Source organism: Acetobacter pasteurianus, from assembly GCF_009914215.2.
GTDB lineage: Bacteria > Pseudomonadota > Alphaproteobacteria > Acetobacterales > Acetobacteraceae > Acetobacter > Acetobacter pasteurianus.
The window spans coordinates 345,694-403,364 of sequence record NZ_CP039845.2 but is presented as its reverse complement, the minus strand read 5'-3'; the positions used below and the strand labels follow the sequence as shown (position 1 = coordinate 403,364).

Below are 57,671 nucleotides of genomic sequence, written 5' to 3'. Positions count from 1 at the left end.
AATATTATTGAGGAAGCAAACAAGAGATAGAATATTATTTGTATTTATATTCTACATATTATTCACTTTACCAATATTATTGGCGAACGTTTATTATAATGATGACCATGGCCGATCATTATACGGCTCGACATGGAGCAAGAACGGCCGAATATTTTCGACTGTTTTAATGAACCTGTTGGACTTGCGGGTTAGAAACATTCTTGACCTATCTCCCTTAGGGCAAATTATGGGCTTGCTAGTGCTTGCCTGCGCCGCAGTCCTGCTGACCCAAAGACTTACACGATCTCAACGTCCAGGTTGGTTTGCTTTGTCGATGTGTGGCTTTCCTTTAGCTATACAGCCATTTTTTTTGCAAAACCTATCTTATAAATTTGATGCACTTCCGATGCTTATGGCTCAGGCCTTGGCTGTATTCGCTGCCGTGCTGCCATTATCTTGGTCTTGCAGGAAAAGATTTGTAATCTGTTTTGCATTACTTGTCGGGGTTATGGGGTTCTATCAGACAGGCGTTAACACCTATTTGGCATTGGCGATTTTAGTTTTTCTTAGTGACTACGAATATGGAGAAACTGCAAAGGCATGGGGTGATATCGGGATAAAGATTTCATCATTTCTGGTGGCGGCAGTCTTATACAAAGATCTCATTATCCCAGCTACAATTCATGGCCAGTTTGAACGGCATCTAGCCGTTACACTGGATCTGAAAACCTTGCCGTTTCATGAGTTGGGTGAAAATATATACAATATTTTAGCCTTAACTTCTGTACTGCTGACACAAGGCGCCAAGCCCTTATTATTGGGATTGTTTGGGGTGGCAGTTTTCTGTTCTCTCCTAAACGCGGTTAAATATTTTCGCCAAAAGACCATCTCTGATTTTTCCGTCGGTATTTTGTATTGCGCACTTCCAATTGCGCTTTTGACACTTCTCTCCGGGATGCTCCTAATTCTAAAGAACGTAGAATATGTGCCGCGGATTTTGACGTCATTTTCTGCATGTATTATTTTTATTAACCTAGCATTTATGCGAGGCTTCCTAAGGAAGCTTGGATGGGTTCCGCTTATACCATTAGTGTACTATTTTGTTATTTCGTTTAGTTACGGCAATATGCTTGCAGAAAACTCACGATTTGAGTTGTTCCATGTGCAGCGTGTTAGTTCCGCTTTGATGGATATGGGTTATCAAGGTGGTGACAACCTCTTTTTATACGGAGAGGAGCCATTATCTCCAATTGTGAAGAATGCTATCCAAGCTATGCCAATTTTGGGCAAATTAAAGCCTGATCCAGCCATCCATGATGACGAATATTTTGGTTATACCATATTGCGTAGTCGGGGTATCGAAGTGCCTGATCATACATCACAGGATTGGCTACAAGCTAAGGAATGCTTAAACCCATCCTATAAGGTGTATGAAACGGCCGATTTCATGATTTTCAGAAAAGACCACTTTTTTTGCGTTCAAGAGAAGAATAAATCTTCTGAATTGAAAGAGTGAAAGGCATCTAGTCTTTCACTTAGCGCCTTCTCTTTAAAAATACCCCCCTCCGACAGGAAGGGGGCCTCTGAAAACAGAAGTAGACAAGATCTAATGCTGTGTTGCGCGAGAATTGCTCCTCGCCAGCAGGCGACCGACTTCAGTGGGATGGGAGGATCCTTGGCTACTTAATAGTGCATTAAGTTCTTCCAATGCTGCTTCTTTGGCGGCTTCTGCTTTGCGTCCCTTTAACACCCAGGTACTATCCAAGTTTGCTTTGTTGGGTTCTTCTCTTCTGACACTGAGCCAGTTAAAAGAGCCCTCGGCAATGAAATCAGATGTCATAAGTGTTTTGGAGTGCAACAGCTTTATATCGTGAAGCTTTGCGCCTGCGTCTTGGAGTGATTTCCTGAGTTCTGGAGAGGTTCCGTTGCGGTATTCTATGGCGGTTGGTGCACGAGTGACAATATTCACCAATCCACCTCTGGCAACTGCGTTTCGAATACCGTTCTGGATGGCGGGTGAATTTACTGCGGAGGCAGACAGGAACGGTGAAACTATGACGATCTCCTCACCCGGCTTGAGAGATTTTAGAGCCTCATCCAAGAGGGCATGATGTTCATCAGGTGTTGAAATCCTGTGACCACTTAGGACAACAGAGTCTTCTGCTGACCAGTTACCTCTGACACCGCCAAGTTCCTGTCCTTTGGAGAATAGCGCTTTTCCAAGAATACCAAGAGTTGAAGAAGGATTGCGTTCGAAAATCTCCATCGTGCCTATCACAACGAATGAATGAACAGCGCGGGAAATTGCGACATTCAAGAGGCTTTTCTTACTTTCAAGGAAATTCGTATTCGATGTTTTGTCACAGGTAGGGGAGAAGATGACTATGTCACTCTCTGCTCCCTGCATGGCATTTACAGTTCCCACTTTGATTTTGGAGATATTGGACAGGCGGGATTGTTTTCCCAGCATCATCAGAGCGCGCTTGATGCTATCTCTCTGAGGTCCAAAAGGCGTAATGACGGTAACAATTTTCTGGATGGGTTTCTTATAGAATTTCTCCCATTCTACAGCGCTTTCACAGATCCAGTTCGCAATAGCATTGGCTTCGCGCAGATTACGCTGACTGCCTCCAACACGTTCTGCTTTGCCGTTGACATTGGCCCAGGAGAGAGGGGGGAGGGGTGGATCTTCCTTAGGTTCGGCAGTCATTGGCTTGAGCTGCCCTTTATAGACAAGCTCATTGCAGATTTCGATGATATCCTTCCGACAGCGGCGATGTTCTCTAAGGAAAATGCCAGGAACAAGGCTGTTTGGTGATGTGAAGGTTGTTGCTTGCTGCACAACTCTCATGACAGAGCCCATCAAATTCCCATTGCCCGGAGGTGCTGTTACAACTCTAGGATCAATAGGACCGTCATCATCCCAGAAATAAGGTTGCACGCCAGCCTTGCGGGCATTTCCTGTGTCCGTTGCATGGCTGGTCGTGACTACAGGTTCAATCTGGTAAACATCACCCACAACAACCGCCTGCTGCGAGAAGGCCATTCCTGGAACAAGCTGATATGGGGATATCTGACCAGCTTCATCGACAATCAGAAGATCAAAGAAGTCTAGAAGGTATTGATCAACGAATTTATCTCCTTCTCGCTTCCGAAATTTTGGAAGTTTTGGAAGGCTGGACGCGGTGATGATGAAGAGAGGGGTCAGCATGGCCCAGCGACGATACATAGCCTTGATGGCTTTCTCTCCTACGCGGAACGGATAGGCTTTGTTATCGTTTCTACCTATAGCGTCCTGCAGGGCTTCTACCTCCAGTATCCACCGACCTTCCCAATAGCGCAGGGCAAGTTGGAACAGAGCGTAGCGGAGTGTGCGATCAAGAAAATCTTCCACCGCTAGAAGAGATCCATTCCAATTTGGATTTTCCCATGGGCCAGGAACATCAAGCCCGAAAGAAGAAGCCCATTTTGTATTGCTGATTTTCTCCGCAATGGACACCGGTATCATAGTGCGTAGATTAGTGATATTTTGAAGCGCCGAGAGAAGCTTGTTACGTCTGTTTTCTGCTAGATTGTAGGTTGCAAAAGTATATTCGTTGAACGCTTCTTTAGCCTGTGAAAGCGCATCTGACGCATGGGATAACCTTTCGATTATACCCTTCATCTCAACTTCATTTTTTTTGGTGAAGGTTTCTAACCTTCTTTTGGCCTCAGCCAACTGAGCATCAGTATTTTCGGTTAGTTTGTTGATAGTTTCCAACCATTGCTCACGAACTCTGCTCTGGCTTTGCATCAGAGGTCGAAAGTGTTCAGCGTATGCTCCACTGGCTACAAGTTTCTCAACAGAAGGCCATTTTTTGCCAGAGAAAAAATTTGAAAATAGACCTCCCTCCGGTAAGGCTGCTATCAGATCTATAGCATGCTTACCCGCCTCATTCGCTTCTGCTTCTGCTTTGGCAACCTCAGCATCAAGCTTGGCTTTTGAATTGGCAGTATTCTGCTTCGCCTGATGTGCTGCATCCCGACAGGTGATAAAGTGATTTTCCGCAGTCTTTAACTCAGCACGAAGTTCATCCTCCTTCGGCTTTCGCTCGGATATTTTCTGATCGCATTCTTCAATGCAGGTTTTGATCTCTTCGGTAGTACTGCACCCGTTTGCAGCAAACAAATCATGGATAAACTTATTCTGGAGAACAATTAACTGTCCGAGATCGCAGAATGAGGACATAACCTCACGGATTTCATCAATACCATTCTCGATGGAGGTGAGGATATCTACACCCTCAGGACCTTCTTCTCCACATTCTGCTTGTGTCAAAGTGTTAAACAGACGATCTGGTCTAAAGGTCTGATAGAACCCTTTTAACCATGTCTCTCTAGCTTGTTGTGCATCTTCGAGGCTTCTTTCCCTTTCAGGGAAGCCACCCCAATCTTTTGTTTCCAGACTGCGTCCCATTGAGGCGATAAGGTAGCCTGCTTCAATGGCGGATTTCTCCTTTTCCATTGATGGGAAATACAAGCCTAGGGAATCAGCATTTACAATCCATCTTTTGGCCCATGGTCTCACATCCCCTGAATTCATTGCCTTTTTCATAGCGTCAATGATGTTGGTGACAGCCTGATTATTAGTGGATGTGCCAACGATCACTGGAGGTTCATGGTTTTTTATCGCGGAATTTACAAGCTTAGTGGCGACTATGCCCTGAAGCAAAGTTGTCTTGCCTGTTCCGGGCGGCCCATTAACTGCGAGGATTTCGGATTTTTTTAACTCACTGAAAGCCGACATTGCCTCACCTTGAGAGGGAGACATGCCATAAGCGGAGGTCATAGTTCCTCTGGGCATGCTTGCTGCATTCCAGCGCAATGCCTCGGTGACGTCTTTAGGGGTAGTGGAACCGGACAGATAGCGGTCTAAAAGAGGAGTGATGAGACCTTCATCATCAATGATAGTATCGTAAAATTTACGCTGGTGCTGAGTTGCCATCATTCCGATGCTTGATTCAGCCGCTTGCAATGGCACCTTTGGCCAAGGAGTATATTTTTCTGGAAGACCGTGTGCTGTGACAGCATTCCATAAACCGTCACTCCATTCCAATAACGCAGCAAGACTCCCTGTCTTGGGAGGGTTTTCCTCTATCCATGCATCCATAACTGAAACATCACCAATGAGGATGCGTGCATCGGAGGGTTCCAGAAGTTCGCGGTTAATCCAAGGCGGACTGTCTATACAGGGCTTTATTGTTCCGTCTGGCTCTATGCTAAAAAGAGCAGCCATACAAAAAAGGACAGGAGACTTTGTGTTCTGGGCCGCATGGTTGCGTTCACCCAAAAGAACACGAAGACCGGCCATGACAGTAATGGGATCTTCAGGACTCAAGTCTTTGGATTTGGGGTGTTTGAGGCGGAGAATGTCGTTCTGTTGCTTTGGTATAACCCCACGAGAGAGAATATTCCGATCAATGGCGACTAATTCGTCATTCTTGAAGGAAATGCTCATCTGAGCGTCATCCAGAAGAGCTGCACGCCAGTATGAAAGGACAGCATGGTTACTAGGTTTAGACATTCAGGCACCTGTCTATAATTTAGAAATTCAAATTTAATGAGCGTGGTACAGGGTGAAGTGAAAGTCGTAAAGTCTGGAAAGCGTCTTTCTTGTGTAATATGTTACATCTTCTTCGATGCTTTGATGTGCGGCATTAAATTAAAATCAGGTGTTCTTTGCTTAGATCCGAAAGCAATTTTACCAAATGCGCCGTAAATCCCCGTCTCCAAGGCAGGGTTTTACGGCGCGTTGCAGAAGATGGTTTTGGATAAAAAAAATGATCGAGTTAAAGTGATCCGGGCACTGAATGGTCCTGGGATGCGTCTTTTTTCTTCTCTCTCTCTCTTTGGGCATGATCCTCAAAGAGAGATGCTTCTTTTTTAAAAGCTGCGGACTTCCGGGGTTTCATATGACGAGACGCAATTTCTCCAACGATCAATTTCCAACGATCATGCCCCTCCGCCAGATCAAGAAGTGCTTCGCCGATATTGCAGGCACGCTCTCTATGGGCTTCGGCCAGTTGTTTCTTGAGTTCAGCAGTTCTTTTCTCTTGTGCTTCCAATTCGGCCTGCAGTTTATCAACCTCTGACAGCTTATGATCAGTCATCTTGTTCTCCTACAGAATTAGCAATCAGCGCTCAGAAGCACTTCCAGAGGTCATTATGATCTTTGGGGGAGTGCAATTTGATAATAGGATAACGAATTAAAATCGGTGTTTCGACATCTTATTCCTCGCGAATTGGTTTCCCGGAGGTGATGACAGTGAACTTAAGAGTTAGCTTGCAGGCGAACGTCTATTTTTGATTTTCTCTCTAATCTCTAGGATGGCTCGCAGGAGCATCTGATGCAGAGTTAGCTGAAGAGATTTCTACCAAAAATAGACATAGTCGCAATTCCTCCAAGCCATTTAATAGAGGTTAGGCCTGCGCCAAATATCATGTGCATAAAAGCTGTCCCTGGGCCAGTACGAGCATTGCCATCGGCAACATCTTTCAGGATAAAAAGACCTTTCCAGAATGCAGCGACACCGAACATGGCCAGGATTGCAAAGGTATATCCAATAAGTTCAGAATAGTTCTGTACAATGCTAATATTTGATGATCCAGTATATGATAACATATCAGAATCACCATTAAATCCTGTATTGGTTAGCGGGTTGTCTGAGCTTCCAAGGCTTGCAAGGCCGAAAGCCATAAGTGCTGACATATTCATCATAAGGAAAGCGACAAGCCCTCTGAAGGCCAGGTTTCTCGACAGGGGGCGCCCACTTCCAACTTCATGAGCAGCACTTAGGATAATTGTATAAAGATACCAGCCACCGACTAGAAACATCAGTACGAAAGAAACCTGAATAAATACGGGTACAATATTTGTTCTGACGTTTTTTGCTGCACAAGTTAAAGCTGTAGTTGAGCTAATACAGTCTGACGGATTGCCAAAGGTGTCATATGTTGATCCATGGTAACCTGTGACATATCCAAAGAACGAAGCAATCCCATAATTCATAGTATCAGGTATTGCTACGAGAAGAGCTCCAGCAATAAGCATGCCAGTTGGAGGGGCGTAGCTAATGACATGATGCGACCTCCCATCTGCCACCATGATAAGAAGCTTAAGGCCTTTGTATATGCACCCAAGACCAGACAAGAGGGATGCGACCATTAACAGCTTCCAGAATGGGCCGTTAATATTCCCCCCGAAGTGGCCTATCGCACCGCCAAGTGTGGATTCAGCCATAGCAAACTCAGGAAAGACTAATACGAGAGCACAGGATAGAATTACAAGAGGCAGCAACTTCAAGAGTCTTATATCTGAAGATTCAACTGGTGCTTCTAAAAAAGCCATGCTGTTAATCCTTGTGTGCGGGGACAATTGGTCTCAAAGGCCAATCGCTCAAAATTAGTCACAAGCCTTGTTGTGTTTCGTCTTTGGCGCCAGATGGCGGATGTGCGATCTCAGTATGAGAAGCAGAGGATAAGGAGACTGAATGTTCCCTTAGAATGCTCTCGATATCAGGAGAGTATCCGAAAGGCCTTTTCTCCTTAGGATTGACATCAGGAATGTCTTTTCCATTGGAAGAATAGCTTTGAGGAGAGGTGATCGTTTTAGCATTGAGTTCTTGCTGATGCGGTGAACTCTCACCATTACTCAGAATGGGTATGTCAGTGATTGATCCCATTGATGGTTTTTGATCAATGTCGCTGGGCTGGGAGATTAAAGGGGAATTGATTTCACCTTTTCCTTCATAATCCTGTTCTGGTGAAGGAATGGGGGGGGCTGAAGGAGATGGAGTTTCAGATGCCCCATTTGCTATGGACGGAACATGGAGTTGTGGGGGAGGGTTTTTAGGAAGGATATCGGTAGGGTTAGATCCGGTATTGCCTGTGTTTGGAGCCACAGACGAACCTTCTCCATTCTCTTCCACAGTCTCTTCCACAGGTGCTGTTTTGTCATGTCCAGATTCCAAGTCATCAGATGGAGTATTATCTATGCTTGGATCTAATTTTTCTTCAGGTTCTGTGATTTCTGCCTCATCAGGCTTTTCAACTGACCCGGTTTGGGATGAGCAAGTATCTTGAGTATTGAGGTGTTCGGCCGGAGGGCCTTTTTTTTCTTCCGGCTTCTCTTTCGGGGGGGGGAGAAGAAATATGGTCGAATTTTCTTCGGACGAAGTGGGCTTATTTCTTTCTTCTTTTTGCCCTCTCAAATCATCGAAAACGTCCGCAGGAGATCTTCGACGTCGATGGTTTCGTCGCTCACCTTTCCGAGCTTGCCTAGATAATTTTGATCGTTTTCTCATTTCGGATATGGCTTGCGATGTCTCCGCAATAATATCATCGCTAAGGATATTTACAGCACCAGATGACAATGCCTCCATGCCTATTATCAGGGCACGGCGAATAACCGCCTGTATTCCAATAGCGGAACCTAGCTTCTCTATGCACTCAATTATAGTCGCATCTTCTGGACAGTCCTGATCCATGTAGATCGTGAACCGTCGAGGAGAAGGGGCACTGTCTTTATGATCGGCATTCTCTATTGTCATGCTTAAAAAGTAACGAGGAGAGATGCCTATCTCAATAAATAAAGATCTGAAGGATGCGCATTAAATAGAGTGATCACCCGCGCATTAGAATGTTGCGACTACGGTTTGCTGTTTGAAAGAATTAGTTCCCTGGCCATCCGTTCTGTCCAGCGTAACCATCAACAGTTTGTAGTTTATGATAACGGTGATCTGCAGAACAAAAATACAGTCCGGTGTGATCTGAATCAGTCACTAATGATCCCACACCAGTTGTCTCCACGGTGCAGTCCCCTACGCCTACATGTCCACCCGTAGCCGTGTTGGACTCACCATCAAATAAGTCCGGGTTGTCGACCCCATATGAAAAAACCAAAGCACCCGTTAAATATTGGTTCCCAAAAACTGATAGGTCAGCACCCCTCGATGTAGCGCTAAAGTGACCGTAATTATTTGATGGAGATTTCCCGATTGTGACGCCGGACTGGAACCAACCTCCCCCACCTTCGTAAGTTCCATCATTGTCATATTGGTTAACAACTATGTTGCCGTCATTCACCCATACATCGCCGTTTTCTAGCGCCAGATTTGCTCGCGGATTTGAGCCGTTAACTGTGCCGATATTTACTGTTTGATTGAGCTGCGATGTGCCACTGGCATACAAATTGCCTGAGGTACCACTTAATGAAGCAGCAATATTTCCGTTTATACCTGCCGCTATAGTGCCTTCAGAATAGACATCTCTGGTATGTAAACCCTTATCAGCCCAAGAAGCAGGGTAACCTGAGTCTGGATCTAAGCCATTGGTCCCAATGTGACCAGAGAACTGAGCCGAAGCAAGTTGGGAGCGTCCCGAAGGATGGAGATAGTAGTTTGTGTCATCAGTATCGAAAACATATCTAGTAGTGGCATTGCCGTCCAAATAGGACATTGCATCCACCGCTAATGGTGCGCCCATTATATGTAGTTGTGAGTTTAAGATACTATTCCGTACAGCAGTATCACCCAACACAACGAGACCAGGTGCTGTTTTGGACCATGTAATCGGGCCTCCATTTATCAAGTCCAGTCCGGTTTCTGCGGTAATTTCCCCCACCAGTCGAGATCCGCCATCAACCTGAAAATTATTACCAGGTCCAGTTACGTGCAGACCAGCTCCCGATACGGTTCCGTTGAATGCAAGCCAATCACCGTTCTTGTAAAACCCTCCAGCTCCCGGACTGACTGTTACACCACATCCTTCAAGGTCCGGTTGCTGTGCACAAACGCCAAGAGAGTTGGCCACATACACCTTCGTATCGCTCGGATCCGTCCAGTTGTGACCAATCAACTTACTTCCTACCGCAACATTCGAATTTGTACCTGTCGAAGGATTTCGACCATTGATTTCGCCGGTTGAATCCAGACGGTTCCCTGTCATGTCTATATTCGTATGCATCGTGTTCGCTTCATGAATCCCGATGTCATTTCGATACAGAAAATCGGCCAGACCTCCGTTGATCGTAAACTGGCCCGAAGCGGCAATATGCCCAGGCTGAGGCGTGCCGTAATCCCCGCCAAGATTATCTACCGGATAGGACCAGCCACCATCTACCCCGCTTACAGTTCCAGACGGCCTGTTAGGTGTTGCGCTATTGAAGTAGCCACCTCCGGCGGCTGACAGTTTTTGCCCAATCCGACTGATATCTCCATCTCGGATCGTGTTGCCACCAACTGTATAGACCATCATGTCGTAGCCAGATGGATTATTGGCATCTGGCCAGATCGTCATTACCGAGTGCTGGTTATACGAGTTCGTATCCACAAACCCATCAGGCATGTAGCCTTGGCCCTGGAGGCTCTCCGCTGGAGCAGTTTCATTCTCGCTCTGGCGACCGGCCGGCAACTGATAGACGCCACCAGCATCACCGACTAATGTTTCAAGTTGGCTAGCATTATCCTTGACCCAATTCTGGGCTGCGACATAAACCTCTTGCATCTGGTCAGCCGCAGATGCGTCTTTCATCTTTCTCACCTGGATATTAGCCATATCGGCCAACACAGGCGTCATCAGGGCCATCACGAGGATGGCACCACTCACCTGAAGTGGTGTATATCCTCGTTCATCTCTCATTGATTGAAAGCCTGAAAGCCTGAAAGCCTGAAAGCCTGAAAGCCTGAAAGCCTGAAAGCCTGAAAGCCTGAAAGCCTGAAAGCCTGAAAGCCTGAAAGCCTGAAAGCCTGAAAGCCTGAAAGCCTGAAAGCCTGAAAGCCTGAAAGCCTGAAAGCCTGAAAGCCTGAAAGCCTGAAAGCCTGAAAGCCTGAAAGCCTGAAAGCCTGAAAGCCTGAAAGCCTGAAAGCCTGAAAGCCTGAAAGCCTGAAAGCCTGAAAGCCTGAAAGCCTGAAAGCCTGAAAGCCTGAAAGCCTGAAAGCCTGAAAGCCTGAAAGCCTGAAAGCCTGAAAGCCTGAAAGCCTGAAAGCCTGAAAGCCTGAAAGCCTGAAAGCCTGAAAATTATAACATATTTTGTTGATTAAGGAAATGCAAGTTGCGTGTATAAAGATGGTGAAGTGACGTCTGATTGATTTGCGCAATCTTGAGAAATAAGTCCCCTTATACCGCTTTCTAGTTTGGAAACGTATATCAGAGCCACTGTTATGCTTACTGTTATTCTGATGATACATGATTATTCCGCGGTTAAGAGTAATTTATGAGGAAGGCCCAAGTAGCCTTGCTTTCTTGTTTGCATTGCACAAGAAAAAAGGGGTGCCATCTGCTATTGGATTGACATCTCCTCGCTGATCACATGATTACCTGGGTCGCCACCAGCAGGGTTCCCAGCAGGGGATGTATCCGATGGCGTCCCGGGAGTTTCTAGTGTTCCGCCATAAAATGGATGACCATTAGCAGAGTTCGTTTTCGCACTTTGACAAATTGAAATGATGTCTAATTTTTCTGCTTCAGCATCTACATCTGGGCATCCGTTTGAAGAGGACATTTTATTCTCTCCATCAGCCAGAGCATTCTCCCAAACTGAAGTGGCTAGTTTTGTCGCGTCATCAGGATGCGAGATTTTAACTCCAGTGATAGTTGACCATTGTGCGATCACAAGAGAGGTGCAGCCCTTTATAGTCAGAGCCTTGCGCATGTTACATTTGGACTCTGCTCCAGCCAAAAAGGCCGATTTGGCGACAGTTTGCAGCAATATCTGTACAGAGTTTTGATCAATAATATTAGCTTGTTGAGCTGCGAGTTCCTCTGACGTCACGTGATCTTTTTTAGCTCCCAACGCTTGTGCTGAGTGCGAGCAAAATAGAAGGCAAAAAGTGGCGTATGCTTGGAATAGTCTGAATCCTCGCGAACGCGCGTGGCGCCTCCCCATGATCTATCCTTAAGCTTCCGTTTCTGCTCTCAATAGTGGTGGCAAATGAGCCCCCATGAAGGGTAGCCATATGAAAATGATTTTTCCAGAAAAGAGCATTCGTGATAAAATTCGTGATAAAATTTGTTCCAGAAAATCTGCATAGAAAGTTGGATTTTCAGTTCATGAAGAAGGGAGGGGCGGAGTGCTATACGTTGTCAAAGACGAACTAACACCTGAACAAAAAAGGCTGGTTAAGTTGTCATATTCAGGGAACATGAATTCTGAGGAAGCATTTCTAGCTGCATTAAGGGCGATTGGTACGCCAACTTCAACTGCTGTCGTCAGGGACACTGAGGGAGCCGCACCTAAGGAGTGATAAGAGCTTGGCGCCAAAGTTGCCTCACAGTTCTTTAGTGAGGCCTGCGGGCAGGCTGGACATAGAGGAAGAGGAGGAGCCAATTAGAAAGCGTGCTCCACCAGAATTGCCTAGCTTATAGTCCAGTTGACTATCTACTTGGTTTAAAACGGCTTAGGTTGAGCGCGAAAATCGGCTGAAAGATCCGACCTGGGACAGATATAAAACCATCTGGAACCAACGTGGTATAGAAACCCTCTAGAGTGACGTTGGCGTCTATCCCATTAGACCATAATTCTCGCCTCACTCTATTAGTCTGACCTATGGCCTTAGGGTAGGCGTAACAAAGAGAGTCCATTACATCTGCATCAGCCAATATGGCGCCGAGATTGCATGCTAGACACTCATGAAGAAGGTCTTGAGATGGGTTCGCCCTCATCGCCTCTTCATTCAAACGGGCCACAGACCCCTTCAAACTCTTTCTAAAAGAGGGAACTGTTCCGAGAATTAATCGGGATGCGAGTTCCACTTCATAACGTAGGTAATTTGATCCTTCAGAATTGTGATTTCTGAAGGCGTAACATTTATGGGCTTTGAGAAGGGCATTTGAAGACTCTCTCTCAGATGTGCCGGCTGGGGAATGGTATTCCATCACTACGTCATGAAATGCTGCAGCCAGGATCATTGCTAGGAATATTTTATTCCGATTATTCCGGGGCACATTGCACTCAAAACTGTCAAACCAAAGAGCCGTCAGCATCCCGGCATTGAGCAGCACATCAAACATGTGGCGATAGTTATGATATTCACGTCTGTTGCCACACAATTCGGTGGCAGAAGAAATCATGGAATAAACAAGCGATTTTGTCCCCTTATCACATCCAGTTAATAGAGAGACCCAGTTCGTAACTGAACGCAGGGATTTTGTGACTCTGTCTGAATAAACTAGAGGAGGGGACGCATAAGGCGGACAATGATCGAATACAATATCTCTGACTTTGTCCCGATAAGCATTGAACTCCTTTCTTTGGATCTTAGGATCAGGAGATTCGATGGTTTTTTTAATCTGCGATGCTAATGCCACGTAATCTGTTAGGGCATCAGGTAATTGAGGCGTATGAGGGGACATTGATAGTCTGGCGGCCTGTATCTCTAATCTAAAGAGCCAAAGGCTGATGGGGGCGGTATATGATCCACCATAACCTTAAGAGAGATGAGGTGGCCCGCCCTGCTGGATTCGAACCAGCGACCCACAGCTTAGAAGGCTGTTGCTCTATCCATCTGAGCTAAGGGCGGTCAAAAAATGATATGGCTTGTCTATGTCAGATGCAGCAAGATGTAAATAGGCCTTAATAAAATTGTGCAGCAATTTAAATAAGCCTTCGGAAATGGCGATAACTAACCATTTTGGATCTTGTGAATCATTCTTGTTGCCTGTGCTTCGGATATCATTTCAAGAATTGTAAAGCCAAATATCCATAGCAAAGCCATGATCAAGCAAAAGACCACAGGAAGTGGCAGAAGAAAGGTTGGAGGGGTTACGCCATACCAAATTGCATTAAACTTTTGAAGTAAGTGTAATTTATGATCATACAAAGATTGGATGAGAGCGAAAAATGGCACCAAGATAAAGCATGATAGTATGACCTTCTGTTTGTGGCACTTTTCATCACAAGACATTCTAATTTCAAGCAGGACACTCTCTTCTTCGCTCAAGTGTCTTAGAGATGTAAAAACAGACAGATCTATGAGATTAATTACCCCATCTTTTAATACTGACAAGGTGTCGGTGCTTTCATTGTATTCGAAAAAGTCACTTGATTTAACAATCAGTTCTTCGCACCCATAATGATTGATGCCTACTAGGCATCCTTCTTTTCTCAAATCTTTAAGCCAGACTGGAAACACGATCTTACACTTCATTTTTAAAGGCTTGGTAATGGTTCTTTCGGGGGGCCTTCGATTTGGCCGACAAATGACTGGAGACCCACCCTAAGAATATATATCCAATCTCCCAAGACAAAGGCATTTTTCACGATATTCGAAACTTCGTGGGATCATAAGGATCGTGATGTTTAGCTGGGGCCGCAGGAAGATTTGATGAACGCACCGGCCGGCCTAATCCATGCTGCGCCTGGCTCAAGAAATACAGGTAAATCATATTCTCTCTTCGTAACCTGTTGGAGAGCTTCCAGATCGTCAATTTCCATAGGCACCCCAAACTGCGCAATTTCCATAATGCTTTTTTTGTTGCGGCTGATAGTGGTTCCAAATGATAATTCGTACTCGTTTAGAGCATCGAGTTCTCTAGGGAAATATTTGTTAATTGTAGCCCAGATAGTGGCGTCATTGAAAATGCATTTCATGCAGGAGGATCGTCCCCAACCAAGACGGTAAGGCACCGGAGAGATAACATTATTCCTCTCGAAAATGGCCCAGACTTGCTCCTCAGTCCATGAAAGCACAGGCCTCCATGCATCGACATGTCGGCCGTAGCGCCCATCACGACAATCGGAAGTATGTTTTTCAAGTTGGTTGTATTTGGCGCGGTTAGCACTCTCTTCTCGCCGCTCACCGGTAATGAAAAGCACTTTCTTATGATGGAATCGTGCCTGATTGTTAAGGGCGCGACGACCTACATCAATTTTGAGTGCAGAACTACACCAACGGGTTTGAAGATTGGCAGATACTTGAGGGAATTTCAGTCTGGTAGCAGGCTTGGCGCGGGTTTTGTCTCTTTCAAGCTTGATAAGGCCGTCAGGCGTTTCAATGAGGTGAGGGCGGCTGTAGGCGTCTTTTTTGAGCATCTCACCCTCAAAGCCGCCCTCTAACCAAGAAAAATAGAGAGGAAGGTTAAATGCTGCTGCAATGGCTTTGTTGTATGAAGTCATGAATTTCCAGTCCATGAGAGAACTCCCCTCACGGCCGTCCACTTCATGATGCCACAATTCAATTTTGCTTTTATCGGCACCCATTTCAATAATGTGGAGAAGGCAGGCGATTGAATCCTTACCTCCTGACATGCAGACGATAATGTTGTCATATGAGTTAAGATCAATATCTGGAGCATCAAAGTAGGTTGTGGTCGGTGCTGAAGGTTCAATGCCAGCTTGCATTTCCAGCCCAGGAATAATGTATTGATCGTCGAAAGAATCGAAGGACATAATCATGACCTTATATGCTGTTTGTTTCAATATTCCTTGATTATATAATGGTATTTATTGTTCCGCAAATAATATAACAAGTGATGGCAAGGCGTTTTCGGATAAATAGCCTTGCTAAAATTAGGCTTGCCTTATTCCTTAAATTAACTCTCTTTATGTATACAAAATTTCTTTCAGAATTAAGACAAAATCAAATGGCGAAGGCCATCAAAGGTTAAAATCATGTGCGAAGAAAGTCATAAACCTCACACTATCTCGACTCATGTACAAAGGAATGATTTATACCGAGATAGGCCCTGCGATCAGAAGAAGGCGGGTTCTACCGAAGAGGATATTCTCTTCTCAATGTTTTTAGGTCTACTTGTCCTGCAACAATTGAAGGCTACGCTCAATTTAACTCACAGGCGTTCGCAGGAATTTAGAGAGGGCAGGGAACTTGGTGCCAGACTGACCTGGCATAGACTGATGATTTAGTTAATAGTTGTTTAAATTCCCCATCTGAACGTCAAACCGGTTCTTCCTTGCATGCTCAATGGGTAAATTGGGTTGCACAAATAAGCCGACAAACGTCAAATGAGGGTAAAATGCAGGTCAAAGTTAAAGTCGAGAATATCGATTGGGATACAGATGGAGTTCCTGCTGAGGAACTGGGTCTTACCACTTCTACCGAGGTGACAGTCGATGTCGACCCAGACAGTCTGCCTCCAGAAAAAATTCATTCTGATATTTCTGCTATGACCAAATGCGATGCGGACTATTTGAAGGATCTGGTTCTGGACGAACTTTCAGATTCCTCTGGTTTTTGCGTTGGAGGTGATGGTTATCGCGTGTGCGATAATGGCATTTCAATAGTCGCCGAGCCTATGCCTGTGGCAAGTCCATCAACCTGATATACCATAGTGGCGAGGGCTAGTTCCCTTACCAAGGAGGGCTCAAAAGGTCCTCCTGACAATTTTTCTTGTGATCACGAATGCATGCGCAGGCTCCGTCCTTAATGGGGGGAGTACCTCAACAATGAAAAAGTCATGCAGATCATGCGGAGCCTGTTCTATGGTGAGAATGAGACAATGGCAAATAGTCAAAAAGTTCAGCTAAAAACGATGCAGGATATTTTGACTCTATATCCTGAAGCGTTTGATGCGGAGGGGAATATCAATCTCTCTAACCGACCAGAAATAATTGAACTGCCACTAAATATGGAAGTGGTTAGAGATCTCAATATTGACGGATGTACTGGCCTTAGAGCCCTGCCAGAAGGGCTAGTAGTGGGCCAAAGACTCAATGCAAGAGGTTGTACCTCTCTTAAATCCCTCCCTAACAATTTTGAATTGCCTGGCACACTCATACTCAGTGGCTGTACGGGTATTACAGAGCTTCCCGTAGGTCTTGATGTCGAAGGCGGGATTTATTTGGATGGCTGCATCTCATTGCGCAGCATCCCTAATGATACCAGGTTCGGTGAAATTCTGGAACTTACAGGTTGCGAAGGCATCGAAATCCCTCAAGACCTTCTACAAAAATATGCTGGATTTATTATTGTGCCAGAAGGTGAGTATACCGTAGCTCCTTCGGAGCATCCTGAACGAGAGTTCAGTGCTTAAACGGGTTTGACACTCTCCCCGCCCTGCAGGGCGAGGAGAGCCTTGCATAATTCATTTAGGTGATATTTTTTTGAGCAAAGGCCAATTGAGATAGTGAGGCAAGATTGTCTTCGTGAGGCTGAATAGGCAAAGTTAGATGCCTGGGAAGATAGGCTAATTCGTCTGCATGAAAGTCTGCAGTCGTCATTAGCCGAAGGAATTTTAGCGGCAATTCAGTAGGTGAAATTTTATGAGATTTCCCATCTGTGAAGTTATGAAAATATATGTTTAGATTTTTGAGATATAGGAAGCCAACGCTATAAGAAAAACGTCCTATAAGAAAGATTATAGGTCGGTCTTTTATTTTATGTAATACAGGCCAAGCAAAAACTAATTCTTTAATTTTAAAAGAAGCGTATAAAACAAAGCAAATTGCAATGAATGCAATAAGCCATATGAAATGAATTATATGAGTATTTAGAAAAAATATTACTCCTCCGCAGAAATCCACTCCCGGCTCAGTCCCCATATAGATGCCCTCCCGAAATACGATCCAGATGTCATTTTGACATGTCGGAAAGAATTAAATCTTGTTCTTAAGGTTTAAAATACAAGATTTAATTCTGATTTCGAGAAACGATTTTAGATTTTAAGGCGTTACATTCTCAGGTTCAGATGTTGCGCGTGGGGTATGGATGGCCAAATCAATAGCATCCTGAGCGCCATGTTCAAGCTCCTCTAAGATGCGAGTGTCGGAGAAATCATCTCCCCACACTTGATGGAATTCGCCATCTTCCAGGTTAGTTGAGCCATCTGGGAATATAGTTCCATCCTGTATGACCCGACCGTACGCTTCAGACATATCCTGATTGATTATCATAACATTCGCCACAACCCCAGGAAACAGCTTAGAAACTTCTTCTGCCATCTGGAACTCAGTGGTTATGAGCGATTGCTTGCTTTCGTAGGAAAGAGCGCCTTCAGATTGTACATGATACCCATCAGGAACTTCATGGGGCTCAAGAGCAGCGTTCTCGCCCATCATGCCAATGCGCATCTCGTTTAGAGCAGAGGCATAACTCTCCACTTCTTCTCGATTACCGAATAGGACGGTCTTAACCAGCGTAACCATTGCCATGAAACGGATGCTCCCAAAGATTAGTTTTTCCCGATTTCCCGCTTTCTCATGCAAGGCACAAAAGAATGTTCATGCAATGAGTGGTTGCCCCGTCTTCAAAGTCTGAAAAAGTTATCGAATGAGCAGCAAAGCGCCATCCTTCAAGGGAGGGGGATGTTATTTCTGTTCGGTCTTTGGCAAACATTTAGGAGGCTTATCTAAAATTTTTCCGAGAAATATTCTGACTAGAGGTGAAGCCTTTTTTATGTCTGGAAGCATATCAATCAGACGTTTAAAAATTTGTTTGTTAGTTTTGTTTGGTGTGATTTTCTTAGCCCGGATCCAGTTTATAGCCATTTGAGTTGAAGTCTCAATGTCGCATGGCCAAGGAGATTTTCTCCATTCATCTAAAACATAATCCATAGCGTTAGCGCAGAATAGGTAGTCTAAAGATCCTAGAAGGGTTAATCCTGCAGCGAAGCGCCTTTCAAAATTTGCACGTGAATGTGTGGCTCGTATTTCAAATTCTAAAGCGCTTGATTGTCTCAATAATAAATAGTCACTTCTGATTCCAGCATATGCTGTTGCTGATTGAATGTCCTTTGTCATGGCCAGTGTCAGCGATAAGGAGAATATATCACATGCTGCTTCCTCTATCGCGTTTGTTCCATTCGTGAAGGAAAGAGGGTGCCTTAACCTTTGTGAGTATTGTAATATATGGCCAATTTCATGATGAATAATGGACATTTGTCCAAAATAATCTAATTCTGGGGTCAACGACCTTCCTGTTTTATCAGCGAATATAGCAGTATCATCATCCTGAACGATGATCACTGGCGACCTGCTTCCTTTTTTAAGTGGGTTGCCTGCTAATAATATTCTGGAATGCTGCCTTCTGCCACGTGTGAAATCGGCATATGGGGAACGATATGCCTTTGGAATCCTGCCGCCTTTTGAATGTATGAGATTTATTACAATATCATGTTCGATATTAATTTTTTTACCGCGCCAAATTTGATGCCAACATGTCTCATACGGGATGGCGATCTTGAGGATTTTATTGCCACGTCCGTAAAAATAGTTGAGTGAGCTCAGATGCTGATGTTGCTCCATCTATTCTTCTTCCTGGACGTTTGATCAAATGCGATTTTGATATGTCGGTCATAGAGTTTTATGTTTTTGGGTTCAATAGGGGATTTTCTTTATTCAATTCAAAGTAAAACCTCGCCCTTCAGGGCTCAGAGGGGAGGATGGCAATGCCATCTCCCCTTTAAAACAATCAACTGTCTGCCTTAATTAAGAGAGGGTAGGGCAATTATTTATCTCATCTATAATGTTGTATTCGTGCGGTAGGGTTATTCTATTGCCGTATTTACTTATGATATTTTCAGGAATATTAATGCCATTACATCCTGTCAGATCTATCGTGCCACCCACCGATATATCAGAAGGCAGTAAGGTAAGTGAATTGCAGCCCATTAACCGCAAATCACCTCTTACCGTAAGACCTTCACCAATAGTTTCAAGATTTGTGCACTGCTCAAGATCCAGGTTGGCCCCAATCGTAATACAATCACCAACTGATCTTAAATTTCTGCATGCCCGCATGATGAGATCACTGCCGACTTGAAGATTGTCTGGTATCGCGGTTAACCCTTTGCAATCATCGGCGATAAACATTCCTGGTATTGTTAGGCAGGGAAAATCAGAAATTTTTGGTGATCCACTTATGTAAAAAGATATAGCATTGCTTTTCGTGGGGAGTTTTTCTAGATATTCATTGCTATCGCAGTAAATAATAGCGTTCCCATTCACTTGCAAATCGTCAGGCAATTCTCGTATTTTGCAATTTGTTATATCAACCCCATCTTCATTATAAATTGCCGATGGGATTTCCATTTTTACTTTTCTTGCAGACATCTCTAATTCCCTTTTGCATTAACTCAATTTTGTCAGATCGATAAGACGCTATAATTAAGTATGGCAAGCTACAAGTTCCTGTGCTTCGATATTTCGATGTCACGTGGACTAGGCCTTGGAACCGAAATCCCGATAATGATACAGGTAACCGGGTGATCCCCTTAATTTATCGAATTTACCAAAGATCGGTCATTCATAGAGGGGAGAATGTCAAAGGGAACGATTGTTTTGGAACGGTTTCATGGGCTTCATCCCTTTCTGAGCTAAGGGATATGAGTGTTGTGTTAGGCTGAATTCCACCAAACTGCCGCCTGTATATCCCCTTTGTATTGGTGGGGACAGAAGCAAAATTGCACTTGAAGACAAGAATGCAACGCTGCGTTTCTGCGCGAGTTATCCCCTTCAGAGAGGGGAATAGTAATCACATGCCACATGCCTAGGTTACGCGGAATTCGGCATGTGAATCACCGGAAATCAATCTCAGGAATTACTTACTTTCTGAGCAATTGAGACGAATAACTGGCATTTTCCGCGTTATACTTCTCCGCCTTCACCTGGATAATCCCCGAAAAAAGGGAATTCGGATTTAAACATCCACTTGCTGACTGATCCCCTAATGATGGGTAGGGGAATAATTGCGGAATGTGATAAATTTACAGTGTGTTTGATCCCCACGTTAAAAACGGGGAAAAAGTTCTCATAAAGACCGCGACCAGTTAACCACCGCTTGAACAGGTATCATTCTGTATGTGTGATCGATCAGTACATTCCCCCTCTTAGGGGGAGAAAGTAAGGAGTTAGGTTCGCGATTTCATAGCCTGGACAATCCCCGCACAGGCGGGGATGACTTTTTAGTAGACAGGGTCTGTCATCGTGGTGACGGTTAACCCCCGCATACGCGGGGAGAAGGATATTGCGAACCCTGCCTCCATAGAATGGCGCGGATAACCCCCGAACATGCGGGGAAAAGGCCGTGTTGTTTTGTGTCATGTGAACAACGGAGGCTTAACCCTGCATACGCGGGGAAGGCATTAACATCATCAGAGTTGGATCAATTACCTCCGGTTAAACCCCGCACACGCGAGGAATATGGGATCTAAAGTTACATCAGGATATCGTCTTAAGGTTAAACCCCGCATACACAGGGAAGACTTATTGCTAATCAGAGTTTGATATCAGGTTTTCGGTTGATCCCCAACAAGAGGAGGATACGGCGTGCTTGGCTCAAGATTTGGGCCATCCTCAGGTAAAACCCCTGACAAGCGGGGGAAGACCTCCCTTTAACATTTATCTTTGATTTTGATCACTGTTAACCCCATGCAGACGAGGGGAATAGGCCGCAGCATGCTAACAGAATTCGGACAGGAGTGGTTAAACCCCGAAGACGCGAGGAAGTTGATGAAACAGAAATACATTCCTCTCGCTCTGAATGGCTATCCCCCACACACGGGGGAAGTCGTGAACAATGCATTGTCCACGCATTCCGCTAAGGGTTAAACCCCGCAGGCGAGGGGAAGAACTTCTGCGTGTTCAAACGATTTTCCCTTTTTATGGTTAACCCCCGCACATACGGGGAGATCTTGAGGAAAAAATTGTCCAGACAACACTAGCAGGTTAACCCCCATTCCTGGGGACCCCTTCTGCTTCCTTGCACTAGAGCAAAGGAAATCCGGTCAAACCCCGCCCAAGCGGGGAAGACAGGGGTGACTTCTTTCTGCGGAAAAGACTGAACGGTTAAACCCCGCACATGCGGGGTAGACCAATGATCAAAACGACGAGGCGGTCATATTTTCGGCAAAACCCCGCACACGCGGGGAAGAAGTTTCTCTTGGTTGTGGAACGCTTCGATTATCCGGTTAAACCCCGCACGGGAGGAAGACTGATAAAATGACATCCGGTACGTTAATCAAGCAGGTTAACCCCCGCACACGCGGGGAAGATTTCGAGAACAGCCAAATATGCTCTAAGCAATTGGGTTAAACCTCGCACGCGCGGGGAAGACGCAACAGATGGCCACATATCCTTGTTTTGTCGTCGGTTAAACCCCCTCGCGCGGGGAAGAACGTCGCTCCGAACTATCTACCCAGATCCTCACGGTTAATCCCCGCACGGGAGGGGGAGACTTCCATGTTCTGTCAGCAAAGCATAATTGTTGCGGTTAACCCCCGCACACGCGGGGAAGACAAGTATAAAGCGTGGGGCTCCTATTAAAGGAGCGGTTAAACCCCTACATGCAGGTTAAGGATATTTTACTGGCTGTTTGCCGTCTCCAGGCTTCGGTAAAGCCCATCACACGGGGGAAGACTGAATCCTCTGCTTCGATAGTTATGTCGATACCGGTTAAACCCCGTACACGCGGGGAAGATGGCCTACGGCGGTCGTGCTGGTGCTGCACCGACGGTTAAAGCCTGCACGCGGGGGATGAATAATGGAACAAAAACAGCCAGCCAATAATCATCGGTTAAACCCCGTAATCGCGGGGAAGACCAGTCGTTGATTGTGGCGCCTCCAGCAACAGCCGGTTAACCCCCACCCGCGCGGGGAAGACGAATCCCCCAGCCTCCACATAAGCCTTGCCGCGGTTAAACCCCGCAGGCGCGGGGAAGACGCGCGCCCCATCCGATACAGACGGGATTTTGACGGTTAACCCCCGCAGACGCTGGGAATACGACAGCAGGATTGGCGAGCATTTCGGTGATAGCGGTTAAACCCCGCACACGCGGGGAAGACCGATGCCCTCCGTCCCGTTTGTCGTGCCACGCCGGTTAAACCCCGCAGACGCGGGGAAGACAGTGCGGCCTTAATGTCCTCCGGGTGCATTCCCGGTTAAACCCCGCAGACGCGGGGAAGACTTCGAATCCCACCCCAGCCGCCACACTCAGCACGGTTATACCCCGCAGACGCGGGGAAGACTCTTTCTGGAAGAGTTTGGTTCCAAAGCATTATTTTGTTGTCAAAGATCTACGGAGAAATCACGAATGGCGAGAAATAGCATTCTGCTAGATGAAACCAATTCAAGATTTGAAGGCTTATTGATAGACAGCTAGATAAAATAGATCAACGGCAAAGGCTTGTTTTTTATGTAATGCCGCTTTCAAAAGGCCAATTCATATCTAGATAGGGAACAGGATTAACCATTGAAGAGAATGTCTTCGTACAGGCTTAAAAGCCTTTTTCTGGATATGAGGCTATGGATGGCCTTTTAAAAAGGAAAGATTGGTGCGCCGGGAGGGACTTGAACCCCCGACCAAGCCGTTATGAGCGGCCCGCTCTGACCAACTGAGCTACCAGCGCCAACCAATGGATAGGAATGGCTGGGGTAGGAGGATTCGAACCTCCGGTCACGGAATCAAAATCCGATGCCTTACCGCTTGGCTATACCCCACCATGACTTCTATCTAAATGGGCCGCCACAGGTTTGCCTCCATGAGTCAACACTCCTGAGCGGCCCATTCCGCACTCTCGCGGCTGTCACGGCAGTACCTTCCGTCCTCGGCATGCTCAGTGGTGATAAAGGAGAGCTCCAAGAAGATCTCTTCATCAGCAACTTCGCATTGGTTGCGGAGGGAGGATTTGAACCTCCGACCTTTAGGTTATGAGCCTAACGAGCTACCGGGCTGCTCCACTCCACAGCAATATCTCAGAGATATAAAGAAGGTTTAGAATCTTGTTATCTCTAAAGACAGACGTATCACTAAGGCCAAATTTATCTTTAGACAAGGCCTAATTATTATTTTTTGTCTATCCATGGTTTGAAATGGACATAAGACATGGCCAATAAAATAATCTTCTCAGAAAGCCATTATGGTCTTCCTAATCAATAAGATGCCGGTGCTCGAAGGTCAGTATAAGGACTGTTGCTTATGGTGAAGGCGCATCCTCATAGGAGGAAGAATGCTGATCTTCCATTCCCATTTCACTATCCATTTCAGGCTGAGGCTCATGACATGTCTGTTTTATCGGATGGATATTAGGTCTCCACCCGATAAAACCAAGCGAGGGCCTAGAGGCAGGAACTGGGCGAGCTGAGGGGCTTTCTACATGAGTTGTAGGTCTGACAGGTCTATGAGGCTGAGCAGGTCTAGAAGTCGCCGGTACATGATCTGGTGCCGCGGACCTGGCAGTCGGCTGAGCGTTCGATGTGGCTGGGGCTGCAGCAGGTTGGCGGATCGTTGGGGACCAACCAAATCTTCTAGGTGATTGTAGGCCTACAGCTTGCAGGGGAACTGCTCGCGAGGGTTGTACAGCAGAGTTTGACTTAGGATATGTAGGACTTGTCGCATCCTGATGAGACGTATTGGGCTGCCTTGGAGGGGCGTTTTCCTGGACGTGGTTGATTACTCCTTTCTTATCGTAAGAAGGAGTGGCAGGCGGGTTTGGCAAAGCAGAAGATACCGGGATATTTGGTCTGTACCCAATACCACCTGTAAACATCGGCCGTGGCGGAGAACTTGTAGGTTGATTTACAGCATATCTCACTGGAGGTGCCTGATGACTGCCAGAAGCTGTAGGTGTTGTCGGGCCAGAGCCAGATGAGTGCGGTTGGGAAGGAGGCGACGGGAAACCTCCATGCAGACCGGCCTGAACCCCATTGGCAGGGGCCTCCACCTTAATTCCCTCTATCGTTCGGATCTTATGGCCGCTGGCATTCCCATATTTCGTCTGGAACCATTTTTCTCGCCCTCCGGGCCTTGGAAGATCATCCATGGGGGGCTTTTTATACCAGCGAGATCTGAATTCATCTGCTATGCCCGGCACGAGAATTTCCGACAATAGATCGGGGAGCATAGTCAGTCTGGTATTCATGCGGCTGCGCTGCACAGCTCCTGCAAAAGCATCAAAGCTACCGACTACAGCAACCCCTTCTTTGGCGCGGGTCCATCCAGTGTACACCAGAGAGTTATCCAGCATGTTCGCATGTTCTGGCGTAATAACCATCAGAACATACTGATACTGTTGACCCTGAGATTTATGAATAGTGAGGGCATATGCCAGTTCAAACTTTTTATGCCAGTCCCATGATACATCTTCGGTTCTGACTTCGTTGTTATCGAAGCGGATTTTAATTTTGCCTTTTTTAGCGTCAGGATCAGCAGGTGACGGAGGTATGTAGGCTTCAATGAAACCTCTACTTCCATTTACACAGAGTTTGTCACCTTTAACATTTTTTCGGCGCATGACCCTGTCACCCACTCGCGGAACGGGCATTTCCTTTGCGAACCTGGGGGCTGAAAGTCCGGGTATTTTCGCCCCATTGGGATTGAAATATCTGGACATTTGGCTGTTGATCTCCCAGAGACCGCCAACGCCGGGGTTTTGTGGGCCTAAAACTGCGACATCTTTCAGAGGGTTTTGAATTCCCAAGGCCGGCATCACGTTAGACATGGCATAAACGATAAAGTTGCTAATCTTTTCCGGCACCACTGATTGCATTGATGTACCACCAGAGGAATCCCCATTGATGGTAGGAACGCCACCATATCTTATTTCTTTAGCCTGAATGGCCAAATTGCTTTTCGGATTAGAGCGATAGGTGTTCTGAAGACAGATAGCTGGAACAACCCGATCACCTGCCATTGTTCTGGTGTTCAACAGGTTCTCAAGAAATGCGCCTGGCCCAACAGACATCAACTGGCCATCATCACCGAGGATCAAAAGGCTTGCATCCGTCGGTATGGCATCCAAAAGATGATCTGAGAGGAATATGTCAACCATAGACCCCTCATCAACATAGACAGTGCAACCAGATGGCAGAGGGTTGTTACGGTTGAAGTCGAACCATTGTTCCCCTCCAGCCTTCTCGCCTTTGCATTTCAGTAGTGATTGAATTGTAGCGGCATCTAGACCAGTCGTCTCTGTCATGCGCAGGGCTGCAGTGGCAGTGGGCGCGCCGAGCAGGAATGAGCGCTTTTCTGTGCCCATTGCCACTCGCGCGGCTATTACTGCGTCAAGAATGGTTGATTTTCCGGTGCCAGGCCCACCTGTAATTACACAGAAACGTTCATAGCAAGCCATTTCAACTGCCGTTCTCTGCACGGCATCAAATCTTTGGAAGTCTGGTTGATTGAATAGGTTCCTGCACGTCGCCTGAACTGTTGCCTTGTCTTTTAGTGGCGGGGCCTGAAGCAGACGCGCTATATTTCGTGCTACTCGCACTTCCGCTTGGTAAACACGTTCTCTAGCAACAAGAGTACGGCCATCGCGGGTCTTGCGGATCCGCAAGCCGAATTTTAATGCTTCCTGAGGCTTGGAAAGAAAGTCACGGAGCACATCAAGACGCATGCCGATTTTCGGATCTATTCCACTTATTAGATCGTCACGGAGGGGTTCGGCTTTGCCAGAGGTCAGGATATCGGTGACATCCACCGCGGTTGATCCTGGGAACTCAACGTGAGCAGTAAATCCGATTTTCTCCCCATCATCATTGGTGGCTGAGAGCCCTTCACTTGCCATCAGAGAGCGACGAATTATGCCCGCTATTCTTCTGGGGTCATAAGGATTGCCTCCAAGGGTGCGGAAAAGCATGTCAGCTTTAGCCACATCAATCCCAGGGATCGCAACAAGCTGATATGGGTCGCCACCAATTCTTTCGGCCACCTTGAAGGCGCAACCCCTCCAGACCATGTCGAGATCGCCTGTTGTAAAGCCAGCGCGATGCATCATCAGCGCCATATGGCTTTCACGGGTGGCGGCTTCCCACAGCCGAAGTATATTGGCTGCGAATATCTCAGGCTGATCGCTAAGTCGCGTGAGGATTGTCGGTGTGGCAAGAGCTCTTACGAGAACATCCGGTCCATATTCTCTTGTCAGAGCTGAGAGTCTTCGTGAAAGTGCGGATGTCCCGCACATTTCGGGGGGGAACAGACCATTCAGATATACGCAACTCAATGCGAAAGTGTCAGGAACACTGGGTATTAGGCACCAGGAATTGAACTCTTCACCTTTAGCCGTACGTTTCCAGTCCCCCTCGACTTCGTAGCATCCCCCAGGTGAAACGTGGGAAACAGACCGTACGAAGAACTTCGCTGTTGTAAGCGATCCATTTTCATCCTCGAAGGTCCCCAAGAACATATAGTTCTCAAGATCGTCGGATGGAGGTCCATCCAGCTTCGGGAAAAGTATCTTTTTCACAACAACGCGCAAAACTAAGACTTTCCGTCGGGCAGTATTGATCCATGTTGGTCTAATATAGAGTATGAACATGCAAGGCACAGGGATCAAAGCCTTGATTGAAAAGTTAAAATTAAATCTGGTTTCAACTTCCTTGGTGGGATGAGTGAATCATGAGTAAAGCAAAAATTATCCAAAGGCTTTTTGAGGCTAGATATGGAAGTGAAGCCTTCATGGAGCGGAATGCGGATTTTTTTGAAAGATATGGGATATGTGCAAACCGCATTAATGACCTGGAAAGGCAGGGCTATGATTGCTTTCGCTCCAGAACGCATAGCATGTCGATGTGTGAAACATCCCGCCATTTTTCCATTTGTTTTGGGGATGCCGTGTTGGACACGTGGCTTACCGCTGCAGAATGGCTGACGCTATGGCGTAGAGGTTTTGTTGGCAAGGCAATGCCGATCATGCCAATGAAATCCAAGGATTGCGCAGGATGCCCACCCAGAGTGTGGGTCATTCCAGAGCGGGTAATATACCAGTCGACAAAGAATATCAGGCGGCTTCCATGAATATTCTCACGATCGCATACATTTCCGTTCTTTTAAAAGCTTCATACCTGCCGGAGTGACTGTGCCGAATTGATTGATCATGCCAGCTCGGAATAGCGGCCAGGCACCAGACATGAGCATTTTACGGCACGGGTTATCAGGATCTCTAACCTCTACACCATGCAGTCGGTCGATATAGACATCACGACGGTCGGAGGTTAGCTCAATAATCACAAACCCAGATGCGATCAATTCCAATGCCTCTATGCATGCAGTCCTGGACATGGCCTGCACGCATTTCTCCACTTCTTCTTTTGAGAACTCAGTGTTGGAATAGTCATTTGTGCACATGATTAAACCTATTTAGAGCACTGAATTGGATAAGCCTTGACAGTGAGGGTGTGGGCTGGGAGCAATCATTACCACAGGTAATCAGACAACATCAGAAACATCTGGGCCAATTTTTTGTCATTGTTAAAGAATGAAGGTTAGGCTGGTGACGTTTAAGAGAAGATCTACCAACAGAGATAACGGTATCATTGGCGTGAAAGATGTCACGCGATATCTATCAGGTAGCATGGCCATGGCATTCAAGTGTATTTTTGATACCGGGTTATCCGATGTTGAGGATATCTCCTTATTGGAAGAAGCGCGGGAATTGATTGAAGACTGGACGGATAATCCAGACATTATGCCGAGTGTAATGCCTCCAATTATAGGAGATATGGATAATAAAAACTCAATCACAAGGCGCTTATTGAGCTGCAAGGCTATTGCCGAGACCGAGTGGGGAAGAGGAGGCAAAGCCTATCTGCTTACATTTATAGTGTTGGCAGATACAAATAGCGGAGGATCTACACAGAATGATTTGAGGTGGAGAATTGTAGCAAGAAATGATGCTCTCCCTAAAATTGCTAAGAGGATTGAGCAATTAAAGGCGAGGGAAGAGGTAAGACTTACCATTCAGGGAGTAAGTGAGACAGCTCGCAAGTCGGCTGAGATCGCCGCTCGTACAATAGGGTTCTCATAGTTTTTTTGGGGTAATCCCCCGCCTATTAGGTCGGGGGATTAGACTTTAGAAGATTGAGGGGGACGATCCAATACCGCTGTGCATCAGCCCAAGCGTAGAAATTGTGCATGATGATGTCGTACTGTTCACGAAATTCCAGAGATTCGGAATCGTTGGGAAGGTAAGGGTCGGGGCCTGCTTTGAAAGATTCAATCACCTCGTCAAGGGTTGGGTCAAAATCCCGGTGTTTAATGTCACGAATGTGCGCGGGCGTTCCTGCTTCAATGATGCTTGCTATTTGATGGAAACATCTTTTCCATGCTTCCTGATCGGTAGAATACCGGCCATTTTCCCACACGTGATCGAATGCTGGCCTCAAGGTGATTGAATTTTTTCCAGTTATTGCGGCTTTCCGAGCGAGGTAATGTCATCTGATGTGCCTATGAGCGAGAAGTAAAACTTAATGTTAAGATGGAGAGGTTGTTTTGGATATCTGCATATTGAGGGATTTCGACAACGCTTCATAGTAAAATTTATGCATTTCCGACCATTCTTTCTCGTTGAAATCTCTGATGTCTTTTTCGAGTTTTAGTTCCGTTCGGACGTTCTTGTGAATGCGCTGCCTTTTTCTGACAACGTCATGATTAAATACCCCCATACTGTCATAGAAAATTCCGTCTGATTGAATGACTGCGTGTGCCCAGAGCGGTAATCTCCTGTGTGATAGGCGGAAGGTCGCCGTACAGACTGTTGCGTCGATATGAGCAGAAGACAGTACGTCGAAGAGGGCTGCGGCAAATGGTTCGCAGGCATCGATTTGTGCGTCTTTTCGGGTGCTACCAAGTTTTGCTTGGCTGATAATCTGAGCGATGTCTAAAGCTGGCATGAGATATCTTAGTCTGTCGGGGGCGGAAAGTTGGTATTATGCAGGCTTTTGAAAGCTGAAGGAAGCTCCGTTTGTGCAGCAAATGGTGATTAGGTCAGGGGTAGGGGCTTCAATTTTGGCGTCAGGTTCTGCCCAGGCACTTTCAGTGTCACAGAACATGAAGAGGTCGAAGACCATTTCTGATATTTTCCCTCGTGTTGCATCCATAATCTCGTAGAGAATACTACGCATGTTTGAACCGGGGGAGGGGAAATCAATCTCGATGATGCCACGTGTATTCCCATGTTCATCAACCATGTGGATTAAGGCGTGGCCATCACCTTCCTCGAAACGGTAAGGCAGTGAGATTGCGATATCTGCTTTAACTGATGAGTTCTCGTCCTCGTTAACGCGAATACAGTATTCTGATGAGGCTTTAATTCGAAGCATGTTAAATTTTCTCATTTAAGAGGGGAGTTTCTGGTTTGAAACGCTGGAGTATCCGACACGGACAATTCAAGTGCTTTGAGGGCAACGAGGATTTATCCCCTTATTTGCTGCACCTTTGGAGCATTCATCTGGATAAGCGCTTGATGGTGGATTGGATTGGCTTCCGCCACGTGCAGAAGGAGACTGCCGCTTCCAGCTAAAGAAATGAAACCAGTTTCTTCGCGTCACCATATGACTATTTATATTGGAAGATGTTTCTTTGCCGCCTTCGGTCGCAGTATGGGATGAAGAAGATGTTCCTTCTGCGTCACTATGCGAGGCAGAATGACCAGCAGAGGCTGAGTGACCTCCGCCGCCGTGCCCACCACCTCCTCCTCTTGCCAAGGCTATTTCGGGAGTAATTGGTGTGAGTATCAACGATGCGATAGCAGCTAGGGTTACCCAACGGTGTGATTTTAAAGCCATATTGATCTTCCAACATCTCTTAACGCATCAAAGAATATATTTTTCCAAGGATATTTAGAAGGGTTTAACCATGCTATGTGTAATTTTAGCCTTTGAAGGCAGTTTTAAATTCATCATCAATAAGGATAGATGTGATGTGCATAGAAGATTCAAAGTATGACTTGAGCGCAGTTGAGTTTGGCTGCGTGGATTTTGCTTTGCAGGCAACGCAAAAATTTGGACCTATTCAGAATGCCTTGAATGCCAGAGCGAACAAAAAGCCTTGGAATTGGTGTGAGAACGACAACAATTGGTCGCGCGCGATCAAAAATGAAGCCATTGAGATGCAGGATCACATTGGCTGGAAATGGTGGGGGCACTCCACACCTCACTTCAATAGAGCATTTATGGAAGTGGTAGACATCTTCCACTTCTGGATCAGTGCCATTTTGCAAGTGCGTTATGAAAGCACCAAAAAAGGGGTTCCTTATCTCTCTCCAACTTTCGATGCGATGAAGAGTGGTAGCGATCTTCTTTGTGAACTGAAGGAGATTGAAAAGGCAGTTAATGAGCATCTGGTCAGGAGACGTATTCAGGATGAATTGCCTGACGTTCAGAAACGCATCTGGCGGCAGGAGGCGATCAATTCGTTTATAGATCTTATGGTGCTTAAAGCTGCTAAGGCTGGATTACATGCTGCTGAGCATGATCTAGAAGCAAACTACATTCAACTTCTTCATATCGGTTACATTATCCAGATCTTGTGTATTTTTTGCGGCAGATCAGTATCAGATTTGTTTAAATGGTATGCCGGGAAAAACGCATTAAATCTGTTCCGTTGGGATAACGGATACAAAAAAACAGCCGGCGAAAAAGGGTACATCAAGATATGGTCTGATGGGGACGCGCCACAGGAAGACAACGATTATCTTGAATATATGATCCTAGACCATAAGGATGAGGGATCGGGGGAAAATGAGACCTCATCTGAAGCAACGTGGCTTCAAAAATTCTACGACATGCTTGCGGCTGAATATAAAAACGTTTTGGCGACAAAAGACAGGAACGAAGACCGTTCTGCCAATGTTTCATCATGGAAAGATTGTGAGTCTAAAAAGTTCGTTGAAAGCTTGATTGCCGGATAATTGATTACCCCCTCTTCTTTGGTTGAGGGGGTAATATTGAAAAGTTATGTTCTATTTTCCAGTCCGAGGTCAGTTGGGCCGATTAAAATACACACCATTGGGTCCTGCATGCATAATTTCCGCCTCACCATAGGCTCAGGCAGAAGGGCGGGTTATCAAACTATCTGCTGTGATCTTTGGCAGCACTGCCTCTATCTGGCTCTTTTCTAAAGATACATCTGCATCCTTAGCCTCATCTATTATCTTGAAAATCTGAGAAAATGGGACTTGTGTTCCCATTTTCTCATTGAGATCACGAAAACGTCTATTGCTCCATTGCCGCCGTGCCCAATAGTCAGCTCGCGCCTCCACAGATATATCTATCTCGCCAAGGTAGGAGAGGATCGCAGGTTCTGAGAGAGTGCCATTCTCAGAAAAAAGGGAAAGGCCGTAATACCCACAAAGAGAGAATGTAGTGCAATTCTGTGCTGGTATTCCGGCATCTCCAAGAAGCTGCTTCCACAGCGCAGATCTGGCACTCCATTCCTCACGGTGTAGGTTGTCAGGTGGGTCTGGGCTGCTCCAGTAAGGCATAGGAGTTAAAGAGGGATGATCTGAGAGGGCATGGTACATATCGCGGTTGTCTGCATGCAGTATGGCAAAATATCTACATCCGCCTTCACTTGCCTCCCTAAAGACCCATAGCTCAGCTTCGACATCCAGTGCAGGCAGCCTGGAACGCGACCTATTGGCCTCAAGTATGTCTTCGCTCACTGAGCAAATAGCTTGCCGCAACGGAGATGATCTTATTCCGGTTGTGGAGCTTTCTATATCGAGGCGAGAAGTGACGTCGTTTATGCAATCCAGCATCAAGGAAAGAGTTGTGAGTTCATCGGGTTGTTCCTTACCCGCATCTCTTATTGCACGTTCCAAAACGGCAAGTGTCAGTTTGCAGTTCTGTGCAGCTTTTTCGAGGTTGGTAACAACATCACTCAGTTTAGATATTGCTGAAAAATAGGGTTTGTCGCTCATTAGGGTTGTTTGATCAACGTATCTAACTGCACGCCGGAGTACTTCTTTCGCAATAACAAGACGCGCCACACCGGCTGCTTGTGTTCGAAGCTCGGCAGAAAGATCCGCCACTTCATCCAGAGAGTGGAGATTAACCTTGAACCCATTGTATACTTTAAGAGACAAGGCAAAATAATCCTTAGCAATTCCAATTGCGCCGAAAAGCCACGTCGTTCAGGGCAGGGATAATGACAATGACAGAGCTTCGCTGATCCATAACGAAATCAAGCCCAGGCTTAGTCGTTGATTGATGAATTTTGTCATATCTGTAGTGGAGAAGAACAGATCTGTACGGATCTCATTATATTTGAGAGCGTAAAGAATGGTCTGTGTAAGCTTGCAATCTAGAGAATCTTTAATGACCTCTGACTTAAGCACTCCAGAAGCAACTCCATCTGAATCTTCAACTTCGCGTAAGATCCAATTGGGCATTGTAAGCTTTGTGCTGTAGCGTCTTTCAAAAGGAGAATGAATATTGTTTCCGCGACAAGCAAGGCTTTCCCCAATAGTGCTTAAGACAATACTGACATCCATGGCGTTAGGAGTTACTTTTTCGTCAAACTTATCAAAAATATTCCGAATGGCATCAAGAATAACAGGCGAAGGCTTTTCCATAATTAGGCTGTCCGTTTAAGGTTTGGTTGAGCATTATTTGTTCTAAGGATCTAGATAGACAATCAGAGAAATTTGTTTTTGTTGTGTGACTTAAGAAGGCGAATTTACTCGTGAGGGCCGGAAATCTGCCAATTTGATAACATTTGATGATACTGGTGATTTGCTATCAGCATCTTTTAGACTTAAATTTTCGTGTTCACTGTGTTGGTTGGTATCGGAATTTCCAAGCAAAAAAGTGATCTTGGCACCTGGATCGTCAAATCTTGTCAAAGCTTTCCAAGGGATAACCAGGTTTTCTTCATTCCCGTTAAAAACAACACTAACAGAGATATTTTTCCGTTTTCGGTTAACCTCCAGATTTCTGAACTGATACTGGAGCACGATAGTTAAATCATTTGGATATTTAGTGTGTAACCAATCGGGGATACCTTTCTTACATTCTTTTGTAACGAAGGTAATGTAGAAATAATGGTTTTCGGGCAGGTTGTGTGCGCTTCCACCTCTCTTGGCCACACTTTCCAGAGCTTTAAGAGTCATTTCCAGTTTGCATCTTTGCTCCCAGACTGAATATTTCAGATCATCGTCAGTATCAGCAAGCTGGGGCATGATGAAACAAGCCTTCTCTAATTATCTAGAACCAATTTCACCTTTTCAGATGACAAGGCTTATTTTACCTGATTGGGTGGCCTCGGAATAGACCAGAATAGCCTTTCAGGCATTCACAATCAGCGATTTATGAACTTTTTTGTCTCTCTCCGTGAGGTCCTGATCAGATTGAAGCCTGAATTTGCGGGTCATGGTTGCGAGTTGCGGCTTTTTGAGAGTCTTCCATATACCCGCGATAAAATGCATATTTTCGAAGAATAATGCGTGCTGCCTTTTCTAGTTGGGATTTAGGAGGGCGGCAAAATCCCATTGAAAAATGGTAGTTCATCTTTGGCCAAGACTTTCTTCACAATTCAAGCCACCGTTAGGACAGTCTTGTTGATAGTTTCTTCATGCGTGATCCGAGCGATGGCCAACTCATAATTTGTCTGCAGCTTGAACCAGAATTCCGGCGGGTTCTTGAAGAAAATACCCAAACGTATTGCGGTGTCTGCTGTTATGGAGCGATCTCCACGGATAATCTGGCTAATTCTGTTTGCGGGGACTTGAAGGTGCATCGCGAGCCTGCTGGCGGTCAGCCCACGGGCCACCAATTCTGATTTCAGGGTCTTTCCGGGGTGAGAGGGGCGCAGGACTTTGCTCATTATATTCCTCATATTTCTCTTAAGGCTCTTGAGAAGACCTCAATTTAGTGTTCCAAGTTTAATTCGTGTCTGATTCTGACTTGCTCAGACATCCTAAAAAATCGTTCAAGACCAGAACAAATGGCTTAAAAGCATAAAATATGGTCGCCTCTCAACAACCAAATGGATGACTCATGTCAGAAACATCATTTTGCGTTGCAAAACAACACAAGGCCCGAAAGCAACACCGCTGCCACAGTTGCAACACTCTCATACAAACTGGCGAAATCTACCTCCGCGTTACAGGAAAATGGCCTGAAAATGATGGAATTGCCAGATTTTCATACCACTCTGACTGCCGCACCACTGAAGAAACTCTTAACAAGGAACTCACAGAATACGGCGAAGACTATGCCACAATCTCCGAGCTTCTAGACTATAATCCTTATGACGTTATTCCTCTCCTGCCAGATGCAGTCGCAGAACGTTTCTCTTCGCAAATAAAGAAGATCCGCACAAGAAATCCAGATTTCTGCCCGCCTGATATTTTAGAGATCATCAAAGCAGGTCAAGGTAACCAACTTGCCTTCACAGCACTACAAATAAGGATCCTGCAACATGTCGCAGCCAATCCAGAAAAACTCACAGCACAACAAGTGGGCCACAATCTAAAACTCTTCGGCAGGATCAATCACCCTATAGGAAGGCTGATCGCCAAAAAAACAATCCGCATTTCAAAAGACGGACTGCTCTGCATAAACCCAGATGGTTTGCTCTACATCCAAAACGCGCTTCCAGTTCACTAAGATCGCCGCACCTATGTATCCAAAAAATGGCGCCTGAGCGCGTCTGGGCATCTGAGGCTTAGCCAAACTATCGCCCGATGCCCAAGATATGCAGCTTTCAATCTTTCTTCCCCTCGCTTTCTACTGCTGCCAGGGGATAATGGCGAACCATATCTCTGCTTTCAGTGCCATAAGGCTCCATGTCGGTATGGCGAGGGGGAATTGATCTGCGATTGTGCACCGTGAAGCGGCCTTGGCCGGGGTGCTCTTTCGTTCTTTGCGCTACCGCCAAGTCTTCCTGAAGATCAGAAAGAGCTTTCTGTGCTTCCTGTTTAACAACTTCCTCATTGGAAAGGTCGGGGATGGCATTTTCACTTCCCATCAGGTCTCTGATGTCAATGATCTGGACATTGGGGTGAGAGGAGAGAAGGGGGACAAATGGAGAATGGGTGGCACAAAACACTCTCAGTTCGCCTATCTTGGATCGTTCGGCCAGAAGTGAAAAAAATCTTGCGAGATAGAACTCGTCTAGCCCGGTCTCCGGTTCATCTAGGAGCAACCATTTTTCTGATGTGGCCGGCTTGTCTTTGAGGTAGTCAGAAATATTCATACGAGCAATTCTGACTACCTCAGTTTCATACCGTGCATTCGGCGGAGGTGCCTCTATCAATCCAGTGGCCCAGGCCAGAGCATAATTAAGCCTTCCGCGCATTTGTTCGCCATATGAGCGTAACTGATCCTCGTGAATTTGACGTCTTAGCGGCATGTTGAATCCACCATCATCAAATCGGTCAGCGTTTGAGCGGGCCGAGAAGTAGTAGGATTGCTGGCCAGACCAATTCAGGGCATCAGTATCCAGCACCCCATTGCAGTTGGGGATGATAGTGACCTCTTCAGGCGGCCCCCATCTGTGAAGATCATGAGACCGCGCCACCGCCAGAAAGGCTAGATCCACCCCAGCTTTTTTATTGGCTGGATGCTCTTGCCATCTTCTGCTGAAGATCGGGTATCCATTGAAGCCGTTATCTGCGAGTTCAGTTCCGAAGCCATAACCAGTCTTGTGCATTGCTGTACGCATTGCTTCAAGTATCAGGCTTTTGCCGCTTCCATTGGGGCCAGTGAGGAACACAAGAGGCTTCGTAATGGTTATCTCGGCCAGTTTGTTCAGATATCCCAAAGTGGAAGCATGAAGTGGAATGTCATTCCTAAGCATAAGTCTCATTGAATTGGCCTTGTGATTATCAAAAATGGTCAGGTTAATTTTACAAGGGTTTAGGAGGCAGATATTATTCTGACAAGGCTATAATTAAGCCTTGTCAGTTTTGTTCCATGCATCGCACGCCGCTATTTTGGTCTTATGAATTGATCAGAAAATGGGTTAGAGGGTGCCAATATGTCTGGTAGATATCCCACAACAGGCCGTTCCACACGTTCTAGTCGTGCTTCCGAGATCCCGACTGTCTTCACGTCCTCAGAAGAGCTGAGGAAATATTTCCCAAAGTCATTTTTACGCAATGGCTCTCTTAATCTCTCCGGGAAGAAGCGCATACAGTATTTGCCTGATGAGATAACAGTGAATGGGGATTACATCTCCCTTTCTAATTGCACTTCACTCTTGCGCGTTCCTAACGGTCTTGATCGGACATGTAGTATCTCACTTGATGGATGCACAAGTCTGAGAGAGATCCCTGAATATTTGTCTGAATTCTCCGGCATAATTGATCTAACCGGGTGCACTGCTCTGGAATACCTTCCAGAAGGAATGCACATTAAAGGCTCAGGTAGCCTTATTCTTGATGGATGCACGTCACTCAAGCATTTGCCCGAAGGTCTCCAAGTTGAGGGCCGGCTTAGCATTAAAGGATGCACTGGGCTTGTGGATCTGCCAAAGGGAATGGAGGTTGGCTTTATGGATATGGATGGTTGCACCAGTATCAAGCGACTTCCCTCCGACCTAAAGATCCACATGTCGCTTGTTATGGACGGATGCGATGGGATAGCTATTCCTCAATCATTCCTGGATAATCATGAAGGGAAACGAGGAATACGGCTGCCTGAAAACTATCATGTGGTGGAAGCAGATGCTTGCTCCCAGCCTGAATTCTCTCTTTAACATGCTCCCCGTCCTTCAGGCCGGGCTGTAGGTGTAGTCGGTACCCCTAACCCACAATCCTTGGTGCCGTGGGTTAGGGCGTAAGAGCATAGAGCCTTAGGCCGATGCGAAAGGAAGGCAAGAACGGCCATATTTTTCAGGCTCAAAAGACCAGCCTTCAGGTAAATCCGTCAGTTCAGCATAGCGCACCGGGCCTTGATCATCAGAAGGAGAGATGGTGGCGTGGCTATAATGACGGATATTGAAGATCACACCTTCGGCCAATGCAGCAGTTTTCGGATCGGCTCGCAGATCATCAACCAGTGAAGATAGGCTGCGAGTGATTGTTGAAGGTGTGTTTTCAGAACCAATTCGGACTTTGATATCGTTGTTGGTTGTGGTTGCTGGAACGACGGGTGCAGTTTCTTTGTTCGGCATGGTAGTGCCCTTTGCTTTTGGTTTTCTACAATATCAACTTGATGAAATAACTCTACGTCACGTAGTGTTTTCACGTCAAGAGAAAAATCTACGTTGCGTAGATATGTGTGTATATGTCATGTGTGCCCAATGACAGATTCAACCATAAACACACCAGATAACCAGAACCCCTCTCATTCTACTATATTGAGCCATGATGAGTGGGAAATAAGGGCACGCAAAGCTGGATTGAAGCAGGTTCAGCTTGCTTCGTTGGCAGGTATATCCCCCAATACCGTTTATCGTGCGTTTGCAGGGCACTGGAACAATGGAGATGTGCCTGGCTATCTCAAAGCTATCATCATGGCTTGGGAAATCATGAATGAAGACCAGAAGAAGGAGTGGCGGGAAAATATCGCCTCGCAGACCAGTTAAATGACCACAAGTTAACAGCTTGAGGGCACAATCATCTCGCTGGGTTGTTTCAATTTAGTCTCGCATCGACTTCGTCTCAAGCCAAGAGAGATGATCGGTATTTTTATATCGACTAAAGGGAAAGTCAGAAGGGGGAGATAATCTCTTACCATTGATGTGGTTTAGAATTACCTTGCCAACGGCTTCCCCTAATCCCACAGGAACAGCATTACCGATCTGTTTGTATCGCTCTTTGATAGAGCCGCAGAATTTCCAGTCATCGGGGAATTGCTGAACACGGGCATATTCTTGAACAGAGAGGGGACGATCTTCCTCAGGATGGCAAATATCTGTAGCGGGCATAGTGGGAGAGGTGACAAGAGTGCAGGAGGGCTTGTCCCAGCTTAACCTTCGCAAAAATCCAGTCTTCCCTCCACCGCTCTCATAAGCTTTGCCGAGGGCCATTTTCTGGAGTTTAGGAGGGAGATTTTTCCAGTTCTGTCCCGCACTAAGGAGCCGGTAAAAGCGTAAGCGGGATTGTGGAAATTCAGCATGATCGCACTGGCTGTTATCCATATCTTTCAGGGCATCCTTCAGTGTGCGCCACGGAGGGAGTCCGAATGAAGATATTGCTGAATGTGTAGGCATTAGATGGGGAAGGGCACATCCATCGCGAGAGCAGATAATGATTACTCGTTCACGACATTGAGGAACGCCATAGTTAGCGGAATTATAAAGATTAAAAGATACCCCATAACCTGCATTTTGAAGGATTTCTATGACATGCAATAGAGCTCCCCCTGGTCTTTCCTTAAGGCTGGGCGTCCAATTATAAGGTCTCAGTGAATGGGGTATATGCTCAATAGGTGCAGAGAGTAGGCCGCGGACATTTTCGATGACTGCGAATTTTGGCGCCATCTGTAAAATCAAATCCACATATCTCAGAAGAGCATTCCCTCGCTCATCCATAAAACCTCGTCTGCTTCCTGCTGTAGAAAAAGTCTGACAAGGTGGGCCACCGATTATCAGGTCAATTTCATCGTCATCGTTCAGTCTCGCATATCGGCGTATCTGGTTCGGGGTATAGTTCCAGATGTCACCAATTAGGCCGATCTCAGGGTGATTGGCTAAAATTGTCTGTCTGCAGATTTTATCTTTTTCACAGGCAAGTAAAATCTCAAAACCTAGCTTTTCCAGTCCGATATCTAATCCCATGGCTCCAGAAAAAAAGGATAAGGTTTTCAACTTAGCCTTGCTTGATCTGGCCCTAATCTTATCGACTTGAGAATTTTCTGAAGGTTTGATAACAGACGGGCAAGATAATCTTGACATGGCAAGCCTTAGAAAGATTGTCTATCTTCCAAGGCTAGTGATCAGATTTGGCATATCCAAATATGTTTTATTGGTTATGAACAGGGGGTTAAATGCCCTTGGTCATTATCGAATAATGAGACAAGGACTTCCTACAATATGACTTACAATATGATCGAGACAGTCAAAACAATTTGCTCAACTGTTGGTCTTACCTGTTTATGTTTACTGGTGGCATTAAAAGGGTCATATCTTGTTACCCCAGTTCATGCTGCTGAAGTTGCGCATGCAAACATGTCGAATGATGTTGTGCGTCAGAGCCCGGAAACTATATTTAAATTTACTTTACCAATGTACGATAAAAAGAAAAATCCAAATCCTTCTGAATACATTTTTACAGAAGAACAAGTTCATTCGGCTTATTTCTATCATGACTCGAAAGAATCAGTTTTTTTGGAAGCATCCAGCAAGCCGAGTGTGCCGGAAACAGGTGTTAAATGCTCTACATACGGAGGGACAGTTAAGGCTGATTTTTCTGTGCCGGGAAAAGTTAGAATTCGTTATGACATTCAATCCTGCACCTACAAGCCTCTGCCTTTGATGGAGGATGTAAAACGATATTCATACTTCCCAATTGTAACCACAGTACGAGGTGATGAAGAGTTTCCGCTTCCATCTGATGGGCATCTTGTTTACAAGAACAGTGATGGCAATTTTCAGATTGTAATTACGCCTGTTTCTGCTGTTTCTGATGGGGTCATTACACACTAAGGTCTGGCGCGTGGCCTGAAGGCTGCTTACACTGCCGGAATGGCAGCTTAAAAATATTTCACGTCGCAAGAATTCAAACTGCTGTACAAGCAGTTTAGAGATTACAAGGACGCGCTGATAATCCCTTCTTGCGTTAAGGGCTTACTATCGGACAGATAGCTTGAAAAAACTTTCCCGATGTCATGGTTTACAGGCCATTTTCCTTCACTGCCGTACAGGCAGCTTGGCAAGCACAAGAAAGTCCATAGGCCTTTTGCTGTCTTAAACTGCCGGATAGGCAGAGAAATTCCAGATTTTCATTTTCTAGATGGAAGGGAACATTGAAAACGGCTCAGGTGATTTGTACACCTATATAAGCCGCTATCAGAATTTGGTTTCGCCAGTGTAGGAAAGAAATATGCATACAGAAACAGGTCAAGAAACAGATCATGATCAATACGTCCCCACATCAATTGACACTGACATTCCTATGCCGGTTAATCGCAAGGAGATAGCCGACAAGCGTGTCAATGCTATGCTCAAGATGAAGGTCGGACACTCTTTCCAGGTGCCGGGCGATCTGGCGCAGCGTTTTATGGATCTGACGCGCCGAAGGAAAGAGTTGAAAGATATGAAATTTGAAAGCCGGACTGTAGACGAATTGTGGAAGCGTATTTGGCGTATTTCGTGAATAGAATAACCGAGTAAGGATGATTACTGGCGCACAGGCAGCTTAAGATTGATATCAGCTTACATTGAAATGAGTGGACTTCCGAACAGGAAGAATTGCCCGGTGACCTTACATTCATGGGTAAGGGATGTCAGAAAATTGAAATTTTGATTTTGTAGAACTCCAGAGCATGCAAATTTCTCAAAAATTGATATAGTCCCATCAAATTGTTCTCAACGTGAAATCAAAGGTATTATTTATTCTTCCTATGGCTAATTCACCGACAATCCAGATTCATACAACCTCCGCCCAACCTCTTTATAATGCGCGTGCAATTAGTAAGCCCGAGATCTTTATAACAGATGTGCATGGGCAGCTTCTCTTAATGAAGGCATTGGTGGATGAATGTCTGAAGATATCCAACGGGAATTTGAGTTTTTTGGGTGATATGATCGATCGAGGGAAGGACAGCGCAGAATGTCTGGCGTTCGCGATTTCCCTCGCCATTAACATAACTGCGGACCCGTCAGGGCGCGTTGTGAGGTTTATCTGCGGGAACCACGAAGAGATGCTCATCTCTGCGATCAGAGAAGTTAAGAAAGAAGGCGGGTGGGAATATTTAAGCTACCTGATGAAGCGGGCAAATAAAGCATATAAACTTCAAGGCAAGAAGGCAGGGGATTATCAGGCATTTGTATTGGATGCACTCCCCAAAATAAGTCGACTCTCTGGTGGCAAGAAAATCCAGGGCCGGAAGATTATTTCGAGATGGCCTGCCCTTTGGAGGTTCATTACCTACGGAGGAGCATGGTTCGTGTTGGCCGCATCAGAAGAATGCCAGGATGGAGATGTCGACAGCATCATAACGCGCCATCTTACAGGCAAAGCTGTCGAGGTGATCTCTAAGACTGGTCTGACAGAATGGCTGGTAAGTCAGCCCAATGTGATCAGGTGCGGGGATATCGTAGCTACCCATGGAGGGATACCTTCATTATCTGCTGCTGAAGCGGATCCGGTAGCTTATGGCGAAAGATGTAAGATTGATCCCATGGGCTCGCAAAAGGTCATGGAGAGCATCAATACGAGATGGGTGAGGAAGGGATTTATTGATCGGAGGGACGAGTTCCCCGGTTATACAGTTCTTCATGGTCATACTATTGATAACGAACATGCGGAGATGATTTCGGAGGGTAAGGAAGGGAAATTGGTCTCTCCACGAGCTCCACTCATCGGGATTGATTCAGGAGCCTATAAGACAGGGGTGTTAACTGCTGCGATACTAGAGAAAGGGGCCATTCGCTTTGTTTACGCAACGATGCAGCCCTGACATTCTGCCTCCCCCTCCGATAAAGGAGAAGGAGGGGATGATAAGATGTCTTCTCTAGAGACAAGAAGTCTTGCTGGGATTGGCTTTCTATCCAGCCTTTAAGCAAGAAAGCTCATTGTGTGTAAGAAGTCACGCTCAGAGAGATGGGCTTTGATCTGGCTCTGCCTTCTGGGCTTCCAGGACAACCTCGGACAGTGTATCGCGCAAGCTGTGAAGAACGTTGTCATCTGCCATGATGGTAAGAAGAGCGATCTGGTAGGCCAGTCCATAGTTGTTGGCGGTCGATGCCATGTCGGAGGTCAGCTTCCCGCCGCTGTCAGAAACGTCATGCACTGCGTCATCCACAGCATGCTGGAATTTGTCTAGATGGTCACCAGTCAGGCTTGCCGCCGCGGGCTCTAGAGCGCGGAAGAACTCCATGCAGCGACCAAGATCTGCTATGGTCGGCTCTGGCAGTCCTTGCTCCTGAGAAGGCTGCATGGCCGTGATCAGCGTGCGCCTGGCCAGATTGAAGTTTTCTTCGGCGATTTCTGCCTGATCGCCGTTCATTCTGTGTGCCTGTTTCAGTGCAGCATCGCGTAATTCATAGCCACGGTTTTTCCATAGCCACATGACGGCCTGATCATGGTCGATATTCACCTCAAATCCCATGTCTGGGGCGATCGTGGCGTAATCAAGGACCCGAATTACGTCTTTGTTGTCTGATGCCTGAGCGACATTGTCAGCAGGATAGTCTCCCCCCCAATCGCAACAGATCAGCTTGGCGATATCAAAAGGGGTGGCATTAGACAGATAGGGGGCCGCGTCAAAGTCGGCCTTTACCCTATGATCATCAGAATGCACTTCGGCTGCAACCATATCACCTTGAATTCCTGATTTCGGCATCTTTCAAATCCTTACCTTCGTGTTGTGAATGTGGGAAAGACAGTAGCATCAGGTGAAGCAAGGAACAGGACTGACCTGATGCATGGAAGGGGCGACAGCGCGCCATTGAAGAACTGAACGAAATACTCCTCAGACACGAAGAAAGAACATCCTGCAGATTGTGCAAGAAACCTTGTGTCGTCATCCTGAAAAATCGGAGTAAAAGGCCTTAACATAACCCCTTCCTGAAGGAATGGTTTTGATTGGTCGGATGTCAAGCAAACCTTGCGTAACAATCTGATCGTTCATAGCATTGTCTTTAATGGCTTTGGATTAATTCAACCGGAAGCAATAATGACAAGACCAAATCAAGCCCATAAATTCTCCCGTGCACGTTCCGTGGCTTTCGCTGGAGTTTTAACCATAGTTGCTACACTGGTTATCAAAGGGGCTAAAAACCGTCACGCTTTAAAAAAGAAGAGCGTTGACGATAGTCAGGATGGGTTCTGGCGCCGGGCAACCAAAAAATCACATTTCCCTCTTATCCTTTCTGAAGAAGAGATGGCCAAACATATGCGGATAGTTGCGGGCGGAGGGTACGGTCAGAAAGGTCAACATCTTTCATTGCTCTATAGATCTATGGTGTGTGGAGGAGGTGCACTTTACCTGAATATGCATGGAGATCTTGGCCTGACAGGATCAATCATCGCATGGGCAGATAAAATTAATCGTAAAGAAGATGTTATCAGCCTCGCTTTCCCCAAAGCCGCTCCGCTGCATGGCGATGAGGTAGTTTGCTTTAACCCATTCGAGAGTATGGATGCCTTAACTTCTGCAAAAAGTATTGTCTTAGGTGCAGATGGCAAAGTTGGGCGATCGAGTGATTCTTTTGTTGGGCGATCCATGGAAATGCATCGCAGTGTCTTGTCTGGCCTTTTTTGGCTTCGGGATAATTTGGGTCTGTATGTTGACGCTCAGGTTATTCAAGATCATCTCAACTTTGAAGCAGTAATCGCTCTTTCTGAGAGGCAAGACATCCCTGATGAGCATCTTCAAGGAGTTCGCGATTATCTGAAGAGCATTCTCCCGCTCGGTGAGGGGATGGCGAAGAAACAACACGCATTGATTCAAATGATGTCTACAGAGCGCCTCAGGATAATGACAAAAGAGTATCCGGGGATATTCACTGCTGGACGGAATGATGTTGATTTTTCAAGTGTGATTGCAAAACGACAAATTGTCGTTGTTACTTTCCCTTCGCTTACGAGAAATGCTGAACTTAACGATTTTTTATCCTCCCTTGTGCTTAATGCCTTTGATAGCTGCGTGGGCAAACTCTTTCACAAAAGCGAGAAAAATTGGGATGAATCCAATTCTGCTGTGAAAGATAAATATCCGATGTTCCTAGTAATGAGCACTGATGACAGGTTTTTACGCGGGAGTAATTTATGTCAGGCTGGAAATACTGGAAGGTTGGCAATGGTACTCGCCACGGAAGACTTTTCTTGCCTGAGCAAACTCTCCGACAAAGAGGGTAAAACCATCCTTTCCAATGCGAGCACGAAAATCTTCATGCCTGATGACAAAACAGGCACCAAGTGAAGCTGTTATTGTGAAGGATGTGGATGGAGAGATTTGGCGAAATTAGGGATGCTGGAATGTATCCCCTGTTCGCCGAGATGAGGCCGATGATCTACCTCGTGAGGTCCTGGCCCCAACGATGCGCATGAGGCTCACGGTTCGCCCCTCCGATCTGGGATGCTTCAGCACTTCAGGTGGTCATCAAAAACTTGGAGCTGCCGGGTTCAGAAGCCCATTATGAACTGCAGCCAAAATATTAGGCTCCCTGTCCTTCGGGACAAGGAGCCTATTCATAGCCAAGATTAGCCATTTAACTTTTTGAGGAGATTATCCAAATCATCATCAGAAAACGAAGGAGGGGGGCTTCCAGCAATTGCTGTATTGCTAATAGCCAGTTTGATATCACTCCATTTTTTGGAGCGACGGTGATGACTGTCCCAAGCTTCCTTGCTTTCAAAGATGATAAATGGATGTCCACAGACTTTTTCTTCTTTCCCGTCTGACATGGAAAAGCGAACTGGGTACCGCTCATTCATCAATGTGAGCCATTTTTTCCCTTTAGAGGCAACGGGCATGTATGTTTCTTTGTAGCCGCTATTAAACCTATCTCGCTGAACGACGAAAACTTTATCGCCCTTTTTTAGTGAATGTAGAAATTCCTGCGAAACCATAAAATGTCTCCAAAAAAAATCTAAATATGAAGCATTAAGAATTGAGGTTTATTCTAATACATAACAAGGCCTTTTGAAAAGGCCTTGCTAGGAAGGCCTTTAATCCGTGTCTTTAGAAATCGTTGTCTCTCCTGCAAATGAGGTTGATGGGACAAGGTTAATGGAATGGCATGTACCTTGCATCCGAATAATATATTTTCTCTCCAAAACACCTTCTTGCAACGAAAGTTATCCCATGAGCACCTCAATACGCCATGAAGAAAATCTTAGAGACAAGGTCTTTGGCTACGTCCGCGACAATTCAATTCCTTTCTCGTCCCGTGAATCTGACCTCTACCTGAAGAGTACTGAAGGTCTCAGTAAATTTCTGCGTGATTTGGGCATCATGCCTTCCTTCACAGAAAGCTTCAGAAATGAAATCTCTGGGGAAATGGCGATAGAGTTGCCTTTTTATGCGGATAAGGCCCGCTATCAGACGATATCTGATGTGGAAATGTCTCACCTTAATGGGGGCGGGACGCTCCGTGTGACCTCATGCGCCGCATACGGACCAAATTTTTCGATAGCCAATATGGGAGATTACGGACGCATAAAGATAGCCCCTAAATATGGAGCTATCGACATATCTCCTGATTACGTTGGCCTCTTATCCATAACCCTGGAAAAAGAGGCTTCGACCGGTAATGAAGTGACTTGGAACGCGGATCTGGAGTGGCATGATGGCAGCAACATCACAAAGGGAGGCGTTCAATTTGAGGGAAACAAACTCTCCGAAGAAACTCTGAAAGCCGCCATTGAAAAATGTGACCTGTGGCCGCTACCCGAAGATTTTAACCCAGATCTCGAAGACGAGGTTGCACCCTAATTAATCCGCCACGATCTGGCACTGCAATTGATTTTGCTCCCAATCACGCCAATCACGCACGCAAAGCGGCGGCGCTGAACCCATGACGCGCAGCAAAATGCACTTAGCTAAGCCCCGTTCGTTTCCGAATATCAGTAACTTTGATACCGGTTTCACAGTTCCTTTAGCGATACCTGCAACCATGTTCTATGGTTGCAAATAGTTTATCGGTAACGCAGCAGATCAGAACTTCGCGTTGGGAATTGATACTTCTTGACTCCCACGATAATGATCCTTGGCGGCAAGGCAAGGTCCGCTCGACAAAACTTACTATTAATATCAGCCATTCAAACACATCACCTGCGCAGCGCAATTTCTGCGTTGATGATTTTTGCGGCAGCAGCACGAACTTTTGAAACTATCTTGCCTCGATCCTTGGAATCGTGTTCTTGGTGGGCCTGTTTCACCAGCTTGGAAAGCGCCTTGTGACCAGCAGACGATGCGTTGTATGCAGGCAAGCTCACATGTTTGAAGATGTCGCCAATGTTAGTCGCCACATTATGCGCCTCGATCATCTCTTTGACGATCTCCGAGTGCAATAAGCCGCACAGGTAGTAGGCTGGTTCCGGCTGGTCGAAGTCGGCAAAGTAAAGCTTGTGGTCAGGCACATAAACGCGAGACCCGTAGCCAGGCAAGGAACCTGACTCGACCACGGCCGCTGAGAAGTCACCTGTCATCTCGGCCCAAATGACCTTGAAGGGCGCGAAAGTGTAGTCTCCTACGTTGTAAATCGCAAAGAATGGTGCTCCCTTCAAGCGCGTCTTGAAGGTGGATCGAGATTCCAGAAAAGACTTGTAAGCCTTGAAGAACTTGAAGGTCTTTGGGTTCGTATGGCTGCTGTAATGCATTGCAGCAGCATCCAGAGAGGCGCGGTCGATGCCTTTGTTGGGAACGAAGGCATACAGAGTATTCTCAGGAAGGAAGAAGCAGGGGTGTAAATCCCCAGCCCCTTTCGCGAGCGGGAACAAGCTCTCGGCCTCGACCCAAAACTCGCGCGGCTGTCCCAAGTTGGTCTTGCCTTCATGGGGACGTGTTCGCACCTTGACCGTTTTAACGACCGGATTCGAGGCAATCACCTCAACGAAGTAAACTCCATTGAGGTCAGTCGTGATACCCTTTCGGCCGTTGACCCAGGTCGAAGCCCCAAACATCGGCTCGCAGGCAGCAAAATGTCCAGGCTTCATAATGGCCCAAGGGGCACCTTCCATTGTCTGCGAAACAGGATTGGCCTCCATCTGGACTACGTCCACTAAGTCAATCACCTTGCCACGATGGAAGCGAGGATTGATGGTCTTCAAGCGGACCACTTGACCACCACGTCCCTTCTTCGGATTACCTGCATCGTCCGTCTTTGGCTTGCCAAGCCAGACCCGATAGTCCAACGGGTAACAAGTCGTTCCCCCTATCTTCTTCGTGAACATCGCGACAGCCGTCTTATTGGCAGCATCTGGGAAGGGCCTTAGCTCCTTCATGTCATCAACAGAGATTGGCACCAAACGGTCAATCGCGTTGATGCGGAAGCGTCGGAAGCCCTGCGATGAAGGAGACTGGAAAACCGTCTGCGTGATGACAAACACCAACCTGCCATCTTCGACCAGCCACTTATCGGCTGTCGTGTAGGTGATGATGGCAGAGATATCCAACTCGTTGCCACCATGGAACTTGGTATCTGAGAAGATGGAATACTTCTCGCAAGTCGGCTTGGCTTGGTTACGGTAAGCCTCCGGCAGGTTCGACCAGCGCACCCAAGGTGGGTTACCGACGATAGCATCGAATTGCCCAGCGGTGGCTGACCAGAAGAAGTTGCGCACGATCCTGAACCAGATGCCATTCCAATTTTGTCGGTGCAAGGCGAGCACTTGGTCGTAGGTCAGCTTGAGATGATCATGCCACTCGTCGGCCTGTGTTCTGGTCAGGATACGAGTCTTCACCAGCGCCTTGGCAACTGGCTGATACTCCGTATCGTTCTCGACTTCTTCGCCCATAAGCTGGAACACTTTGTCCAGCAATACGCGATCACGAGCCAAGTCAGCGGGAAGAACAACTTGAAGGTTGGCTTGCTGACTTCCGATACTGTACTCTATAACCTTCTGGTCGTCGTCTGGATTGGGGGCTGGTGAGTACACCGCATCAGCCAGTAGTACAGGAATCTCTACATCCTTGCCCTTGCATTGCTGCAATAAGTCGGTAATCGCGATCAGGAAGTTCACGCGAGATGACTGCACAGCCAGAGGATTGAGATCAAAGCCCCAGACTGTGGTCGTTAGCATGTCCACGGTATGCTCGGCATTCCAGCCCGCCGCGAGAGCTGCACCGCGCTTCTGTTCGATAGCCTCTAAAAGGAATGATCCCGAACCGCATGTTGGGTCAAGGAGACGAGCAGAAAGCCACTTGTCCCGACTGTATCCAAGTTTGACCATGGAATGCTCAACCAGCCAATCCGGTGTATAGAATTCTCCAAGACTCTTGCGCAATTCCTCCGGCACCAAGTCTTGGTAAAAGTCGCGCAAGACATCTCGTGATCGGCCAGTTTTCTTGATCGTGTCGAAACGGTAAACAGAAAGCTTTGCCAGTAGTGTACGAATTGCAAGACACGTCGACACGCGGATGGACTTCTTGCTTGTGGCATCCAGATACCAGCTAAAAATGGCCTCCTCGACGAAACCATTCAGACCCACCGCGTTGAAGAATCCACCGTCCTCAATATCCGACCGCAGAGCGTCTATCAGAGCCTCGTCCGACTCTACAGCCAGAAACTCGTGAATCAGTGACTTAATGGATGCCATACCATGAGCAGCCACGATCTCAGCCGCAATAAGTTTCATCAGCAACGAATGGAAAGTGTGGGTAACAAAGAGCTTGGCGGGCAAATCAACTTCGACCGGTCCTGCGAAATCGAAACCCAACGATCCATTGATTTTTTTGCGCTGCTGAATGCTCAGGTCGGCGGCCTGCCCGTACAGCGTTGACCACTCCTCAAAAAGCATCTTAATTTTACGGTTCCCCTCCTTCCCGATCGCGTCAGACAGCGCATTGGATAGCACCTGCATGAGCTCGCAGCCGGTTCTGGACAGATGCCCAAAGTCCTCGACTAGATTCTCGGAGGTGATCGCTCGCCGGAAATTGGCTTGTAGCGCATTTACCACCATCTGAAAGGTGATAGGCGAAAACGGCATCAGCGGCTGGTGGATGATTTTTCCATCTTGTACTTGGGCGAAGCCCACATGATCACCGTCGATGGCAATACCGATGTAGTCTTTCTCGTCCAACCCTTGCTCGGATGCCAAACGTGAGATGTAATTCAGCAGACGACCATTAGTCGCTTCGACAAACTCTGGGCTCGTCTCGCTGCCCTTGAAAAATCCGGGGCCTTTGAACTCTATAACAACGTTGTTATAACTTGAATCACGCTTAGCTCGCTCGGCGTCGAGGTCGATCTGCAAAGCCTCTTCGAGACCTTTCATCCAGGCGTGGCGTAACTCTTCCTTATTGAGCCATTGCTTGCGACGTCGGTTGATGAGGTCGTAACCCTTCTTGCTATTGGCGTCCATCTTTATCCTTCTGCTGTCAAGCCTGTCGCATCGGATCGGGCCGCCTGACAGGAGCTGCTTTGTAATATAGTGGTTCGCGATAACCGGCGAGCTGTGGCTTTATTTCCTTTGGCCTTGGGTTTTGCTGTCATGATCGGGTAATTTATCTCTGGATCTGTATTAGAATAATTAGGGATTAGCGGTATTTGGAGTAGGATTTGAGTTGACTGAAAAAGGCGTCATTCAGAGCATCGCTCTCATGATGAATACCAAACTGTTTAGCCAGTTTCTTCCGTGCTTCATAAGCGAATACCCGCTTGCTGAACTGCCTCTCCATAATGTCCGCGACAGAGAGAATTGAGTCCTCTTTTGATCCCAGGATCAAACAGTCACATCCGCCGCCAGAACCAAGCAGATCTCCAACGATAGGGTGCTTATGCGGATTGTCCTTAAGAAATGCGGCCTCAAGATCAAACGCACCACAACGCACCCTGCCGCCTTCAATCTTCTGCAAAGGGCAGTTCGTGATCTTTCTGGGTATGCCAACACCTAGAGCTACCAGGCAGAGGTTGGTGCGACAACATACTCCGCAACCGTTGCATGCCTCACCGTAAACTGGTTTAGGGAGGATACCGACTTCCGAAGGCAGAATAGACTTTGATTTTCCGTTCATTGGGAATGTCCTGTTTGAGAATGATCCTTCAAAACACGTTTCTCGACATCACTAATGATAGCCTCAGCGAGTTGCAAATCATCAATAGTCGGAGGCGTAATGTTTTCCTGATCGGCAAGTAGTTCAGCCAACATCTCGACCTGTTCTTCTCTGCTACAGGATGGTTTCCATTGGGTCATGAGTATCCGTTCCACCATATTAGCGTTTGATTAAAATTCGATATGCACATCAAATGTCTAGATCGAATATGCAAATTGAGTTCGCATTTTAGCTCTAAAGAACATTTCTCGGCAATATGGATATCTAAGAAGCCTTAAAAGGCTTGAGAAGGCTTAATGCTGGAGGTCTGATCTAAACAGTTTGCCTTGGACGAAGACTTTTTAATGGCTAATTTTGCGATGGAAAAACTCTCATTGTCGCAGGGATCGGGAACGTCCGGGGATGATCGATAGCCCATCTTTACATTCACAACATCATTGGGTGGCCTTCTGGGTGTTGGTGGCTGTAGTGAGCTGGGTAATCGTCTTCTTTTTTGGCCGTTTGCGCTATGTCGGAGGTAAAGAAAAGCCAGATCGCCTATCTCATCCTCATGAAGGAGCTAAGACAGAGAAGGTAATTCATTCAACTGGACCAGAAATAAAATATGAAGCCCAGCCCCTTTTGTCTGTATGGGAACATAAAACGTATCAAAAAATACAGGCTGCCTTACCCCCTAACGGGGAAATCGTCTGTTTTGCTCAAGTGAGATATGCCGATTTCATGGGAGCATCAGATAAACATTCACCAGATGAACAGTTTGAGGCGAATAGGCAAATTTTCGGTAAAAGCGCTGATTTTGTATTTTATGATAAAAGGCGCAGAGGGGTTGTGTTGGTGTATGAGCTTAATGACTCAACACACAATCGACCGGATCGAAAGCGAAGAGATATCCTTATATCCGGGGCTCTGAAATCCGCGAATATACCTCTTATAGTTATTAAGCCATATGAAGAACGGGATGTGGTTCGAGATTTGAGGTGGGCTAAAGGACAAAGTCAATATAAGGTTTAGCTGGGACGGTTTTTTATTAGTCTTTGATATAATCAGCACCTAACTAATCGAAGGCCAAAAAATAGCCTTGCGAAGGCTTATCAGGCCTTGTAAAATAAGCCTTGGATAACACGCCGTAATTTTTAAGTTGTTTTAGGAATTGTTATGTCTTCTACAGAAGTGGCATTGCCTCCAAATGTTTATTCTCTCCTAGAGGAGCGTAATCAGATCTTGGCTGATATGACCTCTATGGCCGAAGATATGCGTCAGCCTAATAATTCCTTCCTTTTTGGCATCTTTAGCGATGCTGTCGGGGCGAAAGTTTCTCGTTGCACTGTATCTGCCGATACAATGTTTGATGTTGAAAGCGCCACGAAGCACCTCGATGCCCGGATGTGGCGTAAAGCGTTAAAGATCACTTCTGCGCTGGAATTTATGCCTCTTTCGGAAAGGCGAGAGTTTCAGTATCAAATCATCGAGTGCAAGTGTCCTGAATTTACCGAAGAAAATGTAATTCCGACACTCAAGATGTATCTCAGCAATCGCCATGAAATGCTCGCCAATACCGTTGATGGTATTTTCTCTGGCCTTTCAGACGTTCACATTACGAATGCACCGGAGGGTTTTGGTCGGCGGATGATTATGAAGTATATCCGTGACCACAGTCTGGAAGGTGATGCTGGCCACATTCATGATCTGCGCCGGGTGATTGCGATGATTATGAATTTTCCTATCCCAAGTGAAAACAGTTCCTACAACATTATCCACCGGATCCCACGAGACGGAAAATGGTATGAGATTGATGGTCGCGCATTGAAGATCCGGCGTTATCTAAAGGGTACAGCTCACCTTCAGGTCCATCCAGATATGGCTTGGCAACTCAATAAGATCCTCGCATCAAAACACCCTAACGCCATTCCTGCCAAATTTCGGACTAAGGCAAAGAGAAAGGCTTCGGACGCATCTCGTAAAAAGCCGCAGCTTATCAACCGGCCAATCCCCTACGAGGTTATTCAAATTCTTTCTAATGCTTCTGCTGTTAGGCACACGCCATACCAATCATCTCGTTTTTCCAATGAATGGGTGAAGCCCAGAACGACAAATCCAAATAACATCTGCCTTTCATCATCGGATACCTACGGGAGCCAGAAAACTAACAACGCTTTTCTGCTTAATGAGGCGTGCAATATTTTGCGGCATATTGGGGGCACACCTTCCAGTGGTGGAGAGTATCTTTTTGAGTTTAATTATGACCCCAAGCCTGTAGTTAACGAAATCATCCTCTCAGGGATTATTCCTGACGAACACTCACATCAATATTGCCCGACTGGATCGGAAATCGCCGAAATGGCGGCCGATCTTCTGGAGGTAGAAGAGGGCATGAGTGTTCTAGAGCCCTCTGCTGGTACCGGAGACCTAATTGATGCTTTAAAGGCGCATTTGAACGATATGAGTGAGGTGCGTTGCGTTGAAGTGAGCTCTATTCACAGCGCCGTTTTAAAAAGTAAGGGATACTCTGTTGAAACCGCGGACTTTATCTCATGGTCAGATAGGGCATTTCGCGCGCAGACCAAGTTTGACCGCATTATCATGAACCCACCGTACTGCGGCCGACAGTGGCGTGATCATCTGGTAGAAGCAATGGCACTTCTTGCCCCCGCAGGTCGTCTCGTAGCAGTGCTTCCGTCTTCGTCAGAGAATGCCTTCGAACGTATTGAAGAAGCAAAGGGCTGGCATGTTGAGTTTCATCGCCAGAAGCCTGCTGATTTTGGTTTCGCGAACAACATCTCAACGACTATCGTCGTTATGACGCCTCCTATGGATGTCGCAGATTGTCCCAAGATGGCCGCTTGAGTATTGAAATCCCCCCGCCCAGAGGGCCGGGGGGAATGTCAATTCCCTCCGCCAAAGCGGAAGGAGTGCCATCCGCACTCCTCTAGTTCAAGTTGCGATCGTTAGCATTCTTTGAAGCTAGTCTTGCCAGATAGCGTAACATTGAATCTGCGATATCAACTCTAAAGAGCATATTTCTGGCCTCTGGGATGATTGCAGAGAGGGGGGGAGGAGCTTCTCCGAATTTCTGTCGTAATTTTTTCAAGGACTCCCCGAGATCTTCCTCGTACTTGTTACGGTCGATGCACCATTGGTCTGGCGACTGTGCTGGCGCCATCTTATCAACTGTGCATTTACGATTAAGCCATGACTTAAAATTATCCACCAATTGTTCTGCGGTCAGTTTTTCCCCGTATTGATCGTGCAAATCTGACAGATATAGAGATCGTCCGTGCCAAACGGCAGATTTACACAATTCCATTATTTTCATATCTGCTAAGGCCTGATGAGCAAGCCAGGTGAAACATGCGTTCTCCAGCAGTTTATCGAATGCAGAGCGTAATGCCTCGGCAGTATATCCCCAATCAGGATCTTCGTGCTCCTTTGCATTTTTTCCAGAGTGCACGCCTGCAAGGTAGAGGGCCTCGGTCAGCACTTCATCGGCTGACTTTGGAGGCGGGGTGGCAGAGGTTTCTGAGCGAAATCGCTGTTCGATAATACTGATTATGTCTTCGTCTACCTTCAAGGCATCCTTACCTAGAGGCAGATCATAATCGCCAATCAGGCTCATCCTTAGAACAAGAATATCTAAAAAAAGGGCCACTTCTCGATCGCAGCTTTTAGGCTTCACACGATATCTGCATGTCCGCCTGTACCACCCATCATCGGCGATCTTACCTCTGCGCATATTCAAAGTGTATCGATAGGCCTTTAGTCCCTTGCGGATCATTGTTTGCCGGAGAGGGGCCGCTGCTAGGGTGATATCGTGGAACCGTTTATAAAAGTTAAAATCGTGCTCGGCATTGAGGGTCTGATCACCACCTCCATGACTATGAACCATTTCATGCTCAACGATCTGGAACAGTCTTTGTGCATGTTGCACTGGGTTCGAACAAAGCTTTTTTACGAGATCTACAGAAAGAAAAACGCACGATCCTCCATCTGTCCAGGCTTCAGCCGACTGGGATGTCCCAATCATTATTTCAACGCCTTGGTCATTAAGCGGATCCATCAATATTCGGACACGCTCAGCGAATTTTTTAATAGGTAACTTGAAGGCGCCCCAGACGCGCAGTTCTTCGCCTTTCAGGCACTGACTGGGATTTAAAATGCGCGTTCTCCTGTCTATAGTGCGACAGAGTGTTCTGAAGTCTGCTAATTCTATTTCCCTCTGCTTGACGTCATAACTGCCACGCATCCTTAAGGCGTAAGAGTTTTCGTGGCATAGATCGCCAATACTTGATGACTTAGAAAAGGCCGCTAACTGGGCGTCCATCAGGATGCTCATGAAGTCATATGAAGAGTGTGAACCGAAAACTTCTAAAAACGTTGATGGGTGAATAACTGCGATATCAGGATACATGGCGGCGACTGTTTCGGCATCGGGAAGATCTGCACGAGACTCACAAATTGCCAGTTTCTTAAATTTGTAATCCGTTTGATTTGTTCCCAAGAGGAATTTTCTTCCGAAAAGAAAAGTCCCAATGCTGATAGCCTTGGAGTGTCCTACTAAACTGATGACTGGAGCATCGCGAAAGAGTTCCAGGGTGTCGGGATGAATGTCCAAAATTTTGGACAAAGCTCTTTCTTTCCGCTCAACCGTCCATATGTTTTTTCGTCTGGTTCTTTCGTCCTGTTCTATTAGGCTTTCCATTTTTTCAGAGATGGAAGACCATACCGGACAAAGTTCCTGCATGACCTCAGTTCTGGAGGTGTTCAGAGCAATTGCTTTTTTGCTCAGGATGACACCGCCAGCGCCCCATAATCGTGAAGGCTCATGCTTGACGAATATCCCCATGTTAAAGATATCCATTGCTCCAGAACGCTCTTCGATCCGATAGTAAGCCAAATCATCTTCGTGATCCCATCGTTCGCGAAATTGTTCTTTGCCGACTTTGACACCATTAATTTCTATGGTCATATCAAGGTAGCGGAGCTGTTTTTTAAGCTCTCGGAGGATTTCCCTTCTTTCCCATTCCTCTTTGTGAGCATACCACTCACCGGTAATGTGGCATCCAGGGAAATTATCTTTCACCGGTCTCAATGAGAAGACTAGGCCAGTGGTCGGAATATCTACGACCATCTCCCAGTTCCGGGTCCGCCATTTTGTCTTGGCGAAAGCCATTATTTGCCCACGTCCAAGACGGTAGCGACCAAATCTGGCATCACCAACAATGTGTGGTGTTCCGAATCTCTGGAAATGCTTTTCTATTTCCTCTCTGCTTGCGAAGCCTTTCCCGTTATCTATGCAGGTAAAACCATGCTCATTAAAATCAATCCGAATGGATGTGGCTCCAGCATCAATGCTGTTCATTACCAATTCTAGGATGGCTTTAGCCTCATTCCCTCCTTGGTTGTAAATGATATGAACAATGATCGCTGGATCTACGGTAAACTCTAAAATTTCTGCCGTTTTTATTCCGTGCTTGAACAAATCCAGTCTCCAATTATTCTCTTTTTGGGCAATGTGAACGAAGGATTTTGGTACGTGGGTCGTTATTGCCTGTTTGCAGGCCTAAAAATCCATTCATCATTCATTTTTTGACTGTTTTCGTAAGGCGCAGTGACATCAAATTTGAGCATTTGACCTAGTTTGTGCATATCAATCGGACAAAGGCATGAGTTGCCGACAAGTGACCGTTCAGTGTACCCCTCAAGTAACGGCAAATCCTTAACTCTCATTTTCAGAGCTTTGGCCAGTTCGTATTGCGTTTCCGCTTCTGTGTGGTTTTTGTCGGTAAGGATTACGCAGGCATGACACATATTTAGTTTAGCCTTTTCCTATAATTTAAACCGCTTTGAAGGTTTGCTTAGATATCACGTAATTTAATTCCATTCAAAAGGCCTTAATAAGCCTTTGTGAGCTTGCGAGTGGCCTCAATAGGCCTTACAATAATCGCAAATGATCTTGATATATTCGTAGGAATTAAATTTATGCCCGTAATTGTTGATGAGAGCTTTATTCAGGAATTCATGTCCAAATTGGATAAGGCATTGAAAGATGATCCCCTCACAAGAGATGAAATCGAAGCCATTGCAATGAAAATGGGGCTTGGAAGGGATCAGGCAAGGAAATTTGTCACAAGTCATCTTCGGCAGGCAAAGCGCAAAGGCGAATTGACCAGTGCCAGATACGGAAAATGTTCCTTGTGGTCACGTGTTCGTAAATAAGGTTTGAAACAATGTCTCTACTCAAATCCCCTGAACAGAAAGCCTCAGCTTGTTCTTCATCATTTCTGGACATTATTAAATCTGGATTGAGCAGATTGGCTGGTCGCGTGGTGCAATGTTACAATGGCCCATCCTTATTCGTTTCTAATGCTGCTATTGATGGCTTGGTGAACATCGAAGCCATGTCGTCATACTTCTTCTATGTGAAGAAAAGAGGCGGGACATTATTCAGAGTTAGAGCTGAGGTTCGTGGTGACCTTACTGTTTTCATCTTCCGTAAGGAAAACTGGCAACAAAATTCAGGCCCCAATACTATCTTAACAATGCTGGACAGTGATCTGCATTTGCTGAAAGATCGGATGATTGAGGCAGATGATTGTTATCGCCTCTCTCTTCGTCGCAATGCACGAAAAGCTGGTCAAGAGTGGGGCAATACCCCGCTAAGCCAAAACAGACATTATCAGTGGATTTATGTGTCTATTGATGATCGTGGTGATATTCGATCTTACGCCACTGTTGATTTTCCTGCTGGTCGTTCTATCAAGGTTGAATTTGTATCTTCTACCTACCTTCGAACGAAGTACCCTACAATTCATTTTGATGAATGCGCAGTTCAGGATGGGACCTGGGCAGATGTGCCAGGGGTATATCCGAGTTGATTCTTGGATTTTCAATTTCAAGCAACGTGACGTAAACCGCAGCCGTCGTGTTGGTGTGTGAACTTTAGTAGTTAAATTGAAAGACTTAAAAATGAAGGTGGCCCAACATCCAGAGCGTTGTTTCCGTATCACTCCAAAGAGAAAAGATCATCTGCAGAAGATCCATGCCGGCACAGTGAGACAGGCAAAATTTGGGTATGGCTCCTGGAGGATCATTTCTAAGGACACACATGCGATCGTCCATCCTACAGTTGTCGGCCAACTTATGGCCCAGAATCTG

The 57,671-nt window shown here is 46.2% G+C and carries 51 protein-coding genes and 4 tRNA genes (1 of these 55 running past the window's edge); 18 read left to right on the top strand and 37 right to left on the bottom strand.

Annotated features, from left to right (window positions below):
• Positions 1-1,498 carry the 3' portion of a glucosyltransferase domain-containing protein gene (locus FCN51_RS01825; protein WP_236661141.1) on the top strand. The gene continues 5 nt to the left of window position 1, outside the view, so 1,498 of the gene's 1,503 nt are visible here — the last part of the coding sequence; its start codon lies off the left edge, out of view; the stop codon is at positions 1,496-1,498.
• Positions 1,499-1,588: 90 nt separating this feature from the next.
• On the opposite strand, the gene FCN51_RS01820 is transcribed toward FCN51_RS01825, so the two are convergent.
• The 11 genes from FCN51_RS01820 to FCN51_RS01770 all read right to left on the bottom strand — a co-directional run bounded on the left by FCN51_RS01820 (position 1,589) and on the right by FCN51_RS01770 (position 15,406).
• Positions 1,589-5,479 carry an AAA domain-containing protein gene (locus FCN51_RS01820; RefSeq protein ID WP_236661140.1) on the bottom strand — a complete coding sequence of 1,297 codons (3,891 nt, stop codon included), beginning with the start codon at positions 5,477-5,479 and terminating at the stop codon, positions 1,589-1,591.
• Between the two features lie 331 nt (positions 5,480-5,810).
• Positions 5,811-6,131 (bottom strand): hypothetical protein, encoded by a 321-nt coding sequence (locus FCN51_RS01815; RefSeq protein ID WP_124296380.1) that lies wholly within the window; start codon positions 6,129-6,131, stop codon positions 5,811-5,813.
• A gap of 245 nt (positions 6,132-6,376) precedes the next feature.
• The gene (locus FCN51_RS01810; RefSeq protein ID WP_160255906.1) at positions 6,377-7,369 is read right to left on the bottom strand and encodes a hypothetical protein; all 993 of its coding nucleotides are present in this window, start codon (positions 7,367-7,369) and stop codon (positions 6,377-6,379) included.
• A gap of 58 nt (positions 7,370-7,427) precedes the next feature.
• Positions 7,428-8,507 carry a hypothetical protein gene (locus FCN51_RS01805; protein WP_160255905.1) on the bottom strand — a complete coding sequence of 360 codons (1,080 nt, stop codon included), beginning with the start codon at positions 8,505-8,507 and terminating at the stop codon, positions 7,428-7,430.
• Positions 8,508-8,691: 184 nt separating this feature from the next.
• A complete protein-coding gene (gene pilV / locus FCN51_RS01800) occupies positions 8,692-10,659 on the bottom strand; it encodes a shufflon system plasmid conjugative transfer pilus tip adhesin PilV (protein ID WP_160255904.1) in 1,968 nt (655 codons plus the stop codon).
• A complete protein-coding gene (locus FCN51_RS01795; protein ID WP_160255903.1) occupies positions 10,656-11,117 on the bottom strand; it encodes a hypothetical protein in 462 nt (153 codons plus the stop codon). Before FCN51_RS01795 ends, pilV begins: the two co-directional genes overlap by 4 nt.
• A gap of 182 nt (positions 11,118-11,299) precedes the next feature.
• A complete protein-coding gene (locus tag FCN51_RS01790; RefSeq protein ID WP_160255902.1) occupies positions 11,300-11,791 on the bottom strand; it encodes a hypothetical protein in 492 nt (163 codons plus the stop codon).
• A 602-nt stretch (positions 11,792-12,393) separates the two neighbouring features.
• Positions 12,394-13,371: an HD domain-containing protein gene (locus FCN51_RS01785; RefSeq protein ID WP_160255901.1), complete on the bottom strand. Its 978-nt coding sequence runs from the start codon at positions 13,369-13,371 to the stop codon at positions 12,394-12,396.
• A 90-nt stretch (positions 13,372-13,461) separates the two neighbouring features.
• Positions 13,462-13,538, bottom strand: a tRNA-Arg gene (locus tag FCN51_RS01780).
• Positions 13,539-13,640: 102 nt separating this feature from the next.
• Positions 13,641-14,150 (bottom strand): hypothetical protein, encoded by a 510-nt coding sequence (locus tag FCN51_RS01775; RefSeq protein ID WP_160255900.1) that lies wholly within the window; start codon positions 14,148-14,150, stop codon positions 13,641-13,643.
• Positions 14,151-14,317: 167 nt separating this feature from the next.
• Positions 14,318-15,406, bottom strand: a complete 1,089-nt coding sequence (locus tag FCN51_RS01770; protein ID WP_160256142.1) for a phosphoadenosine phosphosulfate reductase domain-containing protein — start codon at positions 15,404-15,406, stop codon at positions 14,318-14,320.
• 584 nt (positions 15,407-15,990) lie between these two features.
• Here FCN51_RS01770 and FCN51_RS01765 point away from each other — a divergent pair.
• Together FCN51_RS01765 and FCN51_RS01760 are read left to right on the top strand one after the other, a co-directional pair.
• Complete coding sequence (locus tag FCN51_RS01765) at positions 15,991-16,296, top strand: hypothetical protein (protein WP_160255899.1); 306 nt, start codon at positions 15,991-15,993, stop codon at positions 16,294-16,296.
• 135 nt (positions 16,297-16,431) lie between these two features.
• Positions 16,432-17,007: a hypothetical protein gene (locus tag FCN51_RS01760; RefSeq protein ID WP_160255898.1), complete on the top strand. Its 576-nt coding sequence runs from the start codon at positions 16,432-16,434 to the stop codon at positions 17,005-17,007.
• Between the two features lie 55 nt (positions 17,008-17,062).
• Here FCN51_RS01760 and FCN51_RS01755 read toward each other — a convergent pair whose 3' ends face one another.
• The 8 genes from FCN51_RS01755 to FCN51_RS01720 all read right to left on the bottom strand — a co-directional run bounded on the left by FCN51_RS01755 (position 17,063) and on the right by FCN51_RS01720 (position 27,166).
• Entirely contained in the window at positions 17,063-17,515 is a 453-nt protein-coding gene (locus FCN51_RS01755) for a hypothetical protein (protein ID WP_160255897.1), read from the bottom strand.
• Positions 17,516-17,635: 120 nt separating this feature from the next.
• Positions 17,636-18,124 carry a hypothetical protein gene (locus FCN51_RS01750; protein WP_160255896.1) on the bottom strand — a complete coding sequence of 163 codons (489 nt, stop codon included), beginning with the start codon at positions 18,122-18,124 and terminating at the stop codon, positions 17,636-17,638.
• Positions 18,125-18,280: 156 nt separating this feature from the next.
• Positions 18,281-19,216, bottom strand: coding sequence for a hypothetical protein (locus tag FCN51_RS01745; protein WP_099541150.1), 936 nt, complete (start codon positions 19,214-19,216; stop codon positions 18,281-18,283).
• Positions 19,217-19,399: 183 nt separating this feature from the next.
• Entirely contained in the window at positions 19,400-20,023 is a 624-nt protein-coding gene (locus tag FCN51_RS01740) for a hypothetical protein (protein ID WP_160255895.1), read from the bottom strand.
• A gap of 3,217 nt (positions 20,024-23,240) precedes the next feature.
• Positions 23,241-23,317, bottom strand: a tRNA-Ile gene (locus FCN51_RS01735).
• A gap of 17 nt (positions 23,318-23,334) precedes the next feature.
• Positions 23,335-23,408, bottom strand: a tRNA-Gln gene (locus tag FCN51_RS01730).
• Between the two features lie 170 nt (positions 23,409-23,578).
• Positions 23,579-23,655 (bottom strand) — tRNA-Met (locus tag FCN51_RS01725).
• A gap of 229 nt (positions 23,656-23,884) precedes the next feature.
• The gene (locus FCN51_RS01720; RefSeq protein WP_160255894.1) at positions 23,885-27,166 is read right to left on the bottom strand and encodes an AAA family ATPase; all 3,282 of its coding nucleotides are present in this window, start codon (positions 27,164-27,166) and stop codon (positions 23,885-23,887) included.
• Between the two features lie 140 nt (positions 27,167-27,306).
• Here FCN51_RS01720 and FCN51_RS01715 point away from each other — a divergent pair, with 140 nt between their 5' ends.
• Positions 27,307-27,705, top strand: a complete 399-nt coding sequence (locus FCN51_RS01715) for a hypothetical protein (RefSeq protein ID WP_160255893.1) — start codon at positions 27,307-27,309, stop codon at positions 27,703-27,705.
• 6 nt (positions 27,706-27,711) lie between these two features.
• Here the strand turns inward: FCN51_RS01715 and FCN51_RS01710 are convergent, their stop codons facing one another.
• Positions 27,712-28,035, bottom strand: a complete 324-nt coding sequence (locus tag FCN51_RS01710; protein WP_099541154.1) for a hypothetical protein — start codon at positions 28,033-28,035, stop codon at positions 27,712-27,714.
• Between the two features lie 226 nt (positions 28,036-28,261).
• On the opposite strand from FCN51_RS01710, the gene FCN51_RS01705 reads away from it, so the two are divergent.
• Positions 28,262-28,714: a hypothetical protein gene (locus FCN51_RS01705; RefSeq protein ID WP_160255892.1), complete on the top strand. Its 453-nt coding sequence runs from the start codon at positions 28,262-28,264 to the stop codon at positions 28,712-28,714.
• A gap of 25 nt (positions 28,715-28,739) precedes the next feature.
• Here FCN51_RS01705 and FCN51_RS01700 read toward each other — a convergent pair whose 3' ends face one another.
• The 3 genes from FCN51_RS01700 to FCN51_RS01690 all read right to left on the bottom strand — a co-directional run bounded on the left by FCN51_RS01700 (position 28,740) and on the right by FCN51_RS01690 (position 30,008).
• The gene (locus FCN51_RS01700; RefSeq protein ID WP_309402362.1) at positions 28,740-29,051 is read right to left on the bottom strand and encodes a hypothetical protein; all 312 of its coding nucleotides are present in this window, start codon (positions 29,049-29,051) and stop codon (positions 28,740-28,742) included.
• Positions 29,052-29,159: 108 nt separating this feature from the next.
• A complete protein-coding gene (locus FCN51_RS01695) occupies positions 29,160-29,579 on the bottom strand; it encodes a hypothetical protein (protein ID WP_160255891.1) in 420 nt (139 codons plus the stop codon).
• Positions 29,580-29,615: 36 nt separating this feature from the next.
• Positions 29,616-30,008: a hypothetical protein gene (locus FCN51_RS01690; protein ID WP_160255890.1), complete on the bottom strand. Its 393-nt coding sequence runs from the start codon at positions 30,006-30,008 to the stop codon at positions 29,616-29,618.
• Positions 30,009-30,607: 599 nt separating this feature from the next.
• Here FCN51_RS01690 and FCN51_RS01685 point away from each other — a divergent pair.
• Positions 30,608-31,597 (top strand): dUTP diphosphatase, encoded by a 990-nt coding sequence (locus FCN51_RS01685; protein ID WP_160255888.1) that lies wholly within the window; start codon positions 30,608-30,610, stop codon positions 31,595-31,597.
• A gap of 135 nt (positions 31,598-31,732) precedes the next feature.
• On the opposite strand, the gene FCN51_RS01680 is transcribed toward FCN51_RS01685, so the two are convergent.
• From FCN51_RS01680 to FCN51_RS01665, 4 genes are all read right to left on the bottom strand, one after another.
• Positions 31,733-32,773 (bottom strand): exocyst complex component EXO70, encoded by a 1,041-nt coding sequence (locus tag FCN51_RS01680; RefSeq protein WP_160255887.1) that lies wholly within the window; start codon positions 32,771-32,773, stop codon positions 31,733-31,735.
• Between the two features lie 48 nt (positions 32,774-32,821).
• On the bottom strand, positions 32,822-33,262 hold the full coding sequence (locus FCN51_RS01675) for a hypothetical protein (protein WP_160255886.1): 441 nt from the start codon (positions 33,260-33,262) through the stop codon (positions 32,822-32,824).
• A gap of 90 nt (positions 33,263-33,352) precedes the next feature.
• Positions 33,353-33,868 (bottom strand): ClpXP protease specificity-enhancing factor SspB, encoded by a 516-nt coding sequence (locus FCN51_RS01670; RefSeq protein WP_124296324.1) that lies wholly within the window; start codon positions 33,866-33,868, stop codon positions 33,353-33,355.
• A 353-nt stretch (positions 33,869-34,221) separates the two neighbouring features.
• Positions 34,222-34,512, bottom strand: coding sequence for a HigA family addiction module antitoxin (locus FCN51_RS01665; RefSeq protein WP_160255885.1), 291 nt, complete (start codon positions 34,510-34,512; stop codon positions 34,222-34,224).
• Positions 34,513-34,685: 173 nt separating this feature from the next.
• Between FCN51_RS01665 and FCN51_RS01660 the strand changes: the two genes are divergently transcribed.
• Positions 34,686-35,297: a hypothetical protein gene (locus tag FCN51_RS01660; protein WP_160255884.1), complete on the top strand. Its 612-nt coding sequence runs from the start codon at positions 34,686-34,688 to the stop codon at positions 35,295-35,297.
• Between the two features lie 97 nt (positions 35,298-35,394).
• On the opposite strand, the gene FCN51_RS01655 is transcribed toward FCN51_RS01660, so the two are convergent.
• Positions 35,395-36,498 carry an ATP-binding protein gene (locus FCN51_RS01655; RefSeq protein ID WP_160255883.1) on the bottom strand — a complete coding sequence of 368 codons (1,104 nt, stop codon included), beginning with the start codon at positions 36,496-36,498 and terminating at the stop codon, positions 35,395-35,397.
• Between the two features lie 474 nt (positions 36,499-36,972).
• Between FCN51_RS01655 and FCN51_RS01650 the strand changes: the two genes are divergently transcribed.
• Positions 36,973-37,389, top strand: coding sequence for a hypothetical protein (locus tag FCN51_RS01650; protein ID WP_310254898.1), 417 nt, complete (start codon positions 36,973-36,975; stop codon positions 37,387-37,389).
• 96 nt (positions 37,390-37,485) lie between these two features.
• On the opposite strand, the gene FCN51_RS01645 is transcribed toward FCN51_RS01650, so the two are convergent.
• On the bottom strand, positions 37,486-37,806 hold the full coding sequence (locus FCN51_RS01645; protein ID WP_160255881.1) for a hypothetical protein: 321 nt from the start codon (positions 37,804-37,806) through the stop codon (positions 37,486-37,488).
• Positions 37,807-37,935: 129 nt separating this feature from the next.
• On the opposite strand from FCN51_RS01645, the gene FCN51_RS01640 reads away from it, so the two are divergent.
• Positions 37,936-38,220, top strand: coding sequence for a helix-turn-helix domain-containing protein (locus tag FCN51_RS01640; RefSeq protein WP_099541167.1), 285 nt, complete (start codon positions 37,936-37,938; stop codon positions 38,218-38,220).
• A 54-nt stretch (positions 38,221-38,274) separates the two neighbouring features.
• Here the strand turns inward: FCN51_RS01640 and FCN51_RS01635 are convergent, their stop codons facing one another.
• A complete protein-coding gene (locus FCN51_RS01635; RefSeq protein WP_160255880.1) occupies positions 38,275-39,531 on the bottom strand; it encodes a DNA cytosine methyltransferase in 1,257 nt (418 codons plus the stop codon).
• A gap of 138 nt (positions 39,532-39,669) precedes the next feature.
• On the opposite strand from FCN51_RS01635, the gene FCN51_RS01630 reads away from it, so the two are divergent.
• The 3 genes from FCN51_RS01630 to FCN51_RS01620 all read left to right on the top strand — a co-directional run bounded on the left by FCN51_RS01630 (position 39,670) and on the right by FCN51_RS01620 (position 42,257).
• On the top strand, positions 39,670-40,281 hold the full coding sequence (locus FCN51_RS01630; RefSeq protein ID WP_160255879.1) for a hypothetical protein: 612 nt from the start codon (positions 39,670-39,672) through the stop codon (positions 40,279-40,281).
• A gap of 397 nt (positions 40,282-40,678) precedes the next feature.
• Complete coding sequence (locus FCN51_RS01625) at positions 40,679-40,951, top strand: hypothetical protein (protein WP_099541169.1); 273 nt, start codon at positions 40,679-40,681, stop codon at positions 40,949-40,951.
• A 217-nt stretch (positions 40,952-41,168) separates the two neighbouring features.
• On the top strand, positions 41,169-42,257 hold the full coding sequence (locus FCN51_RS01620) for a metallophosphoesterase (RefSeq protein WP_236661138.1): 1,089 nt from the start codon (positions 41,169-41,171) through the stop codon (positions 42,255-42,257).
• 135 nt (positions 42,258-42,392) lie between these two features.
• On the opposite strand, the gene FCN51_RS01615 is transcribed toward FCN51_RS01620, so the two are convergent.
• On the bottom strand, positions 42,393-43,142 hold the full coding sequence (locus tag FCN51_RS01615; RefSeq protein WP_236661136.1) for a hypothetical protein: 750 nt from the start codon (positions 43,140-43,142) through the stop codon (positions 42,393-42,395).
• A gap of 264 nt (positions 43,143-43,406) precedes the next feature.
• Between FCN51_RS01615 and FCN51_RS01610 the strand changes: the two genes are divergently transcribed.
• Positions 43,407-44,723 carry a type IV secretory system conjugative DNA transfer family protein gene (locus tag FCN51_RS01610; RefSeq protein WP_160255876.1) on the top strand — a complete coding sequence of 439 codons (1,317 nt, stop codon included), beginning with the start codon at positions 43,407-43,409 and terminating at the stop codon, positions 44,721-44,723.
• A gap of 281 nt (positions 44,724-45,004) precedes the next feature.
• On the opposite strand, the gene FCN51_RS01605 is transcribed toward FCN51_RS01610, so the two are convergent.
• Positions 45,005-45,373 (bottom strand): beta barrel domain-containing protein, encoded by a 369-nt coding sequence (locus FCN51_RS01605; RefSeq protein ID WP_124297923.1) that lies wholly within the window; start codon positions 45,371-45,373, stop codon positions 45,005-45,007.
• Between the two features lie 106 nt (positions 45,374-45,479).
• On the opposite strand from FCN51_RS01605, the gene FCN51_RS01600 reads away from it, so the two are divergent.
• Positions 45,480-46,238, top strand: a complete 759-nt coding sequence (locus FCN51_RS01600; protein WP_160255875.1) for a hypothetical protein — start codon at positions 45,480-45,482, stop codon at positions 46,236-46,238.
• 335 nt (positions 46,239-46,573) lie between these two features.
• Here FCN51_RS01600 and FCN51_RS01595 read toward each other — a convergent pair whose 3' ends face one another.
• The 3 genes from FCN51_RS01595 to FCN51_RS01585 form a co-directional block, all read right to left on the bottom strand.
• On the bottom strand, positions 46,574-49,828 hold the full coding sequence (locus tag FCN51_RS01595) for an Eco57I restriction-modification methylase domain-containing protein (protein WP_160255874.1): 3,255 nt from the start codon (positions 49,826-49,828) through the stop codon (positions 46,574-46,576).
• A gap of 175 nt (positions 49,829-50,003) precedes the next feature.
• The gene (locus FCN51_RS01590; protein WP_160255873.1) at positions 50,004-50,480 is read right to left on the bottom strand and encodes a hypothetical protein; all 477 of its coding nucleotides are present in this window, start codon (positions 50,478-50,480) and stop codon (positions 50,004-50,006) included.
• On the bottom strand, positions 50,477-50,659 hold the full coding sequence (locus FCN51_RS01585; RefSeq protein ID WP_124296532.1) for a hypothetical protein: 183 nt from the start codon (positions 50,657-50,659) through the stop codon (positions 50,477-50,479). Before FCN51_RS01585 ends, FCN51_RS01590 begins: the two co-directional genes overlap by 4 nt.
• Before the next feature lie 262 nt (positions 50,660-50,921).
• Between FCN51_RS01585 and FCN51_RS01580 the strand changes: the two genes are divergently transcribed.
• Together FCN51_RS01580 and FCN51_RS01575 are read left to right on the top strand one after the other, a co-directional pair.
• A complete protein-coding gene (locus FCN51_RS01580) occupies positions 50,922-51,530 on the top strand; it encodes a DUF2726 domain-containing protein (protein ID WP_124297826.1) in 609 nt (202 codons plus the stop codon).
• A gap of 144 nt (positions 51,531-51,674) precedes the next feature.
• Positions 51,675-53,363 (top strand): class I SAM-dependent methyltransferase, encoded by a 1,689-nt coding sequence (locus FCN51_RS01575; protein ID WP_160255872.1) that lies wholly within the window; start codon positions 51,675-51,677, stop codon positions 53,361-53,363.
• An 82-nt stretch (positions 53,364-53,445) separates the two neighbouring features.
• Here FCN51_RS01575 and FCN51_RS01570 read toward each other — a convergent pair whose 3' ends face one another.
• Together FCN51_RS01570 and FCN51_RS01565 are read right to left on the bottom strand one after the other, a co-directional pair.
• On the bottom strand, positions 53,446-55,995 hold the full coding sequence (locus FCN51_RS01570) for an ATP-binding protein (protein WP_160255871.1): 2,550 nt from the start codon (positions 55,993-55,995) through the stop codon (positions 53,446-53,448).
• 62 nt (positions 55,996-56,057) lie between these two features.
• Complete coding sequence (locus tag FCN51_RS01565) at positions 56,058-56,324, bottom strand: hypothetical protein (RefSeq protein ID WP_124297829.1); 267 nt, start codon at positions 56,322-56,324, stop codon at positions 56,058-56,060.
• Positions 56,325-56,495: 171 nt separating this feature from the next.
• Here FCN51_RS01565 and FCN51_RS01560 point away from each other — a divergent pair, with 171 nt between their 5' ends.
• On the top strand, positions 56,496-56,732 hold the full coding sequence (locus FCN51_RS01560) for a hypothetical protein (protein WP_160255870.1): 237 nt from the start codon (positions 56,496-56,498) through the stop codon (positions 56,730-56,732).
• Positions 56,733-56,743: 11 nt separating this feature from the next.
• The gene (locus FCN51_RS01555) at positions 56,744-57,391 is read left to right on the top strand and encodes a hypothetical protein (RefSeq protein WP_160255869.1); all 648 of its coding nucleotides are present in this window, start codon (positions 56,744-56,746) and stop codon (positions 57,389-57,391) included.
• Positions 57,392-57,671: the final 280 nt, after the last annotated feature.

Bases quoted from the DNA above. Each gene is read 5' to 3' on its own strand.
- FCN51_RS01575 (WP_160255872.1), top strand. From the start codon at position 51,675: ATGTCTTCTACAGAAGTGGCATTGCCTCCAAATGTTTATTCTCTCCTA.
- FCN51_RS01695 (WP_160255891.1), bottom strand. From the start codon at position 29,579: ATGCCAGCTTTAGACATCGCTCAGATTATCAGCCAAGCAAAACTTGGT.
- FCN51_RS01630 (WP_160255879.1), top strand. From the start codon at position 39,670: ATGACTTACAATATGATCGAGACAGTCAAAACAATTTGCTCAACTGTT.
- FCN51_RS01635 (WP_160255880.1), bottom strand. From the start codon at position 39,531: ATGTCAAGATTATCTTGCCCGTCTGTTATCAAACCTTCAGAAAATTCT.
- FCN51_RS01615 (WP_236661136.1), bottom strand. From the start codon at position 43,142: ATGCCGAAATCAGGAATTCAAGGTGATATGGTTGCAGCCGAAGTGCAT.
- FCN51_RS01675 (WP_160255886.1), bottom strand. From the start codon at position 33,262: ATGGAAAAGCCTTCGCCTGTTATTCTTGATGCCATTCGGAATATTTTT.
- FCN51_RS01665 (WP_160255885.1), bottom strand. From the start codon at position 34,512: ATGAGCAAAGTCCTGCGCCCCTCTCACCCCGGAAAGACCCTGAAATCA.
- FCN51_RS01555 (WP_160255869.1), top strand. From the start codon at position 56,744: ATGTCTCTACTCAAATCCCCTGAACAGAAAGCCTCAGCTTGTTCTTCA.
- FCN51_RS01660 (WP_160255884.1), top strand. From the start codon at position 34,686: ATGTCAGAAACATCATTTTGCGTTGCAAAACAACACAAGGCCCGAAAG.
- FCN51_RS01560 (WP_160255870.1), top strand. From the start codon at position 56,496: ATGCCCGTAATTGTTGATGAGAGCTTTATTCAGGAATTCATGTCCAAA.
- pilV (WP_160255904.1), bottom strand. From the start codon at position 10,659: ATGAGAGATGAACGAGGATATACACCACTTCAGGTGAGTGGTGCCATC.
- FCN51_RS01625 (WP_099541169.1), top strand. From the start codon at position 40,679: ATGCATACAGAAACAGGTCAAGAAACAGATCATGATCAATACGTCCCC.
- FCN51_RS01810 (WP_160255906.1), bottom strand. From the start codon at position 7,369: ATGGCTTTTTTAGAAGCACCAGTTGAATCTTCAGATATAAGACTCTTG.
- FCN51_RS01745 (WP_099541150.1), bottom strand. From the start codon at position 19,216: ATGGAGCAACATCAGCATCTGAGCTCACTCAACTATTTTTACGGACGT.
- FCN51_RS01595 (WP_160255874.1), bottom strand. From the start codon at position 49,828: ATGGACGCCAATAGCAAGAAGGGTTACGACCTCATCAACCGACGTCGC.
- FCN51_RS01740 (WP_160255895.1), bottom strand. From the start codon at position 20,023: ATGTCTGCAAGAAAAGTAAAAATGGAAATCCCATCGGCAATTTATAAT.
- FCN51_RS01590 (WP_160255873.1), bottom strand. From the start codon at position 50,480: ATGAACGGAAAATCAAAGTCTATTCTGCCTTCGGAAGTCGGTATCCTC.
- FCN51_RS01755 (WP_160255897.1), bottom strand. From the start codon at position 17,515: ATGGGGACTGAGCCGGGAGTGGATTTCTGCGGAGGAGTAATATTTTTT.
- FCN51_RS01805 (WP_160255905.1), bottom strand. From the start codon at position 8,507: ATGGATCAGGACTGTCCAGAAGATGCGACTATAATTGAGTGCATAGAG.
- FCN51_RS01655 (WP_160255883.1), bottom strand. From the start codon at position 36,498: ATGAGACTTATGCTTAGGAATGACATTCCACTTCATGCTTCCACTTTG.
- FCN51_RS01760 (WP_160255898.1), top strand. From the start codon at position 16,432: ATGCAGATCATGCGGAGCCTGTTCTATGGTGAGAATGAGACAATGGCA.
- FCN51_RS01580 (WP_124297826.1), top strand. From the start codon at position 50,922: ATGATCGATAGCCCATCTTTACATTCACAACATCATTGGGTGGCCTTC.
- FCN51_RS01710 (WP_099541154.1), bottom strand. From the start codon at position 28,035: ATGTGCACAAATGACTATTCCAACACTGAGTTCTCAAAAGAAGAAGTG.
- FCN51_RS01770 (WP_160256142.1), bottom strand. From the start codon at position 15,406: ATGTCCTTCGATTCTTTCGACGATCAATACATTATTCCTGGGCTGGAA.
- FCN51_RS01670 (WP_124296324.1), bottom strand. From the start codon at position 33,868: ATGCCCCAGCTTGCTGATACTGACGATGATCTGAAATATTCAGTCTGG.
- FCN51_RS01765 (WP_160255899.1), top strand. From the start codon at position 15,991: ATGCAGGTCAAAGTTAAAGTCGAGAATATCGATTGGGATACAGATGGA.
- FCN51_RS01585 (WP_124296532.1), bottom strand. From the start codon at position 50,659: ATGACCCAATGGAAACCATCCTGTAGCAGAGAAGAACAGGTCGAGATG.
- FCN51_RS01690 (WP_160255890.1), bottom strand. From the start codon at position 30,008: ATGCTTCGAATTAAAGCCTCATCAGAATACTGTATTCGCGTTAACGAG.
- FCN51_RS01705 (WP_160255892.1), top strand. From the start codon at position 28,262: ATGGCCATGGCATTCAAGTGTATTTTTGATACCGGGTTATCCGATGTT.
- FCN51_RS01640 (WP_099541167.1), top strand. From the start codon at position 37,936: ATGACAGATTCAACCATAAACACACCAGATAACCAGAACCCCTCTCAT.
- FCN51_RS01715 (WP_160255893.1), top strand. From the start codon at position 27,307: ATGAGTAAAGCAAAAATTATCCAAAGGCTTTTTGAGGCTAGATATGGA.
- FCN51_RS01750 (WP_160255896.1), bottom strand. From the start codon at position 18,124: ATGGCAATGGTTACGCTGGTTAAGACCGTCCTATTCGGTAATCGAGAA.
- FCN51_RS01815 (WP_124296380.1), bottom strand. From the start codon at position 6,131: ATGACTGATCATAAGCTGTCAGAGGTTGATAAACTGCAGGCCGAATTG.
- FCN51_RS01645 (WP_160255881.1), bottom strand. From the start codon at position 37,806: ATGCCGAACAAAGAAACTGCACCCGTCGTTCCAGCAACCACAACCAAC.
- FCN51_RS01785 (WP_160255901.1), bottom strand. From the start codon at position 13,371: ATGTCCCCTCATACGCCTCAATTACCTGATGCCCTAACAGATTACGTG.
- FCN51_RS01565 (WP_124297829.1), bottom strand. From the start codon at position 56,324: ATGTGTCATGCCTGCGTAATCCTTACCGACAAAAACCACACAGAAGCG.
- FCN51_RS01820 (WP_236661140.1), bottom strand. From the start codon at position 5,479: ATGAGCATTTCCTTCAAGAATGACGAATTAGTCGCCATTGATCGGAAT.
- FCN51_RS01605 (WP_124297923.1), bottom strand. From the start codon at position 45,373: ATGGTTTCGCAGGAATTTCTACATTCACTAAAAAAGGGCGATAAAGTT.
- FCN51_RS01685 (WP_160255888.1), top strand. From the start codon at position 30,608: ATGTGCATAGAAGATTCAAAGTATGACTTGAGCGCAGTTGAGTTTGGC.